This window comes from Naasia lichenicola (assembly GCF_004801885.1).
Classification (GTDB): Bacteria; Actinomycetota; Actinomycetes; order Actinomycetales; family Microbacteriaceae; genus Naasia; species Naasia lichenicola.
The window spans coordinates 111,510-169,180 of the sequence record NZ_SSSM01000004.1; the positions used below are offsets into that span (position 1 = coordinate 111,510).

The 57,671-nt window shown below is 64.6% G+C and carries 51 protein-coding genes (2 of these 51 cut by a window edge); 20 read left to right on the forward strand and 31 right to left on the reverse strand.

The window, feature by feature from the left end:
• From E6C64_RS08880 to E6C64_RS08890, 3 genes are all read left to right on the forward strand, one after another.
• Positions 1–68, forward strand: partial view of a hypothetical protein gene (locus E6C64_RS08880; RefSeq protein ID WP_136427099.1) — the 3' portion only. The gene continues 124 nt to the left of window position 1, outside the view; 68 of the gene's 192 nt are visible here — the last part of the coding sequence; the start codon falls outside the window, past its left edge; the stop codon is at positions 66–68.
• Positions 69–185: 117 nt separating this feature from the next.
• Positions 186–1,385, forward strand: a complete 1,200-nt coding sequence (locus tag E6C64_RS08885) for an acyl-CoA dehydrogenase family protein (protein WP_136427100.1) — start codon at positions 186–188, stop codon at positions 1,383–1,385.
• A gap of 502 nt (positions 1,386–1,887) precedes the next feature.
• Complete coding sequence (locus E6C64_RS08890; RefSeq protein WP_136427101.1) at positions 1,888–2,145, forward strand: hypothetical protein; 258 nt, start codon at positions 1,888–1,890, stop codon at positions 2,143–2,145.
• Positions 2,146–2,152: 7 nt separating this feature from the next.
• Here E6C64_RS08890 and E6C64_RS08895 read toward each other — a convergent pair whose 3' ends face one another.
• From E6C64_RS08895 to E6C64_RS08910, 4 genes are all read right to left on the reverse strand, one after another.
• Complete coding sequence (locus tag E6C64_RS08895) at positions 2,153–3,460, reverse strand: excalibur calcium-binding domain-containing protein (RefSeq protein ID WP_136427102.1); 1,308 nt, start codon at positions 3,458–3,460, stop codon at positions 2,153–2,155.
• Between the two features lie 188 nt (positions 3,461–3,648).
• Complete coding sequence (locus E6C64_RS08900; protein ID WP_136427103.1) at positions 3,649–5,484, reverse strand: CHASE2 domain-containing protein; 1,836 nt, start codon at positions 5,482–5,484, stop codon at positions 3,649–3,651.
• 51 nt (positions 5,485–5,535) lie between these two features.
• Positions 5,536–6,669: a FecR family protein gene (locus tag E6C64_RS08905; protein ID WP_158437792.1), complete on the reverse strand. Its 1,134-nt coding sequence runs from the start codon at positions 6,667–6,669 to the stop codon at positions 5,536–5,538.
• A gap of 17 nt (positions 6,670–6,686) precedes the next feature.
• Positions 6,687–7,751 carry a FecR family protein gene (locus tag E6C64_RS08910; protein ID WP_158437793.1) on the reverse strand — a complete coding sequence of 355 codons (1,065 nt, stop codon included), beginning with the start codon at positions 7,749–7,751 and terminating at the stop codon, positions 6,687–6,689.
• Positions 7,752–7,923: 172 nt separating this feature from the next.
• On the opposite strand from E6C64_RS08910, the gene E6C64_RS08915 reads away from it, so the two are divergent.
• Positions 7,924–8,598 (forward strand): Crp/Fnr family transcriptional regulator, encoded by a 675-nt coding sequence (locus E6C64_RS08915; RefSeq protein WP_158437794.1) that lies wholly within the window; start codon positions 7,924–7,926, stop codon positions 8,596–8,598.
• 25 nt (positions 8,599–8,623) lie between these two features.
• Here the strand turns inward: E6C64_RS08915 and E6C64_RS08920 are convergent, their stop codons facing one another.
• Together E6C64_RS08920 and E6C64_RS08925 are read right to left on the reverse strand one after the other, a co-directional pair.
• A complete protein-coding gene (locus tag E6C64_RS08920) occupies positions 8,624–9,718 on the reverse strand; it encodes a FecR family protein (protein WP_136427107.1) in 1,095 nt (364 codons plus the stop codon).
• A gap of 198 nt (positions 9,719–9,916) precedes the next feature.
• Positions 9,917–10,360, reverse strand: a complete 444-nt coding sequence (locus E6C64_RS08925) for a hypothetical protein (protein ID WP_136427108.1) — start codon at positions 10,358–10,360, stop codon at positions 9,917–9,919.
• A gap of 232 nt (positions 10,361–10,592) precedes the next feature.
• On the opposite strand from E6C64_RS08925, the gene E6C64_RS08930 reads away from it, so the two are divergent.
• On the forward strand, positions 10,593–11,027 hold the full coding sequence (locus E6C64_RS08930) for a DUF1003 domain-containing protein (RefSeq protein ID WP_233255523.1): 435 nt from the start codon (positions 10,593–10,595) through the stop codon (positions 11,025–11,027).
• A 3-nt stretch (positions 11,028–11,030) separates the two neighbouring features.
• On the opposite strand, the gene E6C64_RS19035 is transcribed toward E6C64_RS08930, so the two are convergent.
• Complete coding sequence (locus E6C64_RS19035; RefSeq protein ID WP_158437795.1) at positions 11,031–11,195, reverse strand: hypothetical protein; 165 nt, start codon at positions 11,193–11,195, stop codon at positions 11,031–11,033.
• A 249-nt stretch (positions 11,196–11,444) separates the two neighbouring features.
• On the opposite strand from E6C64_RS19035, the gene E6C64_RS08935 reads away from it, so the two are divergent.
• On the forward strand, positions 11,445–12,692 hold the full coding sequence (locus E6C64_RS08935) for a GAF domain-containing protein (protein ID WP_136427109.1): 1,248 nt from the start codon (positions 11,445–11,447) through the stop codon (positions 12,690–12,692).
• Positions 12,693–12,839: 147 nt separating this feature from the next.
• Positions 12,840–13,643, forward strand: a complete 804-nt coding sequence (locus E6C64_RS08940) for a hypothetical protein (protein WP_136427110.1) — start codon at positions 12,840–12,842, stop codon at positions 13,641–13,643.
• A gap of 1 nt (position 13,644) precedes the next feature.
• Here E6C64_RS08940 and E6C64_RS08945 read toward each other — a convergent pair whose 3' ends face one another.
• From E6C64_RS08945 to E6C64_RS19040, 4 genes are all read right to left on the reverse strand, one after another.
• A complete protein-coding gene (locus tag E6C64_RS08945; protein ID WP_136427111.1) occupies positions 13,645–14,253 on the reverse strand; it encodes a DUF805 domain-containing protein in 609 nt (202 codons plus the stop codon).
• Positions 14,254–14,300: 47 nt separating this feature from the next.
• Positions 14,301–14,960, reverse strand: coding sequence for a hypothetical protein (locus E6C64_RS08950; RefSeq protein ID WP_136427112.1), 660 nt, complete (start codon positions 14,958–14,960; stop codon positions 14,301–14,303).
• Between the two features lie 507 nt (positions 14,961–15,467).
• A complete protein-coding gene (locus E6C64_RS08955) occupies positions 15,468–15,782 on the reverse strand; it encodes a hypothetical protein (protein WP_136427113.1) in 315 nt (104 codons plus the stop codon).
• Between the two features lie 104 nt (positions 15,783–15,886).
• A complete protein-coding gene (locus tag E6C64_RS19040; RefSeq protein WP_158437796.1) occupies positions 15,887–16,036 on the reverse strand; it encodes a hypothetical protein in 150 nt (49 codons plus the stop codon).
• 451 nt (positions 16,037–16,487) lie between these two features.
• Between E6C64_RS19040 and E6C64_RS08960 the strand changes: the two genes are divergently transcribed.
• Genes E6C64_RS08960 through E6C64_RS08970 form a run of 3 tightly spaced genes read left to right on the forward strand, consistent with a single transcriptional unit; the run spans position 16,488 to position 19,385 of the window.
• Entirely contained in the window at positions 16,488–17,132 is a 645-nt protein-coding gene (locus E6C64_RS08960; protein WP_136427114.1) for a response regulator transcription factor, read from the forward strand.
• On the forward strand, positions 17,129–18,346 hold the full coding sequence (locus E6C64_RS08965) for an ATP-binding protein (protein WP_136427115.1): 1,218 nt from the start codon (positions 17,129–17,131) through the stop codon (positions 18,344–18,346). The genes E6C64_RS08960 and E6C64_RS08965 overlap by 4 nt, the downstream gene beginning before the upstream one ends.
• A complete protein-coding gene (locus tag E6C64_RS08970; RefSeq protein WP_136427116.1) occupies positions 18,339–19,385 on the forward strand; it encodes a DUF8320 family protein in 1,047 nt (348 codons plus the stop codon). Before E6C64_RS08965 ends, E6C64_RS08970 begins: the two co-directional genes overlap by 8 nt.
• Before the next feature lie 30 nt (positions 19,386–19,415).
• Here the strand turns inward: E6C64_RS08970 and E6C64_RS08975 are convergent, their stop codons facing one another.
• The 4 genes from E6C64_RS08975 to E6C64_RS19050 form a co-directional block, all read right to left on the reverse strand.
• Positions 19,416–19,847, reverse strand: a complete 432-nt coding sequence (locus E6C64_RS08975; protein ID WP_136427117.1) for a hypothetical protein — start codon at positions 19,845–19,847, stop codon at positions 19,416–19,418.
• Positions 19,848–20,177: 330 nt separating this feature from the next.
• Positions 20,178–24,713: a PKD domain-containing protein gene (locus E6C64_RS08980; protein WP_158437797.1), complete on the reverse strand. Its 4,536-nt coding sequence runs from the start codon at positions 24,711–24,713 to the stop codon at positions 20,178–20,180.
• Between the two features lie 132 nt (positions 24,714–24,845).
• A complete protein-coding gene (locus E6C64_RS19045; protein WP_158437798.1) occupies positions 24,846–25,010 on the reverse strand; it encodes a hypothetical protein in 165 nt (54 codons plus the stop codon).
• 124 nt (positions 25,011–25,134) lie between these two features.
• Positions 25,135–25,632, reverse strand: coding sequence for a VanZ family protein (locus E6C64_RS19050; RefSeq protein ID WP_158437799.1), 498 nt, complete (start codon positions 25,630–25,632; stop codon positions 25,135–25,137).
• A gap of 340 nt (positions 25,633–25,972) precedes the next feature.
• Here E6C64_RS19050 and E6C64_RS08990 point away from each other — a divergent pair, with 340 nt between their 5' ends.
• Entirely contained in the window at positions 25,973–27,202 is a 1,230-nt protein-coding gene (locus E6C64_RS08990) for a hypothetical protein (protein WP_136427120.1), read from the forward strand.
• Positions 27,203–27,276: 74 nt separating this feature from the next.
• On the opposite strand, the gene E6C64_RS08995 is transcribed toward E6C64_RS08990, so the two are convergent.
• A complete protein-coding gene (locus E6C64_RS08995; RefSeq protein WP_136427121.1) occupies positions 27,277–27,516 on the reverse strand; it encodes a hypothetical protein in 240 nt (79 codons plus the stop codon).
• A 208-nt stretch (positions 27,517–27,724) separates the two neighbouring features.
• Complete coding sequence (locus tag E6C64_RS19055) at positions 27,725–27,874, reverse strand: hypothetical protein (protein WP_158437800.1); 150 nt, start codon at positions 27,872–27,874, stop codon at positions 27,725–27,727.
• Between the two features lie 265 nt (positions 27,875–28,139).
• On the opposite strand from E6C64_RS19055, the gene E6C64_RS19060 reads away from it, so the two are divergent.
• Positions 28,140–28,763, forward strand: a complete 624-nt coding sequence (locus tag E6C64_RS19060) for a hypothetical protein (protein ID WP_158437801.1) — start codon at positions 28,140–28,142, stop codon at positions 28,761–28,763.
• Between the two features lie 1,277 nt (positions 28,764–30,040).
• On the opposite strand, the gene E6C64_RS09005 is transcribed toward E6C64_RS19060, so the two are convergent.
• The 5 genes from E6C64_RS09005 to E6C64_RS09015 form a co-directional block, all read right to left on the reverse strand.
• Positions 30,041–30,220: a hypothetical protein gene (locus tag E6C64_RS09005; protein ID WP_136427122.1), complete on the reverse strand. Its 180-nt coding sequence runs from the start codon at positions 30,218–30,220 to the stop codon at positions 30,041–30,043.
• Between the two features lie 375 nt (positions 30,221–30,595).
• A complete protein-coding gene (locus E6C64_RS19065) occupies positions 30,596–30,733 on the reverse strand; it encodes a hypothetical protein (RefSeq protein ID WP_158437802.1) in 138 nt (45 codons plus the stop codon).
• Positions 30,734–30,858: 125 nt separating this feature from the next.
• On the reverse strand, positions 30,859–31,662 hold the full coding sequence (locus E6C64_RS09010; RefSeq protein WP_199240991.1) for an HAD-IIB family hydrolase: 804 nt from the start codon (positions 31,660–31,662) through the stop codon (positions 30,859–30,861).
• A gap of 160 nt (positions 31,663–31,822) precedes the next feature.
• Complete coding sequence (locus E6C64_RS19070) at positions 31,823–31,975, reverse strand: hypothetical protein (protein ID WP_158437803.1); 153 nt, start codon at positions 31,973–31,975, stop codon at positions 31,823–31,825.
• 415 nt (positions 31,976–32,390) lie between these two features.
• A complete protein-coding gene (locus E6C64_RS09015; protein WP_136427124.1) occupies positions 32,391–32,678 on the reverse strand; it encodes a hypothetical protein in 288 nt (95 codons plus the stop codon).
• Positions 32,679–33,077: 399 nt separating this feature from the next.
• Between E6C64_RS09015 and E6C64_RS09020 the strand changes: the two genes are divergently transcribed.
• Positions 33,078–34,526, forward strand: coding sequence for a sugar transferase (locus E6C64_RS09020; RefSeq protein WP_136427125.1), 1,449 nt, complete (start codon positions 33,078–33,080; stop codon positions 34,524–34,526).
• 109 nt (positions 34,527–34,635) lie between these two features.
• On the opposite strand, the gene E6C64_RS09025 is transcribed toward E6C64_RS09020, so the two are convergent.
• The 3 genes from E6C64_RS09025 to E6C64_RS19215 form a co-directional block, all read right to left on the reverse strand.
• Positions 34,636–35,949 carry a UDP-glucose dehydrogenase family protein gene (locus E6C64_RS09025; protein WP_136427126.1) on the reverse strand — a complete coding sequence of 438 codons (1,314 nt, stop codon included), beginning with the start codon at positions 35,947–35,949 and terminating at the stop codon, positions 34,636–34,638.
• Positions 35,950–36,315: 366 nt separating this feature from the next.
• A complete protein-coding gene (locus tag E6C64_RS09030) occupies positions 36,316–38,478 on the reverse strand; it encodes an acyltransferase family protein (RefSeq protein WP_136427127.1) in 2,163 nt (720 codons plus the stop codon).
• A gap of 515 nt (positions 38,479–38,993) precedes the next feature.
• A complete protein-coding gene (locus tag E6C64_RS19215) occupies positions 38,994–39,185 on the reverse strand; it encodes a hypothetical protein (protein WP_199240992.1) in 192 nt (63 codons plus the stop codon).
• A gap of 841 nt (positions 39,186–40,026) precedes the next feature.
• Between E6C64_RS19215 and E6C64_RS09035 the strand changes: the two genes are divergently transcribed.
• A complete protein-coding gene (locus E6C64_RS09035; protein ID WP_136427128.1) occupies positions 40,027–41,007 on the forward strand; it encodes a glycosyltransferase in 981 nt (326 codons plus the stop codon).
• A 9-nt stretch (positions 41,008–41,016) separates the two neighbouring features.
• Here the strand turns inward: E6C64_RS09035 and E6C64_RS09040 are convergent, their stop codons facing one another.
• Positions 41,017–42,387: an O-antigen ligase family protein gene (locus E6C64_RS09040; protein ID WP_158437804.1), complete on the reverse strand. Its 1,371-nt coding sequence runs from the start codon at positions 42,385–42,387 to the stop codon at positions 41,017–41,019.
• A 364-nt stretch (positions 42,388–42,751) separates the two neighbouring features.
• Here E6C64_RS09040 and E6C64_RS09045 point away from each other — a divergent pair, with 364 nt between their 5' ends.
• The 4 genes from E6C64_RS09045 (at position 42,752) to E6C64_RS09060 (ending at position 47,616) form a co-directional block, all read left to right on the forward strand.
• Entirely contained in the window at positions 42,752–43,732 is a 981-nt protein-coding gene (locus E6C64_RS09045; RefSeq protein WP_136427130.1) for a glycosyltransferase, read from the forward strand.
• Positions 43,725–44,558, forward strand: a complete 834-nt coding sequence (locus tag E6C64_RS19575) for a glycosyltransferase family 2 protein (protein WP_136427131.1) — start codon at positions 43,725–43,727, stop codon at positions 44,556–44,558. Before E6C64_RS09045 ends, E6C64_RS19575 begins: the two co-directional genes overlap by 8 nt.
• 42 nt (positions 44,559–44,600) lie before the next feature.
• Positions 44,601–45,791 (forward strand): lipopolysaccharide biosynthesis protein, encoded by a 1,191-nt coding sequence (locus E6C64_RS09055; protein ID WP_136427132.1) that lies wholly within the window; start codon positions 44,601–44,603, stop codon positions 45,789–45,791.
• A gap of 1,447 nt (positions 45,792–47,238) precedes the next feature.
• Positions 47,239–47,616 carry a hypothetical protein gene (locus E6C64_RS09060; RefSeq protein WP_136427133.1) on the forward strand — a complete coding sequence of 126 codons (378 nt, stop codon included), beginning with the start codon at positions 47,239–47,241 and terminating at the stop codon, positions 47,614–47,616.
• Between the two features lie 576 nt (positions 47,617–48,192).
• On the opposite strand, the gene E6C64_RS09065 is transcribed toward E6C64_RS09060, so the two are convergent.
• The gene (locus E6C64_RS09065) at positions 48,193–48,972 is read right to left on the reverse strand and encodes a DUF4190 domain-containing protein (protein WP_136427134.1); all 780 of its coding nucleotides are present in this window, start codon (positions 48,970–48,972) and stop codon (positions 48,193–48,195) included.
• A 91-nt stretch (positions 48,973–49,063) separates the two neighbouring features.
• The gene (locus E6C64_RS09070) at positions 49,064–50,980 is read right to left on the reverse strand and encodes a hypothetical protein (RefSeq protein WP_136427135.1); all 1,917 of its coding nucleotides are present in this window, start codon (positions 50,978–50,980) and stop codon (positions 49,064–49,066) included.
• 419 nt (positions 50,981–51,399) lie between these two features.
• On the opposite strand from E6C64_RS09070, the gene E6C64_RS09075 reads away from it, so the two are divergent.
• Complete coding sequence (locus E6C64_RS09075; RefSeq protein ID WP_136427136.1) at positions 51,400–54,027, forward strand: choice-of-anchor L domain-containing protein; 2,628 nt, start codon at positions 51,400–51,402, stop codon at positions 54,025–54,027.
• A 127-nt stretch (positions 54,028–54,154) separates the two neighbouring features.
• Here the strand turns inward: E6C64_RS09075 and E6C64_RS09080 are convergent, their stop codons facing one another.
• The 3 genes from E6C64_RS09080 to E6C64_RS09085 form a co-directional block, all read right to left on the reverse strand.
• Positions 54,155–55,873, reverse strand: coding sequence for a hypothetical protein (locus tag E6C64_RS09080; RefSeq protein WP_136427137.1), 1,719 nt, complete (start codon positions 55,871–55,873; stop codon positions 54,155–54,157).
• 96 nt (positions 55,874–55,969) lie between these two features.
• On the reverse strand, positions 55,970–56,131 hold the full coding sequence (locus E6C64_RS19080) for a hypothetical protein (RefSeq protein WP_158437805.1): 162 nt from the start codon (positions 56,129–56,131) through the stop codon (positions 55,970–55,972).
• Between the two features lie 9 nt (positions 56,132–56,140).
• Entirely contained in the window at positions 56,141–56,419 is a 279-nt protein-coding gene (locus E6C64_RS09085) for a hypothetical protein (RefSeq protein WP_136427138.1), read from the reverse strand.
• A gap of 354 nt (positions 56,420–56,773) precedes the next feature.
• Here E6C64_RS09085 and E6C64_RS09090 point away from each other — a divergent pair, with 354 nt between their 5' ends.
• On the forward strand, positions 56,774–57,671 hold the 5' portion of the coding sequence (locus tag E6C64_RS09090; RefSeq protein ID WP_136427139.1) for a GmrSD restriction endonuclease domain-containing protein. The gene runs 596 nt beyond the window's last position; 898 of the gene's 1,494 nt are visible here — the first part of the coding sequence; it begins with the start codon at positions 56,774–56,776; its stop codon lies off the right edge, out of view.

Consider the following 57,671-nt stretch of genomic DNA (forward strand, 5'->3'; position numbering starts at 1 on the left):
ACCTCGACGAGAACGACGCTCGGAGTGAAGGCACTCCCTTCAGCCCGAGCCGTACGGACGTCAAGTAGCGCCATAGCGGCGGATGACCCGATCATCCGCCGCTACGGACGTCACGGGCTCAGCCAACGGTGAGTACGCGGGGATAGCGTCGGAGACGAAAGATCCTCGACTGCAACGGAGCGCCAATGTCCATCGCGACCGCCACCACCCCCTTCACCACTCTGTCCAGCGACTTCTTCGGCTACGAGGACTCGCTGACGGATCGCGAGAAGCAGTCCGTGCTCGAGATTCGCGACTACCTCGAGCGCGAAGTCAAGCCGATCGTCGATGACTACTGGGCGCGTGCCGAGTTCCCGACCCAGGTCATCCAGCCGCTGGCCGATCTCAAGATCTTCGCGAACCCCTGGAAGGAGACGCAGGAGTTCGAGAACTCCGCCGTCTTCCGTGGCTGGGTCGCATTGGAGCTCGCCCGCATCGACGCATCGATCGCCACCTTCGTCGGCGTGCAGAACGGCCTGGCGATGGGCTCGATCAGCGTCGCCGGGGACCAGGCTCAGCGTGACGAGTGGCTTCCGAAGATGGCGACCGCCCAGGTGATCGGCGCATTCGGGCTCACCGAGCCGTTGTCCGGATCCGACTCGGCACAGGGCCTGCGGACCACCGCCACCCGCGACGGCGACGAGTGGGTGCTCAACGGCTCCAAGCGCTGGATCGGCAACGCCACGTTCAGCGACATCACCATCATCTGGGCGAAGGACACCGCCGACGGGCAGGTCAAGGGCTTCATCGTCGACGCGACAGACCCGGGCTACTCGGCCACGAAGATCGAGGACAAGCAGAGCCTGCGGATCGTGCAGAACGCCGACATCGTGCTGACCGACGTACGAGTGCCGGAGTCGAGAAGGCTGCAGAACAGCAACAGCTTCCGCGACACCGCCAAGGTGCTGCGCCTGACCCGCGCCGAGGTCGCCTGGGCTGCAGTCGGCAACGCGATGGGCGCCTACGAGGCGGCATTGAAGTACACGGGCGAACGCGTGCAGTTCGGCAAGACGATCTCCTCGCACCAGCTCGTTCAGGATCTGCTGGTCCGAAGCCTGGGCAACATCACCTCGTCGCTCGGCTTGGTCACCAAGGTGTCGCAGATGCTCGATGCCGGCACTCAGAAGGACGAGCACGCCGCGCTCGCCAAGACGGTCGCGACCGTGCGGATGCGCGAATCGGTCGGTTGGTGCCGCGAGGCCCTCGGCGGCAACGGCATCGTGCTCCAGCACGGCGTAGCCCGGCACATGGCCGACGCTGAGGCCATCTACTCCTATGAGGGCACCCGCGAGATGAACACCCTCATCGTCGGCCGGGCCATCACCGGCAAGGCCGCCTTCGTCTGACACCCCATCGAGATGCCACTTTCCGTCCCTATCCGGCGTCCATGGGGACGGAAAGTGGCATCTCGATCTCCTTCAAGGGGGGGGGTCGGACTGACTGATGTTCCGGTGGGAAGGTCATCCATGCCACGGTTGAGGGATGGGATTCTTCGAGCGACCGAAGCCGGCGGATTGGCGTGATGTGACGATCCTGCGCTCCTGACCGCAATCATCGCGGTCGTCGGATGGTCGTTGGCGCCGCAATGACTGTGCAACCTTCGGGCGCCCCCGATTGGCGCCGTCGGGGGCTTCGGTGCTGCGACGGGATATCGCGACTCGTCCCCCGGTAATCACCAGCAACTCAGGGGGTATAGGCTCCTCCACGCCGGTACCCCAGATAACCCGGTCGCGCCCCCGAATGCTTGCATTGCGGGGGCACCCTAATTTTTGACCGGTGACGCCCCACGCTGAGCGACACGCGCGTTCAACGGGCGGGCACCTCGATCGGCTGACCTATGGTCTGCGCATGGTCTCCGTTCTCAAGAAGGCACTCTTCTGGCTCGCCGCCACCGCTCTGTGCGCCGGAATCCTGGCTTTCGCGCTCGCGAGCGCGACCTCCGGTTACCCCGGATCGTCCGCGACCACGGACTTCGAGTACGGGCTCAGCCGCATCCTGATCCCTGGCGCCTTCATCGGATTCATCGGCTGGCTGATGCTGTCTGCCCTGATGGAAGCCGACCTCCACGCGCAAGAGCGCCGCTCGGCGTTCTCGCTCGAGGCCTAGCGCGCCGCTAGGGCCTCTTCTCGCACCCCGTTCCGTCCCCGTCCCTGTCGAACTTCTGCTGGAAGCCGGGGTCACCGCGCTTGATCGGGGCGGCATTCGCCTGCCAGACCGCCGCGCAGTTGGCGTAGCTCAGAGCGGGAGCGGGATCGGCTCGCGGAGGAACGGAGGCGGGAATCGGCTCCGCGACCGGCTCCTCTGTCACTGGACCGATTTGCGGGTCGGCAACCGGTTCTTCAAGGGATGCGGGCGTCTCGATCACCGGTGCCGGGCCTACCTCGGCGGCGGGGGACGACTCGGGTGACGCGACCTCGGCCGGCGCCACCGGTGATGCGATCGGCTGACGTGCATCCGACTCGGCCGCGGACGGTCCGGCCCAGGTGACTTCCGGAACAGTCGGCGCTGCGAACCCGAGCATCCCGGTGTCGACGACCAGCACGGGATGCACCGCCTTGTTGACGATCGTTCCGCCGACGACGAGTACGAGGCTCGCTGCCAGCAGCAGGGCGCCGGTCTGACGCGACCACAGGCGCAGCCACGACGGCCGCCCCGTCACGGCCACGTAGGCACCGGTGAGGAGGGGAAGCAATCCGAGGGCGGCCGCGAAGATACCCCATCCGGCGAGGATCGCCGGCAACGACAGGATCAGCCACACGATGGGGATCACGATCATCCAACCCGACATCAGCCGCCGAGGCCGGACAGTCTCCGCGTACTGGATAGGTACCGCAGCCGTATCGGACGCGGTACGGGTACTCAGGAGTTCGGATGGGGCCAGCTGCCGCACCGGCGCACGGATGATCTGTATCGCCGCGACCGTCGGGTCGGGGCCGCCAATGCCCACGACGGGTTGCGGCCCCAGGGTGGGTGACTCAGGCGCCAGTTCGGACACGGGTTCGATGGCCGTATCCGGCTGCGCAATCGACGCCGCAAGCGCCAGGTCTTCCTCGACGTCACCCGCGACATCGGGCTCTGGCAACCCAGCCTTCGGGCCATCCGACGCAACCGAGCCGTCGTCGAATTCAGCGGGACGAGCAACACCGACGTCTCCCGACCTCACTGCGGCCACCGCAGCGGCGATGCTCAGACTGCCCGTGGTCGGATTGCGGGTGTCAGCGCGGGCTGTGGATTCGGCCTCCAGCTCCCAGAGTCCACGACCGCGGCTGGCTCCGACGGCAAGGTCAGCATGGCCGGCGTCCTCGAGTTCGACGAAGGGACCATCGCCGGCGAACTCGGTCCACCCCTGGCCGTCCCACCAGCGCAGGCGCGCAGGATCACTCGGATCCTCGTACCAGCCTTCCGGCGCCGCCTGATTCACGTTCCCCCCAGAACATCCAGGCGCTCACGTTAGACATCTGCCCATGCGACGCCGTTCGGACCCGCGCAGGATTCCCCCGCTCTGGGGGCGCGCCTCCGACAACGCCGAATTGCCACCTTTGGCTCCCAAATCGCATTCTTGAGAGCCAAAGGTGGCAATTCGAGGGGCAGAGGGAGGTGGGGGGCAGATCAGGGGAGGCTGGTGAGCTGCTCCGCAGTGACGCGGACGACGGAAAGCGAGCGCTCGATGCCCTTCACCTGAGCGGTCTCAGGCGTGCCGCCCAACCATGTGGCCGACCCGGCTGCCTCCGCGGAGGCGACAACCTGGCCGCCGCGGGCGAGGCCGCAGAGTCGCGAGCCGACGTTGATCGGGTCGCCGATCACCGAGTACTGGCGCCGATCTGGTGGCCCCACATGGCTGGCGACGATCGAGCCCGTGTGCAGGCCCATCCCGAACTGGATCTGCGGCAGCCCCGCTTCCTCGAGTCGCGCGGACAGCGCCGGAAGATCCCGCAGCAGATCGGCGGATGCCTCACGCGCATCGCGCGCCGGCTCCTCCAGGATGCGCGGAGCCCCGAAGACGGAGAACACCTCGTCGCCGACGAACTGCATGACGGTTCCGTGGTGGGCGAAGACGCGCTCGCAGACGTAGTCGTAGAAGATGTCGAGCACGCGCTGCACGTCGCTCGGATCCAGACTCGCGGCCATCGGGGTGAAGGATCGCAGGTCGGCGAACAGGATGCCGACCGTGAGCCGCTCCCCCGATCCGGTGCTCTCCGCGCGCCCCTCGCGGAGCAGCTCGAGGGCGACATCGCGAGGAACGTAGCGGGAGAACAGCCGCTCGGCCGTCTGCCGGTCGCGCTGCTCGGCAATCGCCTTGATGCCGAGGCTGGCCACACCTGCCGCGAGGATGCCGATCGGGATGCGCACGAAGTCGGGCAGCCAGCCGAGGATCTGGAACAGCGCGAGCCCGACCGCGGTGACCAGGACGATGGCGCTGACGGTGATCAGCACGGCCCAGCGGAGGCGCAGCCGACGGGCGGCGAACGCGACAGGCAGCCCGAACAGCAGAACCGCGAGCCCGGTGATCCATGGTGAGTACGGCACAACCCAGGCGTGCTGAAGGATCGTGCTGATGGCTTGCGCCTGGACCACTACCCCCGGCGTCGTCACGCCCGGCTGGAGCGGGGTGATGTGGCGGTCACCCACTCCTCCGGCTGTGACGCCGAGAATGACGACGGCGCCCGTGAGCCGATCACCGACGGCGCCGCTGAGCACGTCTGCGGCAGAGACGATCGTCGTGTCCGCGGTCCAGTGGATCCGCAGCGCGGCGTCCTGTTCGACGGGGATGGTCTCGGCGCCGATCTGGACGGCCGAGGGGCGCACGATCACGGGATCGATCGCCCCATCGAGCGCGTCCACCGCACGGACTGACAGCGACGGCTCGAACTCACCGTCGGCGGTCTCGACGAAGGCCGGAAGCGAACGCAGGATCCCATCGCTGTCAGCCAGGACGACGGCGTGCCCGAGGCCGGCGGCGTTCTCCCGGACGGGGGGCGGGACGGCCGTCCCGCCGCTGACCTGCAGCCACCGATTGCGAAACGTGGATGCGGCGCTGAAATCCTGCGCCACGACGAACGGGCCGCTGGCGATCGCATCGGCCACGGCGAAGTCCGAGGCGGAGGGGACGACGTCGACGGCCACGACCTCCGGCCCGGCCGATGCGATCGTCCTCAGCAGGCTCGCCTGCAGTCCGTCATTCCACGGCCATTCGCCCCGCTCGGCCACGGATGCGTCGTCGACGGCGACGACGACGACCCGCTGATCCGAGGCGCCATCGGTCCAGAGCAGGTCGGAGGCGTGTCGAACGACCGCCTCGCCCACCCCACCCAGAGCGGCGAGACCCGCGAGCAGAGCGACTACCACCCCGACGATCAGCGGCGGCCAGGCGGCGCCGAGACGGGTGACCCGCGCGCGCCCCGAAGAGGGACGATTCGGACGCGTCAGATCGGATCGGCGGCTCATGTCCGCCACGGTACGAGCAAGCTGAGGCGCATATTCAATGCGCGATCACTGTCATTGGAAGTTCTCGATACCGGAGAACACGTAGGCCGTGAAGGGCGGCGTCCCTTCGGGAGCCTCGTACTTCGAATTGGTCGTGCGGCCCTCCAGGTCGACGAGCCCCGGGTCGCTCGTTCGGAAGAGGGTCACCAAGCCGAGCTCGTTGTAGTAGTTGGTGGCGAACATCCCGTCATCTGTGCGGGTCCACCTCGCAGTGGCGCTTGGAGCTGAGACCCGCGCGGAGGAATTCTCGAAGGACTCGTAGAGCGCTGAACTGAAAGCGTCGTCGGCATCGAAGTAGATGCCGAGGTACACGAGGCCGCCATCGGCTTGGGTGACCTCGAGCAGGCATGAGGGCGTCGGGAGCGACGTCAGTTCCGTCGGTCCGGTGAAGCTCTCGACCGGCGTCGCTTCACCTGTCACGTTGGGCACGATGCTGAGGGCGAGCTCGTTCGAGCATGCGCCCCCGTCCGCCTCCACCGGCGGCGCCGAACTTGCAGCCGCTGACCCGCCTGCGTCGAGGTCGAGATTGTGAGTGAGCCAATCGTCTGCCAGCTGACCTGCGGTCATCATCTCGACGGTTGGATCTCCGCCGTCGGCAGCTGGCACCACGAGCTGCTCACCCGCCGCGATCGTCAATTCCGTACCGTCCTGCAGCGTGAACCCGACCTCCCCGTCGAGCACCTGAACGGTGCAGACCTCTTCGGCCGTGCACGTCACCGCGAAGGCCGTGCCGTGCACGGAGGCGACGCCGACCGGGGTGGATACTTCGAACGCGGCATCCTCCGCGACGAGCTTCTCGACGCGATGCCAGGTCTGGCCGACCTTGAGCTCGACGACCGTCCGCTGGGCCGAAGCGTCGGAGAGCTCCGTGACTGTCAACTCCGTTGCAGGACCGAGACGGGTCAGCGACCCGTCGGCGTAGTCGAGCTGGGCGGAGCCGCTGGAGTCCGTGCGAACCGTGTCTCCGACGGCCGCCGTCTGGGGCGTGGTCCCGTTAAGGTCGCGGCTCGAGTCGCCCGTGAGGATGGAGACGAGGGTCGCGGAGGCGGTCACGTTCGCGGACGGGCCCGCCGGTGACGCAGTGCAGCCGGCGAGTACGAACAGGACTGCGACGCCGACTGCCAGTCGGGACAAGGAAGTGCGCATTCTGCTGCTTTCGATCGTCATGGCGCGGCTCGGGTCAAGGTGATCCCGTACTCACCGGGCGAGACATCGGGAACACAGGTGAAGATCACCGGGACGACCGACTGCGAGTCGACGATCGAGATGGATTCGACGGATCCATCGGCGGCCAGCTCAGGCGTCAGGGTCGAGCTGGTTCCTCGGATGTAAGCGACATCGCCGCTCCTGTTTCCGTTGAGGCAGACCGTGCCTTCCGTGCTCGTCGATGGGCCCGCGAATGTGCCATTCGGCTGCTCGGTGAACTGGAGCGCCAGCGAGCTGTCGGAGCCGACCTGCACGATGCAGGTCGGCTCGCAGGAGAGAACAGACACCGTCACCGGATCCGGAAGGTCCCGCAGCGTCGTGGAGAGCGCACCCTCGTCAGTGACGACGGTGACGTTCCATTCGCCGATGAGCGCATCGCCTGGATCGGGCTTGTCGAGAGAGACCCCATCGGAAGCAGCGTTGTCGGACAACCATGGCTCCGAGAGCTCCGCGTCCGTCAGCGGCACGGCGGCGAGTGCCGCGCCATCCGCGGACGGAAGAGTGAGGCCCTGGAACGCGCCGACTGTGACGGTCGTTCCGTTCGTCCTGGTGAAGTCGACCTCGCCCTCTATGACCTGAACGGTGCAGACCTCATCGGCCGTGCAGGTCACGGAGAAGGCCGTCCCGTGCACCGCGGCGACGCCGACCGGAGTCGAGACCTCGAAGGCGGCATCCTCCGCGACGAGCTTCTCGACCCGATGCCAGGTCTGACCGACCTCGAGATCCACGATGGTCCGCTGGGCAGAGGCGTCGGAGAGTTCGCCGATGATGAGCGATGTCGACCCTCCGAGGCGGGTGAGCGATCCGTCCTGGTAATCGAGCTGCGCCCGGCCATTCGCGTCTGTGGCCACGACGTCACCAGCGACTGCGTCCGCGGAACCAGAGACGTCCGCGGTGTCGGAATCGGAGGTGAGCGTCACCTGGTCGGCCGACGCGGTGACCGCCGCGGTGGGGCTGACATCGGACCCGTCCGAGTCTTCGGAGCCTCCGGAGCTTCCCGAACATCCGGTCAGAATCGCCACGACGGCCACCAGAGCGATCGCACCTGATGCGCGTCGGAGGGCAGAGCGGCGACTCCGCCGCGATGAGAAGATCATTTCTGCCCATCGATCAGGTAATTTGTGCAAATCTATGGCGTGGCCATGCATGGGCGCAATGCTCGACTTGCTGAGGCCGGCGGCCGATTCCGCCACAATGAGCACACCCGAGAGCGGAGCGTCGATGCTGTGGTTGGAAGCCCTGTCCGACGAGGAGCGCGCACGCATCGAGCTCTCCTTCCTCAAGCGCTCGTTCAAGCGAGGCGAGACGGTACTGCTGCAGGGCGAGCCGAGCGCCAACGTCTACGTGATCGACGGCGGGCATGCTGCGGTCAAGGTGGCGACGCCGCACGGCGAATCGATCACCGTGACGGTCCTCAGTCCGGGAACGAGCTTCGGCGAGATCGCCGCCCTGACCGGCGACGAGGTGCGCACCGCAACGATCGTCGCACTGGACGCGCTCGCCGTGCGGGTGCTGCCCCACAAGGTCTTCGATGACGTCCGGCGCCGCAACCCGGCAGTCGACACCGCCATTGCCCAGTCGCTGGCCGGCAGGCTGCAGGATCTCAGCGATCGGATGGCCGAAGCCACGTTCGAGACGGTGCAGCGCCGGTGCGGGCTACGACTACTCGAGCTGGCGGAGGCATTCGCCCCGGGCGCCAGTTCCGCGTCGCTCCCCCTCACTCAAGACGACCTCGCGGGCATCATCGGGGCGACCCGTCCCACGGTGAATCAGGCCCTGGGGGCACTCGTGGCTGCGCACCTCGTCGTGGTGAGCCGCGGAGTGATCACGATCGCTGACATCCCGGCGCTGAAGCGCCATATCCGCTGATGCGCGGCTCTTGCGAGCCCAGGGGTCAGTTGCGAGAGATCGAGATGTCGGCGGCCTCGTCGAACGACGAGTCCCCGTAGGAGCAGAAGCCGGACGGCTGGCCGTTGAAGACGTAGTGCCAGACGAGGGTGCCGGCGAAGATCGTCGAACGAGTGGCCTCGTCGTCGGTGCGGTCTGCTGTCACATCGATGCTGTAGTCGTAGGCATCGGTGAACTCCTCGCCCGTGCTGGGATCGGCACACGTCGTCTTCTGCGGCTCGCTGGTGGCCGCGGTGAAGCCGGCATCCGTCAGCGTCGCCAGGTACTTCGCGCCACCGGATGAGGTGATCGGGAAGGTGCACGCATCGTCGCAGGTGAGCTCACCGAACGTCCACGTCGACTGCCCGGTGTCGGGCTCCGGGGCCAAGAAGCCCGACACCGAGCTGTAGTCGTAGGCCATGGTCCACTCCCCGGCCAGCGAAGCAGCTGCCATCGGAATCACTTCGTCGATGCTGTCCGCCGCGATGTTCGCGGTGATCCACTCGTCTGCCTCGATGAGCGCGGAAGGAGTGACCGCCACGACCGGAGCACCGCCGTCCGGATTTGGGATCACGAGCCTCTGATAGGGAGTGATCTCGAGGACCGACCCTTCCTCGGTGGTGAACTCGACCACCCCCTCCATGACGGTGATCGTGCACGCAGGCGCATCGGTGCAGTCGACCTCGAACGCAGTCCCCCTCACCGCCGCGACGCCGACGGGAGTCGAGACTTCGAATGCCGCGTTCTCGGCCACCAACTTCTCGACCCGGTGCCAGGTCTGACCCACGTCGAGGCTGACGACGGTCCGCTGGGCCTCCGCCGAATCGAGCGTGGTGACCGAGAGCTTCGTGCTCGGCCCGAGGCGGGTGAGGGATCCGTCCGGGTAGTCGAGCTGGGCTTGCCCCTCGGAGTCGGTCTGCACGACGTCGCCCATGGAGGCGGTTTCGGTGTCGGTGATCTCGGCCGGGTTCCCGTCGGCGGAGCCCAGCGTGACCTTCGAGGCGGACGCGCTCACGTCGACGGTGGGTCCGGAGGTGCAGGCGGCGAGGACCAGGGAGACGGCGATCGCGGCCGTGATCGATCGAACGAGACGGATCTTCACGTTGCGACTCCAACTCTGCAGTCGAATGGAGGAGAGCGATGCTCGCTCGGCGCCGGGGGCACGATCATCGCGAGTGCCCGCGAGGCGCACCACTGTTCGTGACAACTTCAATGCCTGACCAGGAGTTGCTTTGCGAATCCGACAAGAGCCCGGCGTCCGGCTCGGAGAACGAGACGGGCGTCGGGCCGCTGCCGCCGATCAGCCGTAGACCCAGTAGTAGTTGTTGAAGCGGAGCGACTGGCCGTTGTAGATCCGAGTCCAGTCGCTGTAGCCCGACCAGGTCCGCCCGCCGACGTTCTCGTACGCCTGGAAGCGGAAGGCGTAGCCGTTGGGATTGGTGAACGTGAAGCTCGTGCATCCGTCGACCGACGCGATCTTGTTGGTCAGATTGATCCAGCTGGTGCCATTGCTGTACTGGGCGTAGACCCGGTTGGTCCACTTTGCGCCGTTGCTGGCGAACTTGAAGCAGACGCTGATGCTGCCTGTGTTGGTCGCCGCTTGGGCGGGAGCGGCCGCAAGAACGGATCCACCTCCGATAGCAGCGACGATGGCGAGAGCAGCGACGATGCGTGTGCGCAGTCCGGACTTCTTCTTGACGGGCTGGATGTCGGTGGCGACGGGGGCGAGGGCGATGTTGGACATGTCCGATTCCTTTTGCTTGGGGGGGGATGAGTGGAGCGGTTGTTCGTGAGAGAACTGTCTCGCTCGGCGGCTACGGGAACTGTCGGCCCAAGAACACATCAGTCGTCGGCTTCACGACAGCAACCGCGCGCGCTACCCGTGCATCGACCCCAGCGGAGCACTATCTCAAAGCTCCGGCCGGCGAACTTAGGCTTCAAGGGTGGCGCAGCTCGAGCGCCGAAATGGAGTTCCCATGACGCAGACGTCCCCGGGCAGTGGCCGCAAGGCCCCGAAGATCAACTGGCACGACAAGCACCGCGAGTCGCTGACTCCCGGCCAGCGAGCGGCCGATGCAGTGCGCAATGTGATGGGCAGCTGGCCATTCGTCATGGGCTTCGTCGGCTTCATGGTGGTCTGGGCGATCCTCAACTCCTCTGGAAAGGGCTGGGATCCGTACCCCTTCATCCTGCTCAACCTCTTCCTCAGCATGCTCGCGGGCCTCCAAGGCGCCATTCTGCTGATCGCGGCGAAGCGTCAGGATGCGATCGCCGCCTCACTGGCACAGCACGACTTCGAGACGGACACCGCAGCGCGCAAGGACATCGAGATGCTGCTCGAGATCAACAACCGCCAGCTGGCGATGATCGCCGAATTGCAGCGCGCCCTCGCGGACACCCGACGCTACTGAGGTTCAGCCCAGCAGCGAGCTCATGATTCTCGTCTCGGCGGTGGACGAGATCGGGCGGCGACGGAGGTCGCCTTCACGGCCGGCACGGCACATCTGGCTCACGAGATATCCGACGGGCACTGACCCCAGCGCCCAGGCAGCGACCGCCGCCATCAACATGATCATCATTTGCTCTATGGATAGACCTCGCGGGTGAACGCAGTGAGAACGCAGGATGTCGCCCTGCCTGCCATCGAGATGCCACTTTCAGTCCTTATCTGGCGGTTTAGGGACGGAAAGTGGCATCTCGATGGGAACGATGTCTGCTCAGGTATATGAGCAAAACGTGTCGCTCCCTGAACCGAACCTGTCCTCGGGTTACGTTTTCGGATCTGGGGGACGTTCCGTGCGCCTCCGAAGCACCTGCACAGGAGACACATGCCCGGCCCCGGCCTCCAGTTACCGCGCCCCTTCCGGAGCGCGTGGAAGAACGATGAGACGTTCAAACTCAATCTGATCCCGCGGCCGTCCGATGCTCCCCAGGTCCACGCGAGCGGACCCGATCCCGACCGGATCCTGGTCGTCGGGACTGGAGCCGTCGTCGGCTGGGGCGTGAGCAGTCACGACCTCGCCTTCTCGGGCCAGCTCGCGCGTCAGCTCTCCGAGATCACCGCTCGCGGTGTGGATGTCGACGTGATCACCGAGCACGGCCTCACGGCGAGCGCCACCCTTCGCAAGATCACCGACCTGCGCCTCTGGCGCTACGACGCCATCATCATCTCCGTCGGCACCGCCGAGGCGCTGCGCCTCGACTCGACCGCTCGTTGGAGCAACACGATGAGCGCGCTCATCGCCGACGTCGCGGAGCAGGCGTCCGCCACGACGCAGATGATCGTCTTCGGCATACCGCCCGTCGGCAGCATGGGCCCGTTCGGCGACAAGTTCGGTCGCCAGAGCGATCGGCTCGCCAAGAAGTTCGACGCCATCACCGAGGAGATCTGCGCGCAGGACCCGCGGATCTCGTTCCGATCGCTGCCAGAGAAGGGCTCGCCGGTGCAGCTGAGGGAGATCGCGCCCCGGGATCTCTATCGCATGCTCGCGGGGAGCGTCGCGGCTCAGCTGGCGCCGAAGCTCGAACGGAGCTGCGCCGACAACGCCCAGATCTCGGAGTGGGGAGCCCACTACCGCCGAGGCAAGCCGCAGAACGAGGATCAGCGTCAGGCCGCATTGACGGCGATGAACATCCTGCAGCTGCAGCCCAGCGAGCGCCTCGATCGGATCACCCGCCTCGCGCAGCAGATGTTCAGTACAGAGGTTGCAGCCATCACCCTGATGGACGGCGATCGACAAGTGTTCAAGTCCGTCGTGGGCTTCGACGACGTGGTTATCCCGCGCGAGTACTCCTTCTGCAACGAGACGATCAAGCACGAGGCGCCGACGGTGTTCCGCGACATGGGCGCGATGAAGATGTTCGGCAAGAACCCACTGGTGCACGCGGGCCCGAAGGCGCGCTTCTATGCGGGTTACCCGATCGAATCGCCGGACGGCTACCGGATCGGCGCGGTCTGCGTCATCGACTCGAAGCCACGTCCGGAGGGCGACCTCGACCTCGTCGGACTGCGTGACCTGGCGATGGCCGTGCAGAAGGAGATGTTCGGCACGGCGGTCCCGAGCTACCACATCTGAGTCCTCCGCCGCGGGCCTCGGTACGCGCCGCAGACGGCGCTACTCGACCAACGAGATCTGCTACGCCTGGTGGCTGAGCCGGGCGCGCAGCGCCCGCGTCGAAGCCCGCTCACGCGGATGGCAGGCCGCCCCGCTAGCATTCGGCGCATGAGCGAGCTCGAGATCATCGAATCCCCCGACGGCGTCACGGTGATCCAGCACGTCGGCTTCTCCCCCACACCTCGAGTGAGCCTCCAGGCGCTCCGGGTGATCGGCGGGACAGTGCTGTTCGATGTCGCCGAACCTCTGGCCGGCGCTCGCGTCGAGATCGTCGATCGAGAATCCGCGATCGGCTGGCTGGAGTCCTTCTACCCGGACGCCGTCGCTACATTGGGTGCGAACAGGGAGACATCCCCTGCCGAGACCGGCTCCCTCTACTCCCCCATCACCCGCCTCATGACGGCGATGTGGCTGCACCGCTCCTGGCCCGACGAGGCCGAGGGCATCCGCGACATCGACCTCTGGATGCTCGACTCCGAAGCCGCCGAGCTCGCCTGGATAGCGGGCGCCGCCCTCCCCGACGGCGGGCTCGCCGCATCGCTGCTCCTCCCCCACACCGCCGAGATCGCGGCTGCCCGAGACACCGCCACGGACGCGCACACGCACGCCGATCCGCTCATCCCATCCTTCGCGGCGCACGTCGGCGCCGCAGCCGAGCAGGCGGGCGTCGTCCTGGAAGACGGAGTCACGGTCTCGGATGAACCCAACGCCGAGTTGCTCCGAGAGGCCTACCCCACGCCGGACGACGAGTACGACGCATTCCGGGTCGGTCACCTGGTCGAGGGGATCGTGCGGGCACGACTGCAGAGCGCCTACGCCACGGCCGGCGTCTGGACCTCTGAGGGCGACGCGACGATCCCGTTCGCCGCCGAGATCGTGGCCGCGCGACGGAAGACCGCCGCCCTGCTCTGACTCAGTACTGCGGGGCGTAGACCGCCGGGCGCGCTGCCGTCGGCTCGCTGGCGAGGATGATGATCAGCCAGATGCCGCCGATGAACGGGATGTAGCTGACGAAGATCCACGGCCACGGATAGCCTGCGTCGCGCAGTCGGCGCACGGTGACGGCGAGCGATGGCACCAGCAGGCCGAGGGTCGCGAGGGAGTAGATCCCCGTGAACAGGAACGGCCAGACGGCGCCGACGCTGAGCAGGACAGCCAGCAGGATGAGGTCGAGGACAAGCGCGATGACGGCCGCGAGGATGGTTGCCAGGTAGAAGTACCAGAACTCGGATCGGCTGGCGACGCCGGTGAAGACCGCGTAGTTGCGGACGACCTTCGAGATCGACTCGAGAAAGCCGACCGGGGGCGCGGGCGGATAGACCGGACCGCTCGGCGCGTATCCGAACTGCGGACCCGCTGGGTAGGCGAATGCGGAGGCCGCGTACGGTGCGGAGGCTGTCGGGTTACTGGCGAACTGATATCGATCGGTCCATGTCTCGCCATTCCACCAGCGCACCTGCTCGGTGCCGGCAGGATCCGGATACCATCCGGCGGCGGGTGATGCGGTGCTGTCGTCAGCCATGGTCAATCCCTCGGGTCGAAAGCCGCGCGTTGGAGCCGCGAGAGCGTCTACTGGTGGGTGGAGCGGATGCCCACGACGACGATCATCGTGATGAGCACGGTCGTGACGATAGTGCTGGTGATCGCCGCGAGGGCGATGTTGGCGCGAGTGCCGCGCGGAGTCGCTTCGAGGATCCACTTTCGGAAGGCGAGAAGGCCACGAGCCACCACGACGACCATGATCGGCAGCGCGATCGGGATCCAGTTGAGGCCGATGCCCGAGATGACCGATGCAAGCGCCAGGCCTGCGACGACCAGCCCGATGACGGCCAGCGCGATCTCGGAGCGCAGGCTCCACGGGGCATGGTCGGCGGGGCGGCGGTTCTCGCGTGACGGGTTGAAGTGCAGGGCGGTCGCCGTCGTGATGGCGTCCCACTCGGCGAGCTCGTCGTACTCGAACGGCAGCGCCTTGCGACTGATGGTCTGATCGATCGGCAGCACGTCGAGCGCGCCGAGGTCGATGGGCGCGGTGTCGAACGGCACCAGCCCCTCAGGAGCGTCGAGCTCGTCAGCATCGTTGGATGCGACGAGCGGCGCAGCGACGAGCGGCACGCGGCCGACCGGCGCAGCGATGAACGGAGCGCGCGCTGCCGGAGCGGCGAGGCTCGCCTTGACGGACTCGAATGCGTCGGTGAGCTCATCGTGCGTGAGCTGGTCTTGCATGGTCATCTCCACCCCCATGGATCTGATGTGCGGACGCGAGCCCCCCGGCACGCTGTTCCGCACCCATCACGCTACGGGGTGGCGTCGCCGGGGTCTTTCCCCTGTTCAGGTGCTAAATGGCGGAATCCTGACCCCAGCTGTAGGGGGATACTGGCCGATTCACACCCGTTCATGGGGCATGCACCTCCGCCCACAATCCGTTGGTCGAGGAGCGCCGTCCACGGCGCATCTCGAGATCGGCTGTGGGGGTATGTGCGCTGCAGATCCGGCAGCCGGCCTCGATACGGCGCTTCGCGCCTACTCGACCAACGAGCCAGTCGGCGGTGGCGCGCCTACTCGACCAACGGGCGAGATACCCGTTGGTCGAGGAGCGCCGTCCACGGCGCGTCTCGAGACCGGCTGTCGGGGTTTGTGCGCTGCAGATCCGGCAACCAGCCTCGATACGGCGCTGGCGCGCCTACTCGACCAACGAGCGAGGGGCGCCACCGCGCCTACTCGACCAGCGAAGGAGAGCTAGGCGGCTTCGGTGAGGTGGGGCGACTCGACGAGGACCGCGACGCGGGGGTCGGCGGTTCGCCCATTCCACTTCAGCGCGCTGACGAGCAGCCAGAACAGGAAGGAGATGGCGCCGATCCCAATGATCGCGCCGCCCCAGATGAGCGATGGCAGCGCATCAGCCGCAGCATCCGGGTAGAGCGGACTGGGAGCGGCCTTCGAAGCGGCGACGCCGAAGGTGATGACGCCGATGGCGATGAGCACGACGGCTACGGAGAGCAGTGCGGCCTGGAACGGATTGTCTCCGCTCCGCACTACCCGATCCACTGTCATGCAGGGAGAGTATCGCCCCCAGACTTGCCGCGCTCGGAACACGCGGGCCAGTCGCGCGAAAGCCTCACCCTGAGCTTCAGGGCTAAGCCTGAGACCCTGGAAGCTCAGCTCGAAGAGGGCATGTGCGAGCACAGCTCGAGGGGGCAGACCACCCACGCATCGAAGCTGTCCAGCGCCACTTTCACCTGGTCGGGAGCGATCTCCGCGATGACCGTTCCTGCTCCATAGCCTTTGACGATCACTCGGTCCGACATCTCAGCCTCCTCGCTCGCGATCAGTGGATGCGAAGCTACGCCCGGCCTCCGACGCAGCGACGGAACGACACGGAAGGGATCTCGGCGGAAGGCGCGTGCGCCAGGCAACCGATGCGCAGGTCAGTGCAGGATGCCATCTGTCCCGCTAGCTGCCCTGCTCGAATTCTTGAGCATCCGGCGCGGCCGACGGGCGCTGGAGCGTGCCCCTTCATCCATCCCCATACCCCAGAATGCAGACAATCCTGCGTCCGGAATCCCCGGAATCATGCGGAATTCCGGCCGTTCCCAGATCGCGCCGCGACCATCCCACCAAACCGATTCGTCCTCAGTTGGTTCGGGCCCTCGTCGCACGCGCGTCATGCCCGAGCCGAGCCCTCGTGGCCTAGACCTGGCCGCACCCACGCCGATGGTACGGTTCAGGCCACCACCCCTAATCCGTCCGAGGGACCCGATGCCCGCGCAAGTCCATCGCATCGCCGTGCTCGATGACCACGAGATAGTGAGCGCCGGCGTCGCCTCCCTCCTCGCGGGGATCGACGGTGCGGAGCTCGCGATCACCGCCCGCACCGTTGACGAGCTGAGTCCGCACATCGAAGACATAGACCTCGTGCTGCTCGACCTCCGCCTCGCAGATGGCTCCCAGCCCGGTGACAATGTGCGCTGGCTGCGCGACAACGGTGCCAACGTGCTGGTCTTCTCCGCGGGGGATGATCCCGACCTCATCCGCTCGGCGGCTCGGTCGGGCGCCTTGGGCATGGTCATGAAGTCGGCGCCCAATGCCGCCATCGTCGAGGCGATTCGGCTGGCGATCGAGGGAAGCACCGTCCCGTCCACCGAGTGGGCGGCGGCCATCGATGGTGATCTCCAGCTCGCCGATGCTCGCCTCTCCGTTCGGGAGAAGGAGGTGCTCGCCCACTACGCGGCGGGCGACAAGGCCTTCAGCGTGGCGATGAAGACGGGCCTCTCGATCGATACGGTCAACAACTACATCAGCCGCATCCGCCGCAAGTACGAGCTGGTGGGCCGCGACTCCCCCAGCCGGATCGACCTCTACCGGCGGGCGCGCGAGGACGGGCTCATCGGCGGCGAGATGTGACCGTCGACGTCCCGTCTGCTGACTACGATGTGGTCCGTCGGCCGATCCACGATGGACTCACCGCGCGCGGGATCCGTCGTGCGCTCGGAGCGTCGATGGGGGCGGCCAGCATCGTGTTCGGAGCGCTGGCACTGCCGACCGCGATCCAGCAGATCTCCCTCCTTCGGCCCTTATGGTCGGCGCTGTTCATCGGATTGCTGCTGCTGCTGCCGGTAGTCGTGGCGGTCGGAGCGCTGATCGACAGCCTCCGGGTGATGCGCGCGGCCGCCTGGGCGCTGACGATCGCTCTCCCGGTCGCGACGATCACCTGGATACCGGCGATGGTCGACCCGCCGCTGATCCCCGACGACGGGCAGCCGTGGCTGCTCGCCATCACTGCGGTCCCAACGAGTGCGGCGTGCTTCGTCCTCTCCCGACGCTGGGCGTGGACGTACGTCCTCGCGGCGTCGTTGCTCACCGGAGGGTTGAGAGTCATCACCTCCGACGGCGAGAATCACTTCGTCCTCGCCATTGGCGACACCCTATACATGATCCTGCTCTGCTCGATCTTCGCAGCGGCCATCCTCGCTGTGCTGCGTGCGGCCACCACTCTCGACCGGTCCATCGCACGAGCCACCCGCGAGGCCGCAGCGATCGCCGACGCCAGGGCGCTCGCGCGAGAGAACGCTCGCTTCGACGCGCTCGTGCACGACGAGATCCTTTCCACACTGGTGGGGGTGCTGCGGCAGCCGACCGCGTCGGACGAACTCTTGGCACAGGCTCGCCGTGCGCTCATGCGGGTGGAGCAGCTCGATAACAGCGCCGAGCCGGTCAGCCATCCCGGAGAGCATTTCGCCGAGCGGCTGAGCCGCACCATCGCCGACATCTCCCCCAGGCCGCTCTTCACCTCCTCGGTCACTCACGGCACGTCGATGCCGCGCTCGGTCTGCGCCGCTCTGTCGGACGCGACAGCGGAGGCAGTCCGCAACGCGCTGCGGCACACGGCTCCCGACGACGTCATCGCGGTCGACGCCCGGGTCGAGCCGAATCAGGTTGCCGTGACAGTCCGCGATGAGGGCCCCGGATTCGCTCACGACGACGTCGACGATTCGCGCCTCGGAGTGAGGCTCAGCATCATCGCTCGAATGCGTGATGTGCCGGGCGGATCGGCAGCCATCAGCTCGCGGCCGGGAGCCGGCACGAGCGTAGGGCTGCACTGGCGTCGCGATGACTGAAGCGGCCTCGAACACAGAGGCAAGCGCAGAGCTCCCCGAGCCGACCAGTCCCTCGATCTCGATGACGCCGGGCACCCTGCTCGGCATCGGCACGCCTGGCGCACGGGCGCTGCTCTACCTCTTCTTCATCACCAACGCCGCGCTGCTCGGAATGAGCATCGCCGACTATCGCACGCCGCTTCCCGCGGTCGCTGCCTTCCTGGTCGTATCCGCCATCGCCCCCTTCCTGTTCGTCGACAGCGAGCGGCCGCTGCCAACCAAGCTGGCTCTGCTGATCGGTTCCGGGCCCGTGCTCGCTACGGCAGCCATCAGTTGGGAGATGCCTACGCACGGCTGGCCCGGATACGCGTCATGGCATTTGGGAGCCTCGACGATCATGCTGTTCTTCCTCGCCATGCGCGGGCGGATCGCGATCGCCTGGGTCTCCTACCTGCTGATGTCGGCGATCACCATCGTCTGGGCCGTTGATGTCGGGCAGGGAATAGGCACAGGCATCGCCTTGACCGATCGCAACGCAGGGGTCCTGCTCATCGGCTCCCTCTTCGGTGCGGCTATCGGACGACTTGCGCAGCGGATCAGGAATCTCTCCGAGATCGAGGTTCGACGCGGAGCGGCGATCAGCGCGGAGCAGGTATCCGTGGCTCAGCGAGGGGTGCGCCTCGAGCGCCTTGAGCAGATGGCTCTGCCCTTCCTTCGTCGAGTCGCCGGCGGCGCGGATCCGGCCGAGGTGCACGCGGAGGCGGTCGTGCTCGAGGGGCAACTGCGCGATCAGGTTCGCGCGGGGGTCCTGGCGCCGGCACTTGCAGAAGCGGTGAGCGAGGCACGCGCACGGGGTATCGACGTGACCCTTCTCGACGACCTCCGAGACATTCCTCCGTCCGACGTCATGGATGGCCTCACCGCCTTCGTTCGGGGACGGCTTGCGGAGATGACGGAGGGCAAGCTCGTGGTGAGGCTGCTTCCGCCCGGACGCGAGATCCGTGCGACGGTGCTGGTCTCACGACCGGACGAGATCAGTGACCGTTACGACTTCAGATGACCGTTGAGACTCGAGTAACCGGTCTTGGTCCTAGAGCTTCACCAGGCCGCAGTCGGGACAGAGCCAGCCGACCGTCGTGACCTCCATCTGAGTGAAGTCGGTGGGACAGAGGGGTGTGCGTGGCAGCCGATCGACGGGTCGACCGCGCGGCCGCCAGTATCGTCCAGTCCATACGGCTCCGCTGGCTCGTGCATCGGGATCATCGGGCTCGGGGTCTCCCGCCGCCAAGTCGTCGGCCGTAGGAAGCCAGTCGTCGTCGTCGACCTCGGGCTCTCGCATGTCGCCGAATCGCCCGTAGAACTCCGACTCTTCCGGCTTCAGCGGGCCGTAGGACGATTCGCCCTCTGGCGCCGGCGGGAGGTAAGGATGTCCATGCTCATCGAGCAGTGGCCCCCGCGCGCGCACGGAATGGATGTCTATGGTCCGACGTCCCTTGTGTGAGGTGTCGTCCGGTGTCTCCATGGTCTCTTCCTCATGCGTCGGGATCTCATTCTGACGTGAGGATCGTACACAGGCAGAAGTTACCCACAGCTCCGTGCATCCGCCCAGAGCTCGCTACCGGTGCGAGTCCATCCGAGCACCCTCGTAGACGCGCGCCCTCTGGCACATGAGTCCGACGAACACTCCCAAAGGAGCCGAGGCACAGGTCCATACCGCAGCCGTGATCAGAATCGTCGTCATTGAGAACCTGGTTCGCTTCAGAGGCGGACCTTCGGGTCGGGCCGCCATTGGCGCCCCCATTCAATCGCATTCGGGCGGAATGCCCTACTCCTGCGTCGTCGGCGCTCGCCGCTAGCCGGCGGGAACCCCTCGCACGTCGTCGACGGTGATAGCCGATGAGCTTGGCGCCGACCCGCTGCTGAGGTAGGTGTAGATGCCTACCCCTCCTGCCGACTGCAGTCCCGCGGTGGCGTCGCTCACGCTGACCTGCCACGTCGTCGGCTCCGTCATCCCGACCTTCCAGACCTTGGCGCGGACCGTTGTCGGAGATGCTCCGAACACCTGCACCCGAACCTGGAGCCGGTCGCCGGCCGCATAGGTCAGGCCGCTCACCCTGACCTCCTGCAGGGTGGTGCCGGTCCGAAGCGCCTGAAGTCGCACGGCGCCTGTGGTGCTGACGACGGCGCGGGCGGTGTAGTTGGCGGTGCCGACCCGGCGACCCATCAGGCCGACGTAGGTGCTGCCTGTCGTGGTGCGAGGGAAGCCGAACGTGGCCGTCAGGTCCGTGCTGGCCGACGACACGGAAGCGAGATAGGCGTTGCGTTCAGAGCCCGCCGGAGTGGTGATGCGGCCGAGGCCGCCGCTGACGGAGTAAGAGGCCGTGCTGCTCGAAGTCGTCCAGGCTCCACCGGTGTCGGCGGTTCCGAAGCTGTTCGTGGTGGTCCGGGCGAAGGCATCCGCCGCGAAGGCGGTGCCTACGGGAGGCGTCACTGTGCTCACGGTGACGGTGCGACTGGTCGAGTTGGTCGCCCCGCCGTTGTCGGTCACTGTGAGCGTCACCGTGTACGTGCCCGCCGCCGCGTAGGTGCGGCTGGTCGTTGCTCCGGTCCCCGTCGATCCGTCGCCGAAGTTCCAGGCGTACGAGGCGATCGTGCCGTCGCTGTCCGTCGATGTGGACCCATTGAAGCTCACTGCGAGCACGTTCGAGGTGCTGGTGAAGGCGGCCGTCGGCGGGATGTTGGCCGGCGGGGCAGAGGTCACGGTGATGCTGCGACTGGTCGAGTTGGTCGCCCCGCCATTGTCGGTCACTGTGAGCGTCGCCGTGTAGGTGCCCGCGGCGGCGTAGGTGCGACTGGTCGTCGCTCCAGTCCCTGTTGTTCCGTCGCCGAAGTTCCAGGCATAGGAGGCGATCGTGCCGTCGCTGTCCGTCGATGTCGAGCCGTTGAAGCCCACTGCGAGCCCGTTGGGGGTGCTTGTGAAGGCCGCGGTAGGGGCTGCGTTCGCCGGCGGAGTGACCGTGCCGGAGGTCGTTGCCGACAGATCATCGAACGCGATGACTGCGTTGGCGGGCGTGGCCGAGCTGCTCAGGTAGCTGTAGAGCGCGATGGAGCCCGCCGTCTGCAGCCCTGATGTGGTGTCGGTGCGGCTGATCTGCCAGGCGCTGGGCTCGGCAGTGCCGACCTTCCAGACCTTGGCGCGGAGGGTTGTCGGCGAGGTGCCCACGGTCTGAACCCTCAGCTGCAGGCGATCTCCGGTGTTGTAGGTGAGCCCGGCCGGGGTCACCGACTGCAGCGTGGTGGCGGTCGCCTGAACCTGGAGCTGGACGGCCCCGGTAGAGGCGATCACGACGCGAGCCCGGTAGTCGGAGCTGCCTACGCGGCGGCTGAGGATGCCGGCGTAGACACTGCTCGCCGTGGGTCGCGGCACCGAGATGGTCGCCGTCACGTCGGTGTCGGTCGACGAGACGCCGGCCAGGTAGGCGTAGCGGGTGCTGCCGGATGCGGTGGAGATGTTCGCGGTCCCGTTGGCGACACCGAAGCTCGTGGCGCCGCTCGAGGTGGTCCACGTGCCTCCGATCTGAGCGGTGCCGAGGCCGCCGCTCACGGTGCGCGTGAAGCTGTCGAGCGCCAGCTGGTTGCCGGTCGGGGGCGTCGTCGTAGTGCTGACAGTGATCGCGCGGCTGGTTGTTCCAATGGCGCCTGCATTGTCCGTCACCGTGAGAGTGACGGTGTAGGTGCCTGCGGAGGCGTAGCTGTGGGTCGTCGTGGCTCCGGTGCCGCTCGCACTGTCGCCGAAGTTCCAGGAGTACGACGCGATGGTGCCGTCGGCATCCGAGGATCCGGTGCCCGAGAAGGTGGCGGCGAGACCGCTGCCGCCGTTGGTGAATGACGCGGTCGGGGCGAGGTTCGCAGGTGCGCTGGCGGTGTTGATCAGGCCGGGCGTACCGCCCGTCGTCGAGGTCGCGGTCCAGCTGGAGGCGAGCGAGTTGTCGGACGAGGTCGAGTTGAGCTCGAGCGACGGACCTGTGCCATCCGCGGCGGCAGGCCACGGATCGGTCGGCGAGTAGCTGACGGTGTCGACCACACGCGCTCCCGCTCGCAGCTCGACGGTCTCGCCGGAGTTGTCGAGCGCCCCGCTGAACTGGCCGCCGACGAATCGGTTGCCGCTGTAGGCGGCGCGGAAGGCGACGTCGTTGCCGACGAAGACTACTCGTCCGCCTGCGGGGATGACTGTCCCGGGCTGGATGGTGAGGCCGACGGCGTCGATCGTCCAACCAGACACGTCGACTGCGGTGCCGCTCGGGTTTGCGAGCTCGATGAATTCGCCGCCCGTGCCCGCCGGGTTGTACTGCAGCTCATTGATCACGACCGCTGCGGTGGACGACTGAGAGGTCGGAACCAGCTTGCCGGCTCCGGTGTTGTTGGCGATCGCGTTGCGACGGTCGGCGAGGCCGTTGAGGAAACGCGTGCGGTTGGAGCTCGCAGAGCTGCTCCCCCACTTGGCGGAGTCGAGCGCCCAGTCCGAATTGGTGGTGGCGGTGATCGCGTCCCACTGCGCCTCGTACTGTCCCGCAGGAAGGAACTGGTCGGCGAGGGTGCGCAGCCGCCGGTAGTACATCTCCTTCACCTCGGGGTAGTTGAGCATCGCGATGGTGAAGTTGTTGGTGGTGTCAGGGGTGAGGAAGAGTCCCTTGTTGTCGGTCGCGGCGGTGCCGAAGGTGAGGTCGAGGTCCCACTGCCACATCTCCCAGCGGCCGGTGCCCTCGGTGTCGCGGGCGACGTACCAGTTGTGCCAGCCGCTGTCCTGATGCCGGATGATCGACTGGATTGCCATGTAGTTGACGAGCTCGGGGATGTTGACGTTCTGGTAGATCCACGCCTGCTGCGCCGCGGAGGAGGAGGCCGAGACGTTCTGGCTGAGGTTCCAGACGTCGGTGTAGTCCTCGTCTTCACGGGTCTTCTTGTCCAGCCAGGCGTTGGCCTGCAATGCCGCTGGTGATGCGGTGCGGCCGAGCGAGCCGCCGTCGCCCTTGTAGATGGCCCAGTCATCGACGCCCTGATCGTCGCGCCACGAGCCGTCTTCGGTCTCCATGATGCGGCCCAGGCTCCAGAACGTGCCGTTCTTCTGGGTGCGGACGGGGATGATGGCCGGCCCGCGGTTGCCGGCCGCCTTCACGGTCGCCCAGCTGATGTCCGCGTTGTTGTTGGAGTAGTTCTGGAGGGCGAACTCGTCGATCGGGTAAGGCAGCTGGCCGCCCATGTCCCACTCGTAGCCCTTCGGCAGCTCGACCTTCCACTGGACCTTGGCCGCCTGACGGGAGGCGCCGCCTCGGATGTTCATCAGGACGTTGTCGAAGACCTCGCCGTTGTAAGACCACACCGCTGCGCCCTGCACGTCGTCCTCGCGATGATTGGCGAGCAGGTCGTTGTAGACGGCGTCGTCCATGAACCATTCGATGACGGGCAGCTGGGTGCTGACTGCGGAGTTGGTCACGACGACCCCGCGGTAGCGGGCTGAGTCGTCGGCGGCGGGAGCCGAGAAGGTGGCCGCTCCGCGGGTGGCGTCGATACGGTATCGCACCAGCTGACCGGCCGCCTGGCCGGGGATGGTGGCTCCGTATACGCCGTCGCCGGCGCCGCCCGGGCTGGCCGCGTCGTCGAGGAACGGCAGAGGAGTGTCGGCGCCGAAAGCGATCCGATAGGTGAGCGTCGCCGTCGATCCGCTGAGCAGGCGCGCTGAGACCGCGATCGCCTGGTTGGGTGTCGGACGGTTCGGGGTGGCCGTCAGCTCGCTGATGGTGGGGGCGGGGCCGGTCCCCGCGATCGAGTTGACCGCGTGGGGCGTGCCGCCCGCGGTCAGGCTGGCGCCCCAGCTGTCGGCCAGGGTGTTATCGGAGAACAGATCGCGCAGTTCGAGGGTGGGGCCGGTGCCGTCAGGGGTCGCCGGCCAGGGGGTGGCGTCGGCGTAGGTGACGGTGTCGACGACGGCGAGGGCCGCGTCGACGATGGTGACAGCCTCGCCGCCGTTGCTGAGGTTGCCGCCGTAGACGGCGTCAGGCGCGAAGCCGTGGCTGAGCTGGAACTGAGCGGCGTCTTTCGCGATCACGAAGTAGCCGTTGCCTGCGATCGAGGCGCCGGCCGGGAAGGTGCCGGTGACGCCTGCGCTGAAGCTCCAGCCGCTCATGTCGATGGGCGCGGATGAGGTGTTGGTCAGCTCGACGAAGTCGTCCCCGTCGAGGTCGGAGCCCGCGTGGTAGTTGAGTTCCGAGATCACGACGCCGCCCGGATCCGCGAAGGCGGGAGCCGCACCTCCCAGTGCGAGGCCACCTGCGACCGTGCTCAGAGTGAGGAGTGAGATGAGGGCGCGGGAGCGTCGTCCAACCGTCATTGGTGGGGAACCTTGCATGCTGTGAGCGAGACCTCAGCGGGTGAGCCGGGGCCTGCGACCTGGGGGGTGGCTGGGGGTCACAGTACTCTCAGACGATTCATGGGCATGACCCCCATTCGGGGGCATGCTCAACTAGTTGAGCAGCATTCCTCCGATCAGACGGCCTGCCGGCTCTCGATACGGGCGTCGTCCGAGCTCTCGCAGCTGGCCTGCACGGCTCATCATCGCGATGGTGATTCCGAGTGGGAGCGATCCGATCGCCCAGATGGCCCCTGCCACCGTCAATGTCATCGTCATTGTCATATTCATCTGGTCCAGGTGTAGCCGCGGAAGGTGAACACGAGGACAACACTGGGTCACGCGCGAACGACAGATCCATGCACCGCTGGCATCTTCAGCCGTATCGGGATCAGCGGAACGCTCAGAGCACGCGGCGGCCAGCCCGCACATCTATATAGAGGAGAAGGTCGCGTCGATGCACGGCTCGGCGCACAGCGACTGCCAGGAGCGCTCCGAGGAGAGCGCCGAGGCTGTTCGCGATGATGTCGCCGATGCTGGCGACGCGGCCGGGCAGCAGCAGAAGCTGGCTGAATTCGATGAAGCTCGAGGTCCACGCCCCGCAGATGATCGCCGCCCACCAGAGGTGTCGCGGTAGCAGCAGAGCGATGAGCAGCCCGAGGGGCAGGAACATCAGGACGTTGGCCGTGAACTCGAAGACGGGATAGCCGATGAAGGCCGGCAGCCCTCGCTCCTGCAGCTCCTGGATGATCCGACGAAGCTGAATCGCGATCGGCCGGTCTGGCGCCGTGGGGGTGAGTGTCATCGCGATGACGATGACCACATATGCCGCCAAGAGGATGGAGACCAGTCGGAGACGGAAGCGTGTTGCCAGGGCCGCGCCTTCCGGTCGACGGAGCATCGAGTCTCCAAGGCTACCCGACACGGCTCCGGCTCCTTCCGGACGACCGAGGAGCGCCGAGCCCCCGCGGCGAAGCACCGCGTAGCCGCACGCCCTCCCCGCCCCACGGCTGGAGCCTCCGCCGCACCAAAAGTTTCCTATGGATTTTCGGAGTGAAGTGGTATCAGGCGGGACACATCGAGAAATCCCCGATGAGCGGTTGCTTTCGACAACGAGCATCTTAAAGGTCGAAGCAAATATGACACCTTCAAGCCCAGCCTGAGGGTGAGAGCCGGCCCGAAATAGCTCACATATGGTGATCGCCGACCCCTGCTGCTCACCCCCGAAAAGAGAGCTACTCGTGGCCAATCGCCCCATCGCCCTGTCCATGTCTCGACACCCCTACCGTGTCGCGGCCTCCGTCCCCCTGATCCTCCTCACCGCTGTGACGTTCACCGTCTCTGCGCAACCGGCCATCGCGACCCCGTCGTCCGCCGAGTCCCCTTCGATCGTGCTCGCCTCGTCGAAGCAGCCCCTGTCCATCGATCGTGAGATCACCGCCGAGATCGCTGGCCACTTCGCTGACTTGCGGGCCATTGAAAAGGCGGAGCGCGATGCCGCAGATGCGGCACACGCCGCGTACCTTGCGGCCCAGGCGGCCGCCAAGCTTGCGGCCGAGCAGGCGGCCGCCGCGGCAGCGGCAGCCGAAGTCGCCGCGGCCGAAGCCGCCGCACAGGCCGAGACGGCAGCGACCGCCTCCGCGGGCTATTCGGGCTCTGGCAGCTCGTCTTCCGGTTCGAGCGGCTCCAGCAACGGCTCTTCGGGCAATGCGGGATCTGGAGGCATCGGCGTCCCCTCCGGTGTCTCGCTCTCGGTGGTGTCCGGTGACGTCACCGTGACACAGGCGGGCACCGTGCTCGACTCTCTCGATATCCACGGACGAGTCATCGTCAAGGCTCCGAACGTCACCATCCGCAACTCGATCGTGCGCGGGACGGATTCCGGCGGCAAGTACGGCCTCATCGATGCCATGGGCGGCTACGCCAACCTCCAGGTCATCGACACCGAGATCGCGGCGAGCAATCCCAACTGGTCGGTCAACGGCATCATGGGGTCCAACTTCGAGCTGCACGGTGTGAACATCCACAACACCGTCGACCAGGTGAGCATCGCTGGAAGCAATGTCGTGATTGCGAACTCGTGGCTGCACGGCGGTCTCTGGTTCGCGGACGACCCCGATCACTCCGACGGTTCGCACAGCGACAACATCGAGATGACCGGCGGCAGCAACGTCACGATCACCGGCAACACCCTCGACGGCGGCAGCAACGCTGCCATACAGATCACCCAGGACCGTTCCACCGTGTCCAACCTGACGATCTCGGACAATCAGATCGGTGGTGGCGACTGCTCTATCAACATCAGCGAGAAGGGCAAGGGCGCCATCCAGGGCCTGTCGATCCTCGGCAACCTGTTCGGGCTCAACACCTCGATCGGTCACTGCGCGATCGTGGGTCCGAGCAGCACTCCGATCAATGCCTCGGGCAACGCATTCGTCGACGGCCTGGTGGCTGCCGTCAAGGAAGGCTGAGCGCCCCCCTCGGCCGAACTGTCCGCTCCGCGGCTTCTCGAGGCGCTCGGCCTCGACAACGGATGAACTCGTGCTCAGGCCGCGACGTCGTCGCGCATCGGCTCCTCAGCCGGCAGCGCGATGGCGGCCGCGGCCTGTTCGCGTCCGCGCCGCATGCGGCCCTGCAGGAGTCCGAAGACGGCGGCTGCGAAGAGCAGACATCCGAGCGGGACGAAGACCAGGACGCCGGTCGGGCCGAGGGTCGCGGCACCGCCGACTCCGATGATGAAGCTGATCAAGCCGAAGCCCGAGAGGGCAGGAACGTACTGAGACACGGGTGATGTCCTCTTTGGGTGAAGAGTAGGCGGCGTCGGGTTTACACCGCACCGCCAGCGTATGCGTCAGGTACGCGCGGGTATGCCCCTCTTTCGGGCAGCCGGTCTCAGACCATGCCATGCCTCGTTGGCAGACGAGGAGCGCCGGCGCCGCGGGAAGCGCTATGAGGACAACCCTCGGCAAGGCCGCTCCCAGCGACCGAAACAGCTACGCCGCGAGGTCGAAGTTCGGCTTCTCCTTGTCGTCACGGCCGGTGAATCCGTCGACGACCGTAGACACGGCGAGGCTGATGGCCATCCCAGTCACGCAGGTCACACCGAATACGACACCGAAGACGGCAAGAGGGAGACGAAGCATTCCCCCTGTCTATCTGCCGCCTGCACCGCTGCCCCGGAGGCACGCAGGTGGGGGCTCAAATCAGTAGCCGCGGCGATAGAGCGTCAACGCGCCCAAAGCGAGTCCTGCCGCCAGGAGCAGGCCGAGGATGCTGCCCACCAGTACTACAGGCCCGGGCAGGCTGCCGAGCAGGGTGGTGGGCTGCGTGGAGAGCCGCGCGACTGATGCCGCGTTCTCGGAGTTACTCGGGCCGATGGCCTCCGTCGGGAGCTGTGCGGGAGTCGCAATGGCATCTGAGCTCAGACTTGATTCTCTCGCCGGGGGAACCTCGACAGTCGAGGCCGCGGCAGGCTGCCCCAATGAAGAGGTCGAGCTCGCGCGGAAGGTAGTGGTCAGCCCAGCGATGATCTCGACGGGCGTCGCGGACGGACTCGGCATGGGGCCAGATGCCGACGGGTTGCCGCCGACCGCGGCGATGGGAGCCGTCGTGGCAGATGGAGACGGCCGCGGAGTCGACGACGGGCTCGGCTTCGGGGTGGGAGTCGTTGTCGGCCGAGGCGTTGCTGTCGGGGTCGGGGTTGCGGTTGCGGTCGGTGAGGGCGTCGCGGTCGGTGTCGGTGTCGGTGTCGGTGTCGGTGTCGGTGTGGGTGTCGCGGTCGGCGTAGGAGTCGGCGTCGCAGTGGGCTCTGGTGTCGCTGTGGGAGTAGGAGTCGCGGTCGGCTCAGGTGTTTCGGTCGGCGCGGGGGTGCTTGCCCCGGTGGGTTCCGGGGTCGGCGTCGGCTCGGGAACCGCCACCGCGCAGGAGGTCGGCGCGAAGATCCACGTGATGGACGTCAGATCCCCCGCCAGTCCCCCGCCAAGGGTGTCGACATCTCCGAAGACCAGGCCTTCGGCAAGGGTGAATGTATAGGTGCCTATTCCGAGCAGGTTCGACTGCGTCATCGTTCCGTCCGCGGTGGCAGAGAACTCCTGCATCACCGTGCCGGCGCAGTAATCGGCTAGCGACGGACTCTGCGGCGGTGTTCCCACCCACTGGCCGTCGACTACCTCGGCGTGCGCTGCGGTCGCCAGCATCGGGGCGCCGAGCGCACCGATCGCGATGCCGAGTGCCGCCAGCGCTGTGCCGCGCCGGGTCGAGCGTCGTCGAAGATGACTTTCGCGGCCGTCTGCGGCAGGCGAAGATGGATGGTTCTGAAGCGGGTGGGTCACCGCTGCTCGTCTCGGGTAGTTGAGCGTGGAGCTCACAGAGTACGTCCGAGTTGCCCTGCGCGCTACCCCTTGTGCAAAGCGACGGATCGTCGTCTTTTCGTCAGGCGGCGAGGGCGAAATCCGAGCCGCGCGTGGGCCGCCCGGTACGGGGTGATGTGCTCCGGAGAGGTGCAAGGATCACGACGACTGCCATGCAGGTGACGCAGAGTGCACCGACGAGGAGCGCGGTTGCGAGCGAGATCTTTGTCATGGCATCTGTCTAACGGACTCGAGACACCCTCCCTGCGGATTCCACGCACTCGTCACACAGCGTGCACCGACTCGTAACCTCACCCCACCACACTCACCCGGTGGCTGAGCCGGGCGCACAGCGCCCGAGTCGAAGCCCACCCGACCACACTCACCCGGTGGCTGAGCCGGGCGCGAGCGCCCGCGTCCAAGCCCACGCGACCACACTCATCCGGTGGCTGAGCCGGGCGCCCAGCGCCCGCGTCGAAGCCCACCCAACCGGCCTACGTAGCCCTCGACCTCCGAGCCCGCCTCCCTGTCACATCAGGCGCAGCGCCCGACTCCCGCTCCCCCGCCTGCGGCGGGACCACCCGCACGTGCTCCTGCACCCGGTCCACCGCCTGAATCAACGTAGACGCTCCGCCGATGCGCCTCCCGGCTTCGTCGGCGGCCACGTACTCGGTCGGCGTCATCGTGATGGTCGCGTAGGGCTCGCCGAAGGCGTCATGCAGCGTCCATCGGCCACGAGGGGCTTCGATGGCGGAAGTGAGGGGATGCCAGGGCGTCTCGGGTGACATCCGGAGTGGGGCGAACCTATGGGAACCGTCAAGGTGGACGATTTTCGGTCGTTCGGACCGAAGCCCGATTCGGATTGGTCTTTTGGGCGATGAAATGGAGAAAGCCCGAGGAACAGTAGTTCCCCGGGCTTTCGCTCAGCTCAGATCGCTCGACGCATAGTCGAGCGGCAACTCAGGCGGCCGAGGCCATCTCGCGGGCCGGCTTGCGAGTCATGGTGGAGAGACGGGCAGTGCGGGCGCTGGTTTCCTTGACCTCCGCGATACGGATGGCCCGGCCGATGCCGAGTCCAAGAACAAGACTGACCGCTACCCAAACGACCGCCACGATTGCGATGACTCCCCAGAAATCCATGTCTTGATCGTGGCAGTTTGTCCCCCGCCGCCCCACCCCCACTGAGAGCGTCGGCATAAATGAGGACATGCCTCGGGCGGGGATCCATTCCGCCCCGTCAAGAGTGTTTCGAGGCCATCACCTGCTGAGGACCGCGGTGATGATCGCCCCTGCACAGATGCTGAGCGCGCACGCACAGGCGAGGAGCAGCCAGTTCGGAGCCCCCTTGGTCTGCCGCTGCCACCAAGGCTTCGGGAGGTAGTGAGAGCGTCGTCGGGCCATGTGGGCACTGTATCCACCGACCGTGAACGAGTCCTAGTAGGGCAGAAAGGCCGATGCCTCAGCAAAGGTGCGGGTTCTTTGTTCCGGTCGAAATTGATCCCGACCTGAGCGAACCTAAAAGAGCGAGAGAATGGCGACCACGCCGCCGACGGCAAGGGCCAGCGCGACCACATAGATGAGGTAGTCGCGGGCTGTGCGCACTCGTCGTCCTCGAGCCGTGTAGCGGATGGCCTTCGTCGATGATGCGCTCATGGAATGACGTTATCCGCGGCACCTAGGAAGTCCCAACAGGCTCGCCGCTTTGCGCAGGTGGCCCCGCAGTCACCTGCTCGGCCCGGTTGCTCGCCTCGGTCGCGGCTGCGTTTGACGCCGAAAATTCAGTCGGCGTACTGCGGGATGAGCCGGCGCAGCAGCTCAGCGGTCTCTGGCCAGCCCTCGACCGCATGGCACTTCACTCCCAGCGCCTTGACCGGGTAGTCGTTGCCGTCGGCGTCCAGACGGTCGCCGACGAACAGCATGTCGTCGAGCGGGATGCCGGTCATCTCCGTCAGCTTCTTCATGCCGTAGGCCTTGTCGATGCCCAGCCGGGTGATGTCCACCGAGGTGGAGCCGCCGGAACGGACCTCGAGGTCGGGCAGGTCAGCGGCCACCGCCGCTCGGAGGCTGTTCTTCCGCTCCCCCGTCGGGTCCCATGCCTTCTTGGCCTCGACGGGCGCCGCCTGGCCGAGCGCGGAGAAGGTCACCTGTGATCCGCGGTCCTCCAGGACTGGTCCCCACGTGTCGGTCTCCCAGAGTCCAAGCTCCTTGGCGCGGGACTCGAGCGAGGTCATGGCGGCGGAGATCTGTTCTGCGGTCAGGTTCTCGGCGTAGACCTCGTTCCACTGGCCGTTCCAGGTGAGGTACTGGGTGCCACAGGTGGGCATGAGGTGCAGTCGACGCAGCTGCTCGGGTGTCGCGTCCGGGAGCTGAGCGATCACCTGGGTCTGGAACTGCCCGATCTGCCCTCCCGAGATGATGCAGACCTCAGCGACGCCGAGCAGCTCGAGCAGCAGTCGTCCCATCTCGGGGTCGATAGCCGTCTTGGAAGGGGCAAGGGTGTCGTCGAGGTCGAACGCCACAAGCGTGGGCGACCAGTCGCCGCTCCACGCGTCGTGGGCGGCGATGGTACGAGAGTCGGTCATGGCAGAATCCTCGGTCATGGTGGCGGCTCAGGAGAGATGCACCTGAAGAACGATCATCTCGCACTCCATGCGCAGACTCACTCAGACGCCACTTCTGGGCAACGCCTGCGAGCTCGAGCGCGCATGGCCGTAGAGGGTTGGCGTCCGAAGTCTCGATCGATCAGAGCAGCGGATGCGCCAGCCCAGAGCCGAAGAGGTAGACGACAGTGGCAGATCCAAGGATCAATGCAAAGAGGGTCGCGAGCAGCCAGCGTGGGGCGCCGCCGGTCTCGTGGATCCACCAGCTGGGTGGGCGGTGGGGATTTCGGGTCATGGAACCAGGATAGAAAGTCCTGGTCAGCGCCAACATGCCCAGTGAAGGGGCCAGTCGCGAGTCAGCTCACTACGAGGAAGCTCGCGCACCCGGCTTCGTTCATCTCTGGATGGCTACCAAAATCACTACCCCGCTCGCTATGAGCGCGAGTCCACTCATCATCAACAGCCACCGCGGAGCGCCTCCGATCGAGACGAGCCACCAGTTCCTCGGCCGCAGCTCCGAGTCAAAATAGCGCGGGTCCGAGTCGCGAGGAGAAACCGGTCCGGCCGGCGCCCCGTCCATCAGGTCAAGATCCTTGGTTCATCGGTCGAGCGCTCGCACGGAGCGATGGAGAAGTGAACAGCGACCACCTCGGCCCTCCTCGAAGATGTCGGAGCCCACGCAGTGCCGCGCGCCTTCGTCCGTGCGAGGACTACGCGTAGGTCGGGGTAGCGACGTCCCGAGGTGCCTCAACGAGCGCAGGGCGGGTCGGCTTGCGGCGGACGACGGTAGCACCGAACGTCACCATGGCTCCCAGACCGATGAGACCGGTCGCTCCCCACGCCAGGATGGCGGGGCTGACACCAGGGTCGACCGCCGACGTCGACGCACCTGCGGAATGCGACTGAACGGCGGATATCGTGACCGCCGTGGCAGCGGCTGGTGCGCCCAGAAGAGCCACGGCGACAAGGGTGATGGCAGGCAGAGAGCGAAGCGACAAGGTCGGAGATCCGTTCGTTCTTTTCGGGAGAACTGGTAGGAGGCAAACTCAAGCGGCATCGATCGAGTGGAGCGGGTGGTATCACCGTAACCGATCATTGCCCCCTGGACGAGGGGCAATGTTACGACGGTGTGATTCTTCGGCGCGTCGCTGCGAATGGGGCGCGTGGGGTGGGGGCAGCGAACGCCCATGCGATCGCGCGCCGCCTAGAAAGGCAGTGACCGTCGGTCGCTTCCCGCTATCTCGCACCCGCAAAGCGATGTGGATCGTTGCACTCGGGGTGACCGATAGATTGACCCAAGAGCATTCGTTCGTATGCGGAGGCCCCTCGTATCGAGCCTCCGACCCGACACGAAGGAGATGGGATCCGCCAGTGACTGCGAGCGCAGGTTCGGAGGAATGACGATAGCGAAGAGCACCGAAGCCGAAGACTGGCGGGCCAGTTATCGGCGGCGGATCGTGATCACCGACACCCTTGCCGTCGCCTGGGCTGTAACGGGCGCGCAGCTCATCACATTCAACGATCGGCTGGCTCTAGCCGCCCAGGATGGGGTCACCTCACTGGCGGTCTCCTATTGGTTGGTTTCGGTCCTCCTCATCGGCGGCTGGATGCTCGCGCTGCACATTGCAGGCAGCCGCGGAGTGCGGGTGATTGGGACCGCAGTATCCGAGTACCAGGCCGTGCTTATCGCCAGCCTGGGGCTCTTCGGGATCGTCGCGATGCTCGCGTACGTGCTCGACGTCGACATCGCCCGCGGCTACCTCATCACTGCGCTCCCGGTAGGGGTAGCCGCCCTGATAATCACCCGTGCCCTGTGGCGGCGCTGGCTCAAGGCCAAACGCCTCGCAGGCGAGTGGTCGTATCAGGTCATGCTCGTCGGCTCCGAGGGAAGCGTCACTCATCTGGCTGAGCAGCTCCGACGCAGCCCTGCGTCCGGGTACCACATCGTCGGCGCGGTGATCCCTCGCAGCCGGCTGGATCACCTCCCCGGCACTCACGTTCCCGTGTGGCCGAACCTTTCGGACCTGCTTCAGCACATGGATGCCACGGGGGCGGACACCGTGGCGGTGGCCAGCAGTGACGACCTTCCCCCGTCCCGGATGCAGGAGTTGAGCTGGAGCCTGGAGCCTGGACGTCGTCATCTTGTGGTGGCTCCTGGCCTCACCGATGTGGGCGGCCCTCGCATTCACATGCGCCCGGTGCTCGGGCTGCCGCTCATTCATGTGGAGACGCCCACGTACAGCGGGCGGAAGCTCTACACGAAACGGGCATTCGACATCGCCGGCTCTTTCATCATCCTGCTTCTGCTGCTGCCGGTCCTCGCCGTAGTGGCTCTGCTCGTACGGATCGACAGCCCCGGACCCGTCTTCTTCGGCCAGCCACGCATCGGCAAGGATGGCACCGAATTCCGCATGCTCAAGTTCCGTTCGATGGTGACGAACGCGGAAGAGCTATTGGCGAAACTTCAATCGGAGAACGAAGGCGCGGGGGTCCTGTTCAAGCTGAAGCAGGACCCACGTGTCACCAAGGTCGGCAGAGTTCTGCGGCGGTTCAGCATCGACGAGCTGCCCCAGCTGCTCAACGTGCTGCGTGGGGAGATGTCGCTCGTCGGCCCCCGACCACCTTTGTTGCGCGAGGTGGAGCAGTACGAGGACAAGGTGCACCGACGCTTCCTGGTCAAGCCGGGCGTCACGGGGCTGTGGCAGGTCAGCGGACGGTCGGATCTCTCCTGGGAGGAGTCAGTGCGGCTCGACCTCTACTACGTCGAGAACTGGACCATGACGGGCGACCTGGTCATCCTCTGGCGCACTGCCCGCGCCGTTGTCGGATCTTCGGGCGCCTATTGAGCGGCCAACGCCCGATAGGCGCTCAACCTGCCCGAAAGATCTCGAGAGAACGCGTCGAGGTCTCGAGGTCTCCAGGTCTCGAGGTCTCGAGGTCTCGAGGTCTCGAGGTCTACGGTCGGCCCATACCGCGGTAAGTCCATCCGGCCGCACGCCACTTCTCGGGGTCGAGGGTGTTGCGTCCGTCGATGATGACCTTGTCCTTCACGAGCTCGCCGATCTCGACCGGGTCGAGCTCGCGGAACTCCTTCCACTCCGTCACGAGCACGACGATGTCCGCGGAGTGCAGGGCGTCCATGGTGTCAGTGGCGAACCCGAGCTGGGGGTGCAGGCGGATCGAGTTAGGGATGGCTTCGGGATCCGTGGCGACCACCTTGGCACCCAGTCCATGCAGCTGCACGGCCACGTCGAGCGCGGGTGAATCGCGCACGTCGTCGGAGTCGGGCTTGAAGGCCAGGCCGAGCACGGCGACCTTCTTCTGGAACACCTGCCCGCCGAGCGACTCGATGACCATGTCGACCGCGCGCTGACGGCGACGGAGGTTGATGGCGTCGATCTCTTTGAGGAAGGCGACGGACTCACCGCGCCCGAGTTCTTCGGCGCGGGCAGCGAAGGCGCGGATGTCCTTCGGGAGGCAGCCGCCCCCGAAGCCGATGCCGGCATTGAGGAAGCGACGGCCGATTCGGGCGTCGTAGCCGATGGCGTCGGCGAGGGCCGTGACGTCGGCTCCAGCGACCTCGGCGATCTCGGCCATGGCGTTGATGAAGGAGATCTTGGTGGCGAGGAAGGCGTTGGCGGAGACCTTAACCAGCTCGGCAGTCGCGTAGTCGGCGACGACGAGAGGCGTCTCGTTCGACAGCGCGGTCGCGTAGACCTCGTCGAGCAGGGCTTTGGCCTTCGGCCCTTCGTTGCCGGCAGGAACGCCGTAGACAAGGCGGTCGGGAGCGATGGTGTCCTTAACGGCGAAGCCCTCGCGCAGGAACTCGGGGTTCCAGGCGAGCATGGCACCGGTCCCCGCGTCCGCGATGCTCTGAGCCAGACGCGCGGCGGTGCCGACTGGAACTGTCGACTTGCCGACGACGAGGTCGCCAGCGGAGAGGTGCGGGATCAGCCCGTCGATGGCCGAGTTGACGTAGGTCATGTCGGCTGCGTTCTCGCCCTTGCGCTGCGGAGTGCCCACGGCGACGAAGTGCACCTTAGCGCCCTTGGCGTCCGCGAGGTCGTTGCTGAACGACAGCCGACCGGAGGCAAGAGCCGACTGCAGGATCTCGTCGAGTCCTGGCTCGAAGAAGGGGGCCTTGCCTGCGGAAAGCGCCGAGATCTTGGCGGGGTCGACGTCGATGCCGACGACCTCGTGGCCGAGCTCGGCCATGCTCGCCGCGTGGACGGCTCCTAGGTAGCCGCAGCCGATGACAGAGAGCTTCATGGGGTTGATTCCTTGGGGGTCAAGAAGGAACGTCACGGCGGTGTGCGGAGTTCTTTCATATCAGAACGCCTAGGAAGCGCCGTCGACGATGGCGAGGGGAGGTCGTGGGTGCGACTGCCAGCGTGTTGCCTCGGCAAATCGCGTTAAATTAGTGTCTAACACTATTCGGCCGATTGGCGCAGGCCCCCAAGATGGTGGCGCGACGCGAGGCACCGATCCTGTACTAGCGGCTTATCGTCAAATCAGATCAGGTTTGGATGTCGTACCTCGCCTGACGTGGAGACATCAGTCCGGTAGCCGGTCAAGCTCCGGCGCCGACTACGCAAGCAGTTAAACCACACAAAATTCCGGGAACACCAGACTTCCTCAAGCAGCAGGTGCGTCAATTACCTCGCGCTGTACGAGGAACTCCCGCAGCACAGGCGCAATCCGCCGAGCATAGGCTGCCGTGATGTGGGCGGCATCCAACTTCACCGGGAATGATCCGACGAATGCAGGACACTGTCCGCCAACGCAATACCACATTTGAGGATCGATGAACGTTGCGCCAATTCTCTTCGCCAAGCCCCGGTCGGCATCGGCATACTGATCGGGCACCTCACTTATGCAGTCAGCCGGGTGACTGATGGGGGTGTAACACTCCGCGACGTTCTTGTCGGACGGAGGCCCGGGAAGCACAACGAACTTGGTTGCCGGCGAGGAAACCTTCGCGACCTCCGAGGCGGCGTTACTCGCCGTGAGGATCCCACTGATGAAAACGAGATCTGGCTGAAGCCGATTTATCGCCTCCACCGCCTCATCCGGGCGCTGCCCGCACCCCTCCCTCGTCCCCTGATCGCTTTCGGGAAGAATGCTGTAGTCCGCGAAGGGACATCCAAACATGCCGTACGGAATCACTCTCCACCCACTATCACCAAGCGCAGTTCGAAGCGTCTCGATGTAGGTCATACTTATCGAGCTTCCGACCGCGACTATCGTCCGCGGCCCTTGTGCATTTCCAAAGATGCATTCGGACTCAACGGAGGTTATGAAGCCACAAGGAAGGATCTCCTTGGGTGTCTGCAGCCCCGCAATAACCTCGTCCAATGTCGGATCCAAATCTGGCCAATCTGTTGCTCGTAGCGCAGACGCGACCTCGTTTTGTAGCGAGGCCAGTTCTGGCTGATCCGCCAGTGGGTCGTCCTGATCACCGGCTTGCGGAACGAACCGCGGAACATTGGCTGTCACGGGAGTCTGCTGGTGAACAGCGCCAGCCACCAATGCGACAATGACTAGGCCCGCGAAACTTAACGCGGTGAGCCTATAGCGAAGGGTAAAAACGGACACCTCCGTATTCCTGCGCTTTCGCCGCCGCCTTGATCCAGCCCGAACTAGCCTGGGCTTCCGCAACAGAAATTTAGATCGGCGTATGGGGTCCTCGAGAAGGTGAAAACTGTAAACGGATAAAGTACCGAACACCGCGAGACACATCATGTTCTGTATAAACCCTCCTCCAACGAGGGTCTGGAAGAAGATGATTACCGGGAAGTGCCACAGGTATAACGAATAGGATATGTCCCCGATATAACGGGACACAGGATTCACTAGCGGCCAGATCCGAGGCCCGTGGTCGCCAGAACCAGCAATGATAATTGACGCCGTGGCCAAAACAGGCAAGGCGGCCCACGGAACAGGGAAAGCCGAAGCCTCACTAATGACGATAAGAGAAGCAATCAAGCCAGCAAAGCCAAGCCATCCCAACCACGCACGAAATCGAGCCGACGGCCCTGTAAGCATCGCTCCCGAAACCGCTAATAGCGCACCCACGCCGAGCTCCCAGGTGCGCGTGATTGTGGAAAAATAGGCGACAGTGGGTCGGAACTGTGTCTCCCACGCCCCCCACGCGAAGGTAGTCGCAATTAGGAGAATCATAATCGCGGTTAGAACCGTCCGCGCCTGTATGCTTCCACGACTCCTTCGCTTCTTAACCAGAAAGAACACCAGTAACATCAACCACGGCCAAATGAAATAGAACTGCTCTTCCACGGCGAGTGACCAAAAATGCTGCAACGGCGACTCCGGGCCTGTCGCCTGAAAATAGTCAGTACCCACAGATGCGTAGCGCCAATTCGCTACGAAAAAGAACGACGCGAGCGCGTCCAAGGCTGTACTTGAAAGCCGATCCGCGTTGAAAAGAAAGCGAGCGGCAAGGATCGTGCTCAGCAAAACCAGCGTCGCGGCGGGCGCGATTCGCCTTAATCGATTTCGGTAAAACCCCTTGAACGAGATCGAACCGGTACGCTCGTGTTCGCGCAAGAGCAGGCTCGTAATCAAGTACCCGGATATCACAAAGAAGACATCCACTCCTACAAACCCACCCGCGGGCCAGCCCAGGAGGTGATCCAAGATCACGGCCACTACGGCGAAAGCCCGAAGTCCTTGAATATCACCTCGAAACCCATGCTTACCGGCACGCTCAGGCGCCACCGTGGTGACCGGGGCGATGGGCGCAGCGGGGGCGACGGGCGGAGCGGGGGTTGTTGATGACATGCGACATCCTGAGGTCCGGGATCGCAATATTATCGCTGCCGCGAAAAGTCGAGAAGGCTTGTCCCGAAAGTCGAGCACTCAAAAAGTCGAGCACTCAAAAGTCGAGCACCGCTCAGGGTAGACGCTGGAGCGACGCGCGAAGAGTGGCTACCGATTGTCTTAGTGAAAATGACCATTCCTCTGCGGCGACACCCTGATTTCAGGCCGCGTGCAGTGGCGCCTTATGGTCAAGCGCTGCTCTGCTCGGAGAGTGCGGGATCGGCAGTCCAGCGACGACCCGATGGCCTCTCATGACGAGCGCCACGCCTCGGCCGCCCTCCGACCGCGACCTCCTTCGCGGGCGGCCCACACCTCAACACGCAACTCGCCTTGAGTAACCGAGTCCTTGTTCCGCTGTCTCACGAGCGACTCTCTTCCCGGAAAATCCAACTGGCGCCGCGCCGCTCGTCTGTTCGAGGTATAGGCCGTCAACGATGCCCTCCCCCTCCGCCCACGCCCACGCCCCGCCATCCCCTTCACCTTGCGCCGTCCCCTTCACGTTCACCTTCGCCTTCGCCTTCGCCTTCGCCTTCGTTCTTACCCTCGACTCCACCGTCCTCCGAGTTGCCGAAGCCCTCCCGGTCGAGTTCGCGATACTCCTTGTTCCCTGCCCATCGGCACCGGCATCGCATCGGCATCGGCATCGGCATCGGCATCGGCATCGGCATCGGCATCGATGGTCTCGGGACGAAGCCGAACTGCGTGGCCGTGGGAATTGAGTTGAGGTTGGCCTCAGGTCGGCGATGACATTCGCGCCAAGTCACTACAGCAACAAGGCGCCGGCAATTTGCGGAAGTCGTCGAAGTCAAGCTTGAACGCTAGGCCGAGGAAACCGCCTTCTACTCAAACTCTGACCACCATGCGGCGATCCGTGCGAGGGCAGTCATGGCAGCACCTGCGACCTCCGCGATCCCAGCCACCACCGCCTTGATGAATAAGATCCTGGTGGCGAGATGCACGTCGCCGCGAGACTCACCAACTCCACGATCACTTAGTCCGCGATAACCAGAGGCGTACCGTTGAAAAGCGCCAGCCTTGATGCCCCTGGCTAGCTAGCGACTAGGCGGTCGGGAGAGCTGGTGTCTCCAACTGGGAACCCTTCGCAGAGTAACTCGAGGGCCAGGCATGCGAGGGCGAGCAGCAATGCCACCGGGCACGATCGAAGTGACCCGGACCAGGTCCCAATCGGATAGGTACGGGATGAGCCCGTCGACCGCGGACCCAACCAGGTCGCGGGAGCGGCGTCCTCTCTTGCCTCGCAGCGCCGACGGCGACGAATGGGCACCGATTGGAACCGCAAGGGCCGATGGGGACGCACAAAGAGTGTCAGCAAATGCATCCCCCGCCTCCATGCTAACTTTTCGCACGGGTCTCAGTATTGACAAAAGAACACCGCGACCCGGTTCTCGCCCCAGTGACAAGGCGGCGCGGCTACCGGGCTCGAATTATCTATCCAAGCGCCACCCCTGACCACACACGGCCCACTCACCTCTCGGAGGAAAGCACCCCTTGGAATCACAAGCGAGCATCGACAGGACATCCCCAGAAGCCCAAACCATTGTGCTTAGCTGGGTCAAGTATCACGGGCGCTCCGCAGGAATCGCAAAAGGCCTCCGTGGTACCGCTCTCTTCCCTCCGGACGAGATAATGAACTTGAAGGTCCCTAGCCGATATGTGCAACTCGCAAAATGGACCAATACGACACTAAAGGAGACATCGGCAAAACTGATAATCGTGATGATGCCGCCGTCGTTTCTCGTGTTCGCCGTCAAGCTATGGACGCCCAGGACGACGAGAGTGGTAGGGGATCTTCACTCAGCTGCATTGAGGGGCGCCCGCTGGGGTTGGCTCCGAGGGCTTGCCTTTTGGAGTTTGCGGCGTGATGGCGCAATCGTCACAAACCAGGAGGACGCAAGACTCCTTGCGCTTCACCGTGTGAACTCAGTGATTCTTCACGATGACATCAGTATTGCGAGAATCGAACTCAAGCACAAAAAATCTGCCATCCGCACGGTGGTCTTCCCCGCCAGCTACGCTCCGGACGAACCCATTCCAGCCATACTGGACGCCTGCAGGCTTTTGCCCGACATTCGTTTTGTATTCACAGGCAAAGCTCCAAACGCACTTCGCGACAACTTGCCGGCTAACACTACCGTCACCGGATTCTTGGCCTATGAGGACCTTATCGAGCTGTTGTCAACCGCAGATTCTATTCTAGCCATCACTACGAGAAACTTCACGATGCAGCGCGCAGGGTACGAAGCTTTTTCCCTGGGCGTACCTCAAGTCACGTCAAATTTCCCGGTGCTTCGAGAGTTCTACGAGGATACGGCCAGCTATTGCAACCCGACCGAACCCGAGAGCATTCGGGACGCCATCATGGACTCCCTCGCCCGGACGACTACGATTAAAGCAGATATCGAACACCTACGAGGTCGGCGCATTTCCGAACAAAGGGCGACATACGATGCGATACTCGCTAAGGCTTAATCGAGGCTTTCAGGCGGGATATTTACCCGGATGCATTTCGCCTTGCCTGCGAGCGAAGTTCTTCATCTTCGAGGCGAACCTAATACCCTTGGGCATTGAGACAATAACGGCAAGCGGCAGGAGTGCAGATGGCCAAAGTATAGCGCGGTCAACGAATCCAAGGTTTAGTTCAAGAATACCTGACAGCAGGAAGGCCACGATGTAAAGCGCGGCAGGCATCGAGCGATGTGAGGCAGACCGGATCGCCAACTTCATTGCAATAAAGAGCATCGCAAGCACCGCGATAGAAAGAACCACTCCTCCAGTGGCCAGCAATTGAAGCCACTGATTATGAGCATGAAAGACATACTGATTTGCCGTAGAACCGAAATCGCTATCTGTTCCGGTTATAACAGTGAACCACCGCGAGCCCATGCCAAGGATTGGGGACTCGGCGACGTAACTTAGCGTGGTGGCCCAGATATGCCCTCTGCCAGTAAACGCTCGCGCATCTCCAGAGAAGAAGAACGGCACAAGTAACGAAACTATCAGCGCGATCGTCCCAACAACCCAGGCCAGCCTCCTTCGAGATGTGTCCGAGTCGATGAGTACGAGGAGCAGCGCAAGCACTGCAATCACGATCATCGTGATGAGCGAAGATCTAGATCCGGTCCATACGATTGCGAAGACGACGAGAACGACTCCGAGGACCCTGCCGAACCGCGTCTTCAGGTAAAGCATTAGCGGTAGTAGCAGCACCAAAAACTGGCCCAGATTATTCCCAGAAAAGTAGACGCCGGACAAAAGGGATCCGAACAGCAGTGCCTTCTCCGAAGCTATGAACTGACCCGTCGTGATTGTCTCCAGGCCCGAATTTGGAAACATTGAACCGAGGATGACTGAGATCGCTGCTACCGCGATCGCGCAACGCGCGATGACCCGTAACCCAGACTCTCCCAATCGGGCCCGCCAGATCGCCACGCACAGCAATGGATAAAGTAGCGATTGTGGAGACGGAATTATCCGGTGCCCGAAGAAGTCAAAGACTGTTAACAACAGCCAAGGAATCAGCAAAACGACAATCCCCGCGACTGCTGGGGCAGTAGAGGCGGAACGGCGCTGTCGTCGCACGATCAGGTACACGCAAAGAATGATGGCGACCAAGCTAATGATGGTGCGCGTTAACGATGCTTGGGCCGAATCAACCACGCTGGCCCCAACGATTCTTGCTGAAGCTCCTCCTAGAAACTTCTGGATGATGTTGGGGACGAACACGAGCGCGAACATGGCGACGATGACCGCTACGGCAGGCAGGTCGCGTCGGTGGGCCCCGCCGTCAACCGTGTCCGATACTGATCGCGCCCCGTTCTGAGCATCGATGTCAGCCCCGCTCGACGGCACTCCTAGCATGATCCTCGAGACACTACACGAAGACTTCTCTCGTAATCGGCGCCCACAGGAACTATGTGAAGTCGCAATAGTCCTTCATCTCATCCATCGTGACACTGCGGCCGAGAGCTGATGACGAGCGCTAGGGTTGTAGATCGACGCTGAATGAGCAGGTCATTGCCAGCGAAGTAGCGGGATCGAAGTTGCCGACAAATTGGAGGTTCGGTAACTTCGACAACGGATGACCCAGAGTTGCGCCGGATTGCGGTACCGTGTTGCGAAGGCGCGCTTCCCCGGGCCGTAAGTTCCACGCTCGTAGGCGAGTACCCCACACTCGAGTTCCTCACGTCGCGTGCTTGCGAAAGGATCGCTGCTCTTGCTAGCGCAAGCACCCCGCTACCTCCTGGTGTCATCAGGCGGCGGCCATCTAAAGCAGTTGTTCGAGTATGCACGTCGACTTGAAATCGACCCTGCCGATCAGGATTGGGTAACGTTCGACACGGGACTAAGCAGAACGCTTCTTTCAGGGAGACGCCGGGTATTCGCACGCTACGCCGCGCCACGGGACTTGCCCAACATTTTTCGAAATTTTGCGCTGGCATTCCGCGTGCTTCGGTCCTCAAGATATGCAGTTGCGATTAGTACAGGTGCCAGCCTGGCTGTCTGTTTCCTGCCACTGGCTCGAGTAATGGGCGTCCGGACAATTTACATTGAGAGCGCTGCCCGCGCTACAGGTCCTTCACTCACCGGGAAGATAGTCGCCGCTATCCCCGGTATCGAGACATTCAATCAATATCCTGCCTGGGCAACCGACAAGTGGCGCTATATCGGGTCGATTTTTGACCGATTCGCTCGAGCAGCGGATGCAAAAACCGAGATCAAGAAAGTAGTAGTCAGCGTCGGGACAACGGAGTCCTACGGGTTTCGGACACTTTTCGAGCGCCTCGAACCGTTGCTTGCTGACGTGGACGTGACGTGGCAGACGGGAGTGACGGACCTAACCGGGTTGGATATCGACGGCCGACCAAACATCCAGTCCGCCGAGCTCAGCCGTCTCGTGGCTGAAGCGGACCTCGTGATCTCGCATGCCGGAACCGGCGCCGCCCTAACGGCGCTTGAGAACGGCAAGATCCCGCTGCTGGTTCCCCGCCGCAAGTCGCGGGGTGAACACGTGGACGACCATCAGGCGCAGATCGCCGATGACCTGGTCATGAGAAACCTAGCCATATCGGCCGAGGCGGACGACATAAACCTTATACACATGAACGCCGCGGCAGAAGGTAGGGTCTCCGCCGTTCTACCACCGACGATTTCGCTCCAACTCCACGACACTCGCAGCTTGACATCCAATGACTGACGTTTCGGGAATCGATGTTGTGATCACGCACTATCGGTCACTCGACGATTTGCGAGAAAACCTCCACGCGCTACGCAAACTCGGGTCAGCCCACGTTCGATCGGTGGTTGTCAGCGACAGCGCAGCCACAGGCGAGGCTCGCTCCATTGTCCGAGATGAGTATCCGACCGCGACTTACATACCTTTCACTCATAACGTTGGATATGCACGATTGGTGAATGCAGGCATCCTCAGCACAAGCTCTCCATACGTTCTCGTGCTCAACGCCGACGTGTCGTTAGCTCCGGGAGGCATCGAGGGGCTGGTTGGCGCGCTCGATTCCGACCCGGGTTTGGGGGTGGTTGGCCCCCAAGTATCTAACGAAGACGGGTCGCGGCAGGAGACTGCCTTCTCGTTCTACCGCCCCCTTACCTTCCTCGCGAGGCGCACTCGCTTCGGGACAACACGACTGGGACGCATGGAACTAGACCGTTTCACGAACGCAGCGCGAGTCGCTTCTTCGATATCGAGCCAGTCGCGCATGGACGTTGATTGGGTCATGGGGTGTGCGTTCGCGATTCGCCGATCCGCCCTAGTTTCGGTCGGATTGATGGACACTCGCTTTTTTATGTACTTTGAGGACGTTGATCTTTGTCTTCGTATGTGGCGCGACGGATGGAGGGTAAGTTACGAGCCAAATGCTCGTGCGCTTCACTCTTGGGGTAGAGCATCTAAAGGGGGCTTTGCCGCACTATTGATAAACCCGATGGCTCGACGTCACGTCGCTTCTGCTGTTCGCTTCTACCGGAAGCATGGATGGACGGGCGGCACGCGGCATGCAATCTGACGCTCATATCGATGGTCAACTCCCAAATATTCGATGTAGCAGATGAAGTCGAAGTTCGCCCTCTTTGCTGGCGGGCGAGTATTGGGAAGTTTGCTCCAGGCAATTATCTTCCTGCTTTTTACTCGGGTATCTACGATTTCGGAGGTAGGCGCGGCGGGCATTGTCTTCGGTGCCTGCCTATTCCTGGGGACCTTCGCGGACCTTGGGATGATGAACTTTGTATCCCGCGCTCGGGCCGTGAATCGGGACGATCACGAAGTTGCTCAGGCGCTAGTGGTAAATCGGTACACCAGCATCGCTGCCGCAGCCGTATTCGCGTTCGGCGCCTGGGCGCTAGCGCCGACTGGCGTATCTTCCCTCGCCCTCGCGCTTCTGGCTATCTCGGTGGCCGTCGAGAAGAATGTCGAAACGGCGTTGGCCGTTCCGATCGCCGACGACATCGGTGTGATGCCCGCAACGTCAATCGTTCTGCGCCGCGCTTCCGCTCTCGTTGCGTTTCTCGCCTTGCAAGTAACTGGATTGGATGGACTAACTTCCTATGCAGTGAGCGCTTTGATTGGCAACCTTGTGGGCCAAATACAGATCCAAATATGGCTGAGCAAGCACGTTCGCGCGTCGAACGATATCCGCTTCTCGCACTTGGTGTCCGTCGCTCAGAAAGGGGCACCGTTCCTCCTCAGCAATGTGGCCGGACAAGCGCGAACACTTGACACGGTCTTTCTAGGCCTATTCTCAACTTCTTTTCAAGCTGGACTTTATGCAGCCGCGACACGACTAACGGCTCCCCTTATGCTCGTCCCGGGGACGCTCACGACTATCTTGATGCCACACGCGGCGAAAAGTTCTTCAGCGGCCGCGCGTACGACGGCGCGGAACATTATCTTGGCGTACCTTGCATGCCTTCTTCCGTTAGGAATAGTGGGCATATTCGCAGAACCCCTCATCGTGCTAGTCCTAACCGACCGATTCGCCGGGGCCGCTCTTCCCTTCACCGTAGCACTCCTCTCCGTCCCATTTGTCGCATTATCTCCGGCCCTCGGTGCAATTCTTCAAGGCCAAGGCCACGAAAGGCTCGTAGCGATCAATGGCGTTGTATCCGCTTGCGTTCTTCTAGTAGCGCTCGTTGCCGGATCAATAGGGCTTGGCGCCACTGGAGTAGCGCTAGCGGTCGGGGTTGTATATTTCTTGAAGTCGGTTTCGCTCTGGCAGAGCATTCGAACCCATCTCCATTAGATCCCCCTCAGCCGAACGGGAACCGGCAGTGGATTCAGCAATATGGACGCAGTACTCTCCGAGTTGGTGGATTGCACCTGCCTGAACCAATACGGTTGTAGACGTGGAGGCACAAGACACACCCCAAGTCGCTCGACGTGTCTTCCTGGCTGGGATCATGGCCGCTTCAGCCGGTTTGCTGTCCGCGTGTGCGATACGAGAGCCAAAGGCAAGCGGGATCCCTCTTGCGCCGTCGCCAGCCGCGAGCAGTCGCCTGCCGGCCCCTGCCCCTCGGCCAGCCCCTGCTTCCCGACCAGTCTCTGTTCCCCCGCCCATACTCAGCGAGACCGCTCCCCCTGCGGTTGTGTCAGCATCAGCCCTCTTGCCGTGGGCACCGCCTGATGTTGCATACACAATCAAACACATAAATTTGGCGATGACTAGTGTCGTCAACTCTGACATTCGAGAAGTGGTATTGGACCCAAATGTTGACTATCATCTCATCTTCGATGAAGTGATACATGAGCGTATTCGCTTTAGTGGTGGGCGGAATATCAAGATAATTGGCGCTGAATTTGACATCGACTTTGATCGACCTCACGTGGGTTATAGCCCGTCAGACAGCGACTATTACGCTCGGTCGAGTGGGCCTGAGTTTCAAGGCCAAACGGGCACTCTCTTCATCGAAGGACTCTGGGTACATGGAGCGTATGCCCTTGATGGCATCCGGCAGCCAGGAGGAGCTTCTACAGACTTGGTCCTTCAAAATTCGCGATGCGAATGTGATCGAATCATACAGGGACTCAATTCCTTAGACGGATTCTATCACTCAGATGGTTTTCAGTCGTGGGGCGGACTGCGAAGCATGAAAGTGTTCAATTGGACTGTCTGCAATCCATATCAGGGCGGCATGATTGGCGACGGAGCCATCACTGGCCAATGGGGGCCCACGCTCTGGAGCCGCGTGAACCTTCGGCCAGGGCTGACTGTTGGGCAAGCTTCCAAATTGTTTAACATCGTCGCCGATCCCTCTTTCCTACGCGGTCCCCTGTCATTCTTCGATGTCTATTACGAATTGGGCGAGGGCACGCGATGGAGTACCGCCTATCACCTTCCGACGACACCCCCGTACACGTTCGGTGCTTTCTATAGTGGTTTTCAGTTCAAAAGGGACTCCTCGGGTAGGTCCTATGCAGTTCCCCCCGAGGGCAAATATCCAGGACTCGCCGGGATCGATGATGGCGCCGGAGGTGAGGCGCGCATCTACCGAGGGGTGCCTCCTGGCGGAGATTACGTGGCACCGGGCGGGACGAGTTCAGGACTCGGCTACGTCTCGCCTGGGTACCAGTAGCGCCTCGCTTCGTCGCCCTTGTCGCTCCACCCGGCTCGGCACCGGGCTCAAGCGCGGCAGGCGCCCGAGAACTTGCGAGCAAAGGAGACCTGTTGCGAAGGGAGCAACGGGTCTGAGGTGGCCGTGCAGGCGTTCCTCAAGCAGCTCGCGTTCGGTCTCCTTGACCTGGGCAAGACTCCGAAGGAAGCGGCCGCGATCCTCGGCCGGATCTCCATCGCGCTAGCCGTCCTCCCCGCGATCACCAACGAGTACGACTTCGCGTTCGAACGTCAAGCAGACGCCAATACCCGCCGAGTGACTGTAGAGGTCGGCGCCCCGGCTGCGGTGAAGGGTGTCGGGTCCACCAAGGTCGTCGACCTCCTGCCTTGGAGTGATAGGTCGACCGTCGACGGCGCCAGCGAACTGGCGGGCGACTTCTCCGGTATCAGCGGGCGAGCCGACGCATATCGGTGCTTCGGCGAGCGCAGTATTCGACGCGTGCTTCATCGCCCTTGACTCTTCCGGTAGGTCTACAGAGGCACTCTGCGGGGACGGCACCCGCGAGTGGCAGCGCGTCAACGCGGATTCCGACTTCCACGATGGAGCGGACCGTGACGCAGCCGGCCCGGGTGGAGCTCAAACTGGCGGATGGGCGAGTGTGCTCGTTGGCGACGGGCGCAGCGCCGGCTCCGCCGGTCAGCTAATTCAGTTGGCTCGGCGGCTGCGCTCAGCCGGGCGAGTACACCGATGTGCTCTGGGCAAGTCCGGACGCGCCTTCGGAGGATCTCGCCTGGCTATACATGTTCGGCGGCCTCGGGGCAGGCGGACTGCTTCAGGTGGCGGAGGGGCCGGAGGGTGCGGAGCCAGAGCTGGTATGCGTAGAGGTGGTCGATCGCTGAGAGGGGGGCGGGCGTCGCTGTTCGGTTTCCAGGGGACGTTGGGCGGGTGATCATCGGGATGATGGCCGCAATCAACTCTGCGGGCACACGGAAGGCAATCAACGATTGCAATTCGTATGCCGCGCCGCCGATGTGTGAGGGGGCGTGGACTCGCGCATAGCGCCCGCTGGGCCACGCGGGTGGACTTGCCTGACTAGGGAGTGATCAGTTCAACCGTGGAGTAATCGGTCTGGCACGAGTAGGTGAAGGTGATCGGTCCGCTCATGCCGACGAGCGAGAAGATTAGGTCGCCTGCGCGGTGGGTGCCCTCGTTCACCGTCATCTCAGCGCCAAGGGGCCGGACGGTGAATCCGGATGAATCGTGGATGCACGATGAGTCCGCGGCGCGCAGGTCGCCGTTGCCCATTGCATCGACGCTGACCCGCAAGTCATTGCCCTCTACCGAAGCGCCAAGGATGTTCGCGTAGTACACGTCGCTGTACTGCGAGACTCCCGTGACGTCGACTACTCCCTGTGGGTAGACGGCCTGAATCTCCGCGGGAGCGACGGGCTCTGGATCGGGCTGAGACTGCTCCTGAGCCTGCTGCGCCTGTTGCGCGGAGTACGACGACGACGCAATCCCCAAGCCAGCGAAGGAGATCACCCAGACTGCCGTCGTGATCACGCTGAGCGCGAGTGTGACCCCGCCGAGAGTGATGCCTGTGAGGGCCATCCCGCGTCCGACGCGTACCTCCTTCGCCCGACGCACGCCGAAGAAGCCGAAGATCACCGCCAGAAGCGCTGGAACAAACGTGGAAAAGGCGAACGCGATGCCTATCAAGGGCACGACGATCCAGATGCCGAACACGATCGCGACGATCCCCAGCACCAGCGCGGCGACGGCCAATCCGTTCGACGGACGTCTGGCGTATGGATCGAAGACGACGGATGGCATCTGCGTGGGCGGTGCAGGAACAGTGGGCTGCGTCGTCATGAGCAGAAGCTAACGGTCGCGCGGACTAACACGCCAGTGGAGGTGCGGGTCGCCGTCAATTCGTTCATCCCTTACCCACGATGCGCTCGCACTAGGGCCGCACCGTCGGAGCGAAGTTCGCGGTGATGTCCGTCACTACTCCTCCCTCCACGACGATGCCGGTCAGGGTGCCCGTCCCAATCGGCGAGTCGAAGAACTCCGTCGGGATGTCGCTGACCTTGGCAAGAGGTTCGACGCGATCGCCGATCGGATCGCGAATGTCGGTTGGAACCGAAACCGATCTGGGCGGATTCTGCATGGGCAGCTGATAGACGACGCCGCTGTCGGCGTAGGCGTACGTGATGCACCAGTTGATGGTCTCGGCACTCGGCGTGAATCCGTGTTCGGCGCAGTAGGCATCCATGTCGGCACCGGTGAGAGAGTTCCACAGGTTGAACACGATCGCCTCGTCCGTTCCCGACCGGATGTAGCCCTGATAGAAGCCGTCTGCAATCGAGGTCAGCATCGGGGACATGAAAGGTGCGCCCGAGTTACCACCACCAGGCCCGTTCTTGGTCACGGTGATGGTCACGCCGAGCAGGTCCGTGTAGACCTGCGAAATCGCGCCCGCGACCGCGAGCCCCTCGAAGGTGCGCAAGGTGTCGGGAAAAACCGTGAACAGTGACGCGAGATCCTTTGCAGAGCCCTCGACGTTCTCTTGCAGAGTGCTCAGCGCGCATTCCTTGCCTTCACGGACCGCTGCGTCGAGAAGGTCCTCGCCATCGTTCGCACCAAGGGCGCTGACCGCCGAGAGCCCGCACGACAGGATGGCGGCCACAGCCTTCGCCCCTGCCGCGGTTCCTCCACCCGTCTGAATGATCTCCTGGACCTTCTGCACTGAAAGCGCCGGCGTGAGCTCGCCGGGAGCGATCTCGGTGAGCGCGGCACGCACGGTCGAGTTCGTGATCACCTGCACGCTCTGCTTGGCGACCGGCCAGACCGATAAGGCGACGAGACCTGCATCGAGGATGAGCCCGAGGACGTCCGGGGTGAGGTATACCGTCTCGTCGTCGCCATTCTCGATCCTGCTGGCCTCGTCCGCCGAGATGGAGAGCTGGGCACGGCCTCGTGAAGGCAGCACGGATTTGTCTTGTGTCGCGGAGATCAGCCGGGACAGCAGCGAGGCGGTGTCGAGCCCTAGGTCGTAGTCGTTGGGCCCGATGCCGTAGCCGTCCGGCGGATCGACGATGTAGCGAAGGAAGATGTCGTTGTCCATCCTCAGCTGATAGTCATCCCCCGCCGGGACCATGCACGCGTCGAAGTGCGAGTTGCTGACTGACACCGTCCATGAGTCGTCCTGCTTGGAGCAGTCCGCCTCCTCCGCCTTGAAGCCGAACGTCTTCGCGACCGAGCTCCATAGTGCGCGACCTCCCGTGCTCGCGATGTCAGCCACCGCGCCGGCTGCAGCCTTGACCGGATTCACCACGTACTTCTGAAACGGGGAGAAGTGCGGGGCCTCAGCCACCAACCGCCGGGTCGCCGCGTCATAGGTGGTCGGGATCGGGATCCACGTCTCGAGCTGCCCGTTGTAGACCGCCAGGAAGGCATCAGCCGTGGTCGTCTGGACGCCGTCGATGGTCGGAAGCTCATCCGCGTCGAGCGGAACGCTGACGGTTGCGCCATCCACCTCGCTCTGGCCTTCGAAGGTGATCTCGTAGGGCGACGACAGAGGGACCGCGTAATCGGAGGCGGTGGCGTCATCCGGCCCTTGATCGGAATTGCTCACGATCTCGAGCGTGGTGTCAACGGTGAGCGCCGCGGCGGGCACGGTGACTTGGACGTCGTCTCCGAACACGCCGCCCGCCGCCCCGACTGTCCACGTCTCACTGCGCTCGTGCGGTCGGACTGCGATGTAGACGATCGCGGTGATCACCAGAAGGACGACCACCGTTGCGGCGATCAGCACGATGGGGCGTCGGCGAGCGCGGTCGAGCAGGAATTGGGCGCTGGAGCGCTCAGTTGACGTCATCGTTCTGCCCTCGTTGGATGGGTCCTTCGGGGTGTCCGACGCTGGCGTTCCCCGCGTCCCGTCCTGGGAGCGTTGCCGCACTCTATCGAGGCTCGGGGTGCCCGGGGAACGACCTCCGCGACTGGACCTGATCGGAAGGCCGCAGCGAGGAGAAGGGTCAGACGGGATTGCCTTGAAAGACGTCGCTCTCCGTCCAGCTCGGTGGCTAGGTTGGTGACCCAAGGCGCCTTCGCTAAGGAACTGGAGCATCTCAAATTCCGAGACAATCCCTAGGTTGGATCCAGCGACGTTCGAGGGACGTGTGTGCTTGCCCCTAGGTCTGCACACCACGTCGGCTCGCTACTTGACGCCGTGTACCCGAAGCGCGGTCCAGTGACTTCTTTCATTTGCTAGCCGTTTAGGCAGTCGGGGGCTCAGTCGTGCGCGCACGAATCGGAATTGCGATCTTCAGTGCGCTCCTCATGGTGGTCGGGGTGTCGAGTCCCGCCTCGGCCCATCCATGGGTGATCCAGCCGGGGACCGTGCAGGTCACGATCACGGCGCCCGACGGCGTCGCCGCTAATGTCGCGATTCGCCGCGTCGACAAGAAGGTCAACCTCGCCGTAGCGGCTAAGCCGGCGGCAGGCAAGACGCAGACCGTGAAGGTCGCCGCAGCCGTGGGCGCCTACGCCGTGTCCGCGCCAGCCATGATCGTCGCCGGCGTGCTCTACGAGGTCAAGAACCCGCAGCAGAAGGTGGTGGTGCTGCCAAACCGCACGACCAAGCTCACGGTCAGCTATGTCGCGAGCGGCGGAGCGAGCGACCTGCACACGACCGGTCTGACCACCACATCAGTCACGCTGGCCTGGACGACGTCGAAGGAGAGCACCTACCTCCTTCGTCGCGCGATCGGGGATGTGCCCCCGAGCTCGCCGACCCAAGGCGTGGCCGTGCCGATCAAGGGCTCCACCGCCATTGACGCCGGCCTCACAGCCGGGAAGCACTACTCCTACGCGCTGTTCACCAAGTCGGAGAAGAAGTGGTCCAGCAGCGAGTGGCACGGCAACTCGTGGTCCGGCGGCCACTGGTCAGGTGGATACGGTTCGGGCAGCCAATGGTCGAGCAACCGGTGGTCGACGCCGTTGACGCTTACCGCCGGTACCGCCCCGCCCGCGGGCTCGACGGACGCCTCCTACGTCGCCGAGCCGACGACGCTCATCGCGACCGCGAAGCAGATCAACTCGGCGACCCCGACTGACAGCGGAGTGACCGTCGTTCTCGCCGACGGTGTGCCGACCCCGGTGCTGGGAGCCGCGGTCATCCTGCCGATTTCGACGATCCTTGCCGGCGGGTACCTGGGCGTCGTCGCTTCCATCTCGACAGACGGCCGCACCCTGCAGCTCACAACCGGTGGGCTGGCGGATGCCTTCAACTTCTATCAGCTGGCTTCGGGCCCGTTCAGCACCGACCCGTCGATACTCACGCCCCAGGAAGCGGACGCGATCGCCGCCGCGACGCCCACCCCGACGGTCGGATCGCCGGCCGCGCCGAACACCCTCCTCGCCCCGACGCCGACGGACAAGGTAGCGGCCGCCCGCCAGCAGGATACGGATGAGGCTACGGCGGCGCCGGCACCTCACTCACTCGCGGCAGCCGCGCCGGCCACCGTCAAATGCAACGACGGCGGAGTGGATCCGACCGCGGACTTCAAGGTGGCCGCGGGAGGCCACTTCAACACGACCGTGGACAAGCACTCGTTCCTCGGCGTGGAGGTGAACGTGGGAGCCACGGTTGACACCGGCCTGGCACTCAAATCCACCGGGGCACTCGACATCAAACTCGAAGGTAAATGCGGGCTCGAGATCGCGCCCCTCTACAAGCAGATATCGGTGTACCCGGTGCCGATCGGGGTGTTGGTGTCTCCCTACGCGGAGATATCAGTAACCGGAACGGTGGAGATCAAGAACGTCGGCATGACGGCCACTGCCGGCATCTCGATGAAGGGAACGCTCAGCCTTTCCAATGGCCCCAAGTTCTCCACCTCGAAGTCGTTCTCCGCCACGCCGACCCAACCAGGCGGTGTGGGCTTCGCGTTTCCCGAGATCGGCATGAAGCTCGGCTCGAGCGTGGTTCTCGGTCCCGGCATCGGCTCCAAGGTGGCCGGAATCATCGCGGGCATCAAGGGCACGCTCGATCCGTTCAGCGCCAGCTTCAAGCTCTCGGAGAGCCCCAGCAACCCTGGTCAGCTCTGTGGGGTGGTCAACGCCAACTTCGCGCTGGCGCTCGGACTGACGGCCACTGCATGGTTCCCGAAGTGGCCGACCGCGAGCATCGACATCTCGAGCGAGGACCTGAACGGTGAGTTCCCGTACCCGGGCTTCCCCATCACCTTCCCGAACGGATGTGACAAGCCGGTCACGCCTCCACCCGCCCCGACACCGCCTAACAGCCTCTTCGGCGACGGGGTGACGAAGGTCAACGATTCGACGACCGGGACATCAGACCAGGTGGGGTACGTCGAAGGGTTCGTGCCCGGCGCGAAGACCTGGGTCTTGAGCACCGGTAGCATCGCGAGGGCTGTAGGGTCACCCGGCCAGCTGGCGAGCACGAACCTCGGTCTCGCTGGCGACGCGCAGCTCACTGCGCTTGCCGGACGCCCCACCTTCGACGCGGTGGCGTATCAGGTCACTGTGGTGCCCAAGGGGACGACCCTGCACGTGCGGTACGTGTTCGCCAGCGAGGAGTACCCGGAGTACGTCGGCAGCGCCTACAACGACGCGATGGCGGTGTTCGTGAACGGGGTGAACTGCGCCTACGTGCCGGGGACGACCACCCCTGTGGCGGTGAACACCGTGAACGCGCAGACCAACAGCGCCTATTACATCGACAACGCAGCAGGAGTAGCGGGGTACAGCACCTCGATGGATGGGCTCACGAAGCCGCTCACCTGCGACGTGCCAGTCAAGGCGGGTGTTCCGGTGACGGTGCGGATCGCTGTGGCCGATGCGTCCGATTCCGTACTTGATAGCGCGGTGGCGCTGGTGGATGGCGGGATCTGGAGCAACTGAGGCGGGCGCGGCTGATGGCCGTCTCGGAGGCTTCGTGACGGCGCTGGCGCGCCTCCTCAGCCAACGAAGGCTGACGAGTGGGCTTCGTCTCGGCAGCTTCGTGCTCGGCTCAGTCGCCGAGGGTCTCCTATTCGAAGGGGACGGCCTCATCGTCGACGTAGGTGTTGAAGAAGGCGCCGTAGCCGACCGACGACGCTCCGCATGAGCCGTCGGTACTGGCTTCGACGGTGAGGGTCTGCGCACCCGTCACGTCGATCGAGGTGCTGATGTCGTAGAACGGGTCGCCTTCGGCTATCTGCTTGTCGACGACTACCCGGCCGTCGAGGAACATCCGCAGGTGCACGCTCAGCCCGGCGGGCGCGCTGTCTATGACGGCGAAGGACCACGGCATCTGCACCCAACGACCGCGCAGGTCGTAGTCCGTGCTCGCGACCGTGCCGTTGCAGCCCACCCACTGCTCGGTCGAGTCTTCCGCAGTGAGGGTCTGCTTTGAGGTGGAGCCATCGCCGTTCACTCCCGGCAGCCGGAACGTGGCGGTGATCAGGTTGCCCGATTGCTGGGCCGAAGTGTGCGGGAGCTCGTAGAGCTGAGCCATGTCCGTGGGGTAGTCGGCGTCCTCCCCCGGCGCCGTGACATATATGGAGTAGCCGCTCGGGTTCAGCGCGGTGTCGACGGCGCCGGCGAAACCGTTGGCCGCCGAACGCACGCCGGAAATGAACCACGACATGCCCTCGGCGAAGGCGACGCCCCAGAAGCCGAGTCCCGCCTTCTCGATGGCGTCGTCCAGACAGCCGAGGGTCGTTCCGATCGCGTCGTTGAGGAAGTTGGCCGCCTGGGTGGCCGTCTGCAGGTTGGTGGTCAGCATGCTCGAGTAGCCGGACAGGCAGCTCTCCCAGTTGACCAGCTGCGCGACGGCCTGCTTGGTCATCGAGCCCTTGCCGCCCGCCTTGAGCACCAGGCCGAGGGTGTCGACGGCGTACTGGGCCGCGGTGAGGAGGTAGGCGGAAGGACTCGGCTGGACGCGGACGCCCATGTCGCCCGTGCCCGTGATCGCGTAGTCGATGGTGTCGCCGGCGCCCAGCACGTTGACGGTGTTGCCCCGCTGCGATGGAGCGGGCTTGAGGATCGCGGAGATGATCCCGATGAGATCCGAGGCGCCCGTGGAGCCGGACATGCCGGGGGTGTTCTCCGCCCCCACCCCGTAGCCGCGGCCGTTCGTCAGGCGCAGCTGAGGGCTGCCGTCGTCGTCGAGTCCGAAACACCAGTACACGCGGTTGCCGTCGTCGGACGTCACCTCGTATCCGTCGGCACGGACCTCGTCCTCGCCGTCGCAGGTCGGCTGCTTGCCTGCGTCGCTGTAGATGCGATCCATCTGCGCGCGGGCCTTGTCCAGCAGGTCACCCCACCAGCTGGTGAACCAGGTGGAGAAGTGGGTGGTCTGCACCACCGCATAGCCGTCCTCGACCGTGACGTCGGATCCCTCGAAGGCCGTGCCGTCTTCGGTCGACGCGATCAGCGGCGGCGGCTCCCCCTCTTCGAAGTCGTGCCTGAAGCGGACGGTCGCAGTGCCCGTGAGTTCGGCGCCTCCGATGAGCTCGATGCTCCAGGCGTTGCCATCCGAATCGGCGAGAGGCTCGGCGTGCAGGGTGCCTGTTCCGGTGATCGCGTCGCCGGGGATGTCGACGAGGAGGGCGCCGTCGTCGACGGACAGCGACGCGTCGTTGCCCTGAGTCACCCGGACGGACCCTGGGGCGGTCGGCTGCTCGGATGCGCAGCCGCTGAGCAGGACTGCGAGCAGGGCGACGGTGGTCGCGCCGGCGATCAGTGCTGGGAGGCGATGACGCACGATGCTCTCCTCTTCGCCGACCGGATGGCCGCCCTGTGGCGATCATTCTGGCGGACGGGGTGCGTCGGAAGGGGGATCACCCGCAGGTGTTCCCTATCAACCCGCCGCCACCGGCTGCCGGGTGGTCAGCAGGGACGCCATCTGGCTCAAGGCGTCGGTGAGGGTGTCGTCACCTCCGATGTTGTACAGCTGCACGATGTAGAAGTAGTCGCCCGGCGCGAACACCATCGCTTCCGTTCTGCCTGCTCCGATGACCACGGTGCCGTCTCAGATCGCATCCTGATCGCTGGTCGTGTTCGCGACGGCTGCCGCGCGGGCGTTGGCGACGCCCTCTTCAGCATTGGGTGCGATCCACGAGGTGGTGTGATCCGTACCGAATCCGTAGTCGCTCGTCGGGTCGTACGCCCAGAAGTCGATGTCGACCCTGCCCGGCAGGTCGATGTCGGGCTCGGAGTACTCGCAGCTGGTGTCTCCGTCGCTCGCCGGGCCAGCGAAGGTGAGGCCCTTCGCCTGCCAGGCGGCGTTCACCTCGTCGAGGGTGAGCATGCATGCGCTCTCCCAGGTGAGCACATCCCCGCCGGCGGTCGGCGCCTCGCCGATGACACCCGGCTGTACATATGACGTGTGGCTCTGCCTGCCGCCTAACTTGTGCTGAACCGAGGTGTTGTGTCGCCTCGTCGCAACGTCATGAGCGTCGGCGATGCCGAGGTGGACTCGCTGGCACCAGCCCCTCAGTCGGCGCCCACACGCTCCGTTTCTTGAGCATGCCCACCTTGACGTCGGCGCGGCATCATCGCATCTCCCCTCGGCCCGCCGATATTGGGTCCGGCGGATAGACCTCCCTGAGCCACTGATCGGTGGCGTTGTGTCTCCGCCGTCCGCTCGGACCGAAGGAGACCCGTGTCTGCACCCGCCGCCTGGTATGACAACCCAGACAACGAAGCGCAGTTGCGCTATTGGGACGGATCGGCCTGGACCGCGCACTTCGCGGAAAAGCTGCCAGCACCTGTCGCGGCGTCGACATTCAGGGACGTCGAGGTCGAGCCAGCTTCGGTCGCTGCGCCCGCACCTGCGATGCAAGCGACCGCGCCAGCCGCGCGGCGCACCTCGCGATTCAGCCGCCGGCAGCTGATCATCGGCGGGGCGCTGGCGTTCCTGGTGCTGATCATCAGCTTCTCCGGCGGATTTGGCGCGCTCCTCGTCCTCGCGGGCCTCGTCGCGCTGGGTGTCGGAGCGTTCGTCCTCGTCACCGGCCGACGGTCGTTGCTGCGCCTCGCGTCACGCAAGGTCGGAGCGGGGGTGCTGGCCGGCGGCCTCATCGTCGCGATGATCGGCGGCGGTGTGAATGCGGCCACGAACCCCGCCGCGGGGCGCTCTTCTGTCGAAGCCGCGCCGGCTACGACGGGCAATGCAGAGCCGACGATGGCGCCGACTCCCACAGCGAGCGCGAAGCCCACGCCGGCCCCGACCCCCACGGCCCCTGTATCGACTGTCGAACTCGACCCAGCGGTCGCCGAGGCACCACTAGGCAACGCGTCCGTCGCCACCGCGAGCTTCTCGAGCTCCGTTCCGGCGATCGATCTGCTCGGGACCATCGCCATCAAGGGGCGTGCGCCGAAGACCGGCTACGCCCGGACCGCTCAGTTCGGTACGGCATGGCTCGATGTGGATCGCAATGGGTGCGACACCCGCAACGACATCCTCGCCCGCGATCTCGCCGATGAGGTGCTCGAGGGTCCCTGCAAGGTGATGAGCGGAACTCTGCTCGACCCGTACACCGCGAAGACGATCAGCTTCC

Bases quoted from the DNA above. Each gene is read 5' to 3' on its own strand.
- E6C64_RS09055 (WP_136427132.1), top strand. From the start codon at position 44,601: ATGAAGTCGAAGTTCGCCCTCTTTGCTGGCGGGCGAGTATTGGGAAGT.
- E6C64_RS19065 (WP_158437802.1), bottom strand. From the start codon at position 30,733: ATGAGCGCATCATCGACGAAGGCCATCCGCTACACGGCTCGAGGACGA.
- E6C64_RS08975 (WP_136427117.1), bottom strand. From the start codon at position 19,847: ATGGAGACACCGGACGACACCTCACACAAGGGACGTCGGACCATAGAC.
- E6C64_RS08935 (WP_136427109.1), top strand. From the start codon at position 11,445: ATGCCCGGCCCCGGCCTCCAGTTACCGCGCCCCTTCCGGAGCGCGTGG.
- E6C64_RS19060 (WP_158437801.1), top strand. From the start codon at position 28,140: ATGGCATCTGAGCTCAGACTTGATTCTCTCGCCGGGGGAACCTCGACA.
- E6C64_RS19050 (WP_158437799.1), bottom strand. From the start codon at position 25,632: ATGCTCCGTCGACCGGAAGGCGCGGCCCTGGCAACACGCTTCCGTCTC.
- E6C64_RS09070 (WP_136427135.1), bottom strand. From the start codon at position 50,980: ATGACGTCAACTGAGCGCTCCAGCGCCCAATTCCTGCTCGACCGCGCT.
- E6C64_RS19040 (WP_158437796.1), bottom strand. From the start codon at position 16,036: ATGTCGGACCGAGTGATCGTCAAAGGCTATGGAGCAGGAACGGTCATC.
- E6C64_RS09010 (WP_199240991.1), bottom strand. From the start codon at position 31,662: ATGACCGACTCTCGTACCATCGCCGCCCACGACGCGTGGAGCGGCGAC.
- E6C64_RS19070 (WP_158437803.1), bottom strand. From the start codon at position 31,975: ATGACCCGAAATCCCCACCGCCCACCCAGCTGGTGGATCCACGAGACC.
- E6C64_RS09025 (WP_136427126.1), bottom strand. From the start codon at position 35,949: ATGAAGCTCTCTGTCATCGGCTGCGGCTACCTAGGAGCCGTCCACGCG.
- E6C64_RS08970 (WP_136427116.1), top strand. From the start codon at position 18,339: ATGACTGAAGCGGCCTCGAACACAGAGGCAAGCGCAGAGCTCCCCGAG.
- E6C64_RS09020 (WP_136427125.1), top strand. From the start codon at position 33,078: ATGACGATAGCGAAGAGCACCGAAGCCGAAGACTGGCGGGCCAGTTAT.
- E6C64_RS19575 (WP_136427131.1), top strand. From the start codon at position 43,725: ATGACTGACGTTTCGGGAATCGATGTTGTGATCACGCACTATCGGTCA.
- E6C64_RS19215 (WP_199240992.1), bottom strand. From the start codon at position 39,185: ATGCCGATGCCGATGCCGATGCCGATGCCGATGCCGATGCGATGCCGG.
- E6C64_RS09085 (WP_136427138.1), bottom strand. From the start codon at position 56,419: ATGCTCACCCTCGACGAGGTGAACGCCGCCTGGCAGGCGAAGGGCCTC.
- E6C64_RS08885 (WP_136427100.1), top strand. From the start codon at position 186: ATGTCCATCGCGACCGCCACCACCCCCTTCACCACTCTGTCCAGCGAC.
- E6C64_RS08905 (WP_158437792.1), bottom strand. From the start codon at position 6,669: ATGCGCACTTCCTTGTCCCGACTGGCAGTCGGCGTCGCAGTCCTGTTC.
- E6C64_RS08960 (WP_136427114.1), top strand. From the start codon at position 16,488: ATGCCCGCGCAAGTCCATCGCATCGCCGTGCTCGATGACCACGAGATA.
- E6C64_RS08955 (WP_136427113.1), bottom strand. From the start codon at position 15,782: ATGACAGTGGATCGGGTAGTGCGGAGCGGAGACAATCCGTTCCAGGCC.
- E6C64_RS08900 (WP_136427103.1), bottom strand. From the start codon at position 5,484: ATGAGCCGCCGATCCGATCTGACGCGTCCGAATCGTCCCTCTTCGGGG.
- E6C64_RS19035 (WP_158437795.1), bottom strand. From the start codon at position 11,195: ATGATGATCATGTTGATGGCGGCGGTCGCTGCCTGGGCGCTGGGGTCA.
- E6C64_RS08940 (WP_136427110.1), top strand. From the start codon at position 12,840: ATGAGCGAGCTCGAGATCATCGAATCCCCCGACGGCGTCACGGTGATC.
- E6C64_RS08950 (WP_136427112.1), bottom strand. From the start codon at position 14,960: ATGACCATGCAAGACCAGCTCACGCACGATGAGCTCACCGACGCATTC.
- E6C64_RS19055 (WP_158437800.1), bottom strand. From the start codon at position 27,874: ATGCTTCGTCTCCCTCTTGCCGTCTTCGGTGTCGTATTCGGTGTGACC.
- E6C64_RS09030 (WP_136427127.1), bottom strand. From the start codon at position 38,478: ATGTCATCAACAACCCCCGCTCCGCCCGTCGCCCCCGCTGCGCCCATC.
- E6C64_RS09065 (WP_136427134.1), bottom strand. From the start codon at position 48,972: ATGACGACGCAGCCCACTGTTCCTGCACCGCCCACGCAGATGCCATCC.
- E6C64_RS08930 (WP_233255523.1), top strand. From the start codon at position 10,593: ATGACGCAGACGTCCCCGGGCAGTGGCCGCAAGGCCCCGAAGATCAAC.
- E6C64_RS08890 (WP_136427101.1), top strand. From the start codon at position 1,888: ATGGTCTCCGTTCTCAAGAAGGCACTCTTCTGGCTCGCCGCCACCGCT.
- E6C64_RS08980 (WP_158437797.1), bottom strand. From the start codon at position 24,713: ATGACGGTTGGACGACGCTCCCGCGCCCTCATCTCACTCCTCACTCTG.
- E6C64_RS08945 (WP_136427111.1), bottom strand. From the start codon at position 14,253: ATGGCTGACGACAGCACCGCATCACCCGCCGCCGGATGGTATCCGGAT.
- E6C64_RS08915 (WP_158437794.1), top strand. From the start codon at position 7,924: ATGAGCACACCCGAGAGCGGAGCGTCGATGCTGTGGTTGGAAGCCCTG.
- E6C64_RS08925 (WP_136427108.1), bottom strand. From the start codon at position 10,360: ATGTCCAACATCGCCCTCGCCCCCGTCGCCACCGACATCCAGCCCGTC.
- E6C64_RS19045 (WP_158437798.1), bottom strand. From the start codon at position 25,010: ATGACGATGACATTGACGGTGGCAGGGGCCATCTGGGCGATCGGATCG.
- E6C64_RS09005 (WP_136427122.1), bottom strand. From the start codon at position 30,220: ATGGATTTCTGGGGAGTCATCGCAATCGTGGCGGTCGTTTGGGTAGCG.